Here is a 57,671-nt window from a genome sequence, read left to right on the forward strand (position 1 = left end):
GAGTCGTGCGCTGTACTTGCTCATGAAAAAACACCCCAAATCGTTGAACGGGTGTCCAACTTTTGGGGTGCAGTTCAAAAGAAAGCGGGGCTTTTTTGCTTTGCTACGCCGCTACGAGACGGCAGCAGGATGCTTACAGGCAAGCCTGAATATCGCCGGTTGCCTGACTGCCGGCAGCGCCCGAGGCGCGGAAACCGACCCACGTACCGGAGCCCGAGCGCGCTGGCTGCACCACCGCGGCGGCGCCATTCGGCGGCTGCTGGCCGGGCACATAGACGTCGACGCCCTGATTGTTGGCGAGCGTGTTCTGCGACACGACCTGCTGCTGTGACTTTTCGGCCCACTTTTGCGCGATGCACTGCGCGACGACATTGGGCGCCTGCTTGCTCATGCCGACTTGTTGCACGTTGGCGGGCGGCTGTGCGGCACAAGCCGAGAGCGCGACGGCCAGGCCGAGGAGAGGGATAAGTTTCACGTGACCTCCTTGTAGAGTCGCTCACGAGACGAGCGGGTTATAAGAGTTACGCGAAAGTCTCAGATATCTGAATCGTGGCCGTGTTCCGCGTTGGTTCTGCAAGAGCTGTCGCGGCCGGCGTCGTCCTAATGCGACGCACTGGCGCCCAGCAAGGGTTTCAAGGTTGGCCAGACGTTTTCCAACAGCAAAGGCTGGGCCTGCACCGTCGGATGAATCTGGTCCGCCTGGAACATGGCGGGCTTGTCAGCGATGCCGGCAAGCAGGAACGGCACGAGGGGCACGTTCTTCTCCTTCGCGATGCGCTCATAGACGGCGTGGAACTTTTGCGTATAGTCCGGGCCGTAATTGGGCGGGACGTACATGCCGATGAGTAAAACCTTCGCATGCGCCGCCTGCGAGGCATCGACGATGCTGCGCAGATTCGTCTCCGTCGTCGCGAGCGGCACGCCGCGCAGCGCATCGTTCGCGCCGAGTTCGACGATCACGACCGCGGGCTTCAGGCGAGAAAGCACCGCGGTCAATCGTGCGCGCCCGCCGCTCGTGGTGTCCCCGCTGATGCTTGAATTGGCGACGCTATAATCGAAACGCTCCTTCGCAAGCTTGTCGCGCAAGAGGTTGACCCAGCCGGTGTCGCGCGGCAGGCCGTATTCGGCCGACAGGCTGTCGCCCAGCACGACGATCGCGGGCTTCGGTTGCGCTGCGGCTTGCGCATCGGCGGCATGCGCTGTCGCCGAACATGCCGCCATCAACAGGATCGCCGGCACGAGGCCGCGCAAGTTAATTTTCAGAGTTTCCATGCAAAACAATATCGAGCCGGTCATCGAAGTTCGGGGGTTAAGCAAGCGAGTGAAGGACGCAACGGGCGAGCTCACGATTCTCGATCAGATCGATCTGTCGATCGCGAAGGGCAGCAGCGTCGCGATCGTCGGTGCATCGGGCTCGGGCAAGTCGACATTGCTCGGCCTGCTCGCCGGATTGGACAGCGCGAGCGAGGGCTCGGTTCGTCTGCTCGGCAAGGAGCTGTCGAACCTGAACGAAGACGAACGGGCCGCGCTCAGAAGCGGCGCGGTCGGCTTCGTGTTTCAGTCGTTCCAGTTGATGCCGCATCTGACCGCGCTCGAAAACGTGATGCTGCCGCTCGAACTGCGCGCCGAGATGCCTCACGGCGAGATCGCGGCGCGCGCCCGCTCGCTTCTCGATCAGGTCGGTCTCGCGCAGCGCACGGGCCACTATCCGAAGCTGCTTTCCGGCGGCGAACAGCAGCGCGTCGCGCTCGCGCGTGCCTTCGTCACGCATCCGGCCGTGCTCTTCGCCGACGAACCCACGGGCAGCCTCGATGCCGCCACGGGCTACGCGATCATCGACCTGATGTTCGAGATGAACCGCCGCAACGGCGCGACGCTCGTGCTCGTCACGCACGACGCCGAACTCGCCGAGCGCTGCGACGCGACGGTGACGATCGAAGCGGGGCGGCTCGTCAACGGCATCGGCGTATAAAAAAACCCGCGACGCCGAAGCGCCGCGGGCCACCTTCTTCAACGCGCGCTTCAGCGCTTCAAAGCCTCGCGCGCACGCGCGATCAACGCAGATGTCGACGAATCGTGCTTGGCCGGATCGGCGCTCGCGGCGGTGATATCGGCCTCGACGACCTTGCCGAGAATCTTGCCGAGCTCCACGCCCCACTGATCGAACGAGTTGATGTCCCACACCGTGCCCTGCACCAGCACCTTGTGCTCGTAGAGCGCGATGAGCGCGCCGAGCGACTGGGGCGTGAGCGCGTCGAGCATGATGGTCGTCGTCGGACGGTTGCCGGGGAAGCTCAGATGCGTCGCCAGTTCCTCCTTGCCCGGACCCGCGACCTTCTTCGCTTCTTCGAGCGTGCGGCCGAGCATGAGCGCCTCGCTCTGCGCGAAGCAGTTGGCGAGCAGCTTCGCGTGATGATCGACGAGCGGATGCTCCGGCGTCAGCACGGCGATGAAGTCGATCGGAATGATCGTCGGCCCTTGATGCAGCATCTGGAAGAACGCGTGCTGGCCGTTCGTGCCAGGCTCGCCCCAGATCACGGCGGCGGTCGGGTAATCGACCATCTTGCCGTCGAGACGCGCCGACTTGCCGTTGCTCTCCATTTCGAGCTGCTGGAGATACGAAGGCAGATAGTGCAGCGCCTGCGAATACGGCGCGACGAGATCGCTCTGCGAACCGAAGAAATTGCGATACCAGATGCCGATCATGCCCATCAGCACCGGCAGGTTCTTGTCGAGCGGCGCGGTGCGGAAGTGCTCGTCCATCGCGGCCGCGCCTTGCAGCAGCGCGTCGAAATTCTGCGGACCCACCGACAGCATGATCGACAGCCCCACCGCCGACCACAGCGAGTAGCGTCCGCCGACCCAGTCCCACATCTCGAAGACGTTCTCCTTCGCGATGCCGAACTTGACCACTTCAGCCGGATTCGCCGACACGCCGACGAAATGCTTCGCGAGCTGATCTTCGGGGCAGCCGGACTTCAGGAACCAGTCGCGCATCGAATGCGCGTTCGTCATCGTTTCGAGCGTCGTGAAGGTCTTTGAGACGACGATCGCGAGCGTTTCTTCGGCGTCGACTTGCTGAAGGACGTTCCAGAGGTCCGCGCCGTCGACATTCGATACGAAATGCGTGTCCAGATCCTTCGACGCCAGATGATGCAGCGCGTGCACGACCATCTTCGGCCCGAGATCCGATCCGCCGATGCCGATATTCACAACATGGCGAATGCGCTTGCCGGTATAGCCCGTCCACGAGCCGTCGCGAACCTTGTCGGCGAAGGCGGCCATCTTGGCCTTTTCCTTCTGCACCTGCTCGTGGAAGGGCGCATCCGGCGACTGCGCGCGCAGCGCGGTATGCAGCACGGCGCGATGTTCGGTGATGTTGACGATATCGCCACGGAACATCGCGTCGCGGCGTTCGGTGACTTTGGCCTGCCGCGCGACTTCGACGAGCAGCTTGAGCGTTTCGTCCTTCACGCGGTTCTTCGAAAAGTCGATGGCGAGGCCGCCGCCCGCGAAAGTGAGGCGCTCGGCGCGCGTCGGCGTGGTGTCGTTCTGCGGCGCGAACCAGTCGCGCAGGCGCTCGCCGGAGATGGCATCGTAATGCGTCTGGAGCGCCGACCAGGCAGGAAGCGAGTTGAGCATCGAGTTTTGGGTCATGAGCGGTCCGTTAGTCTGAAGGTGACAGAGGAATACGTTCGTGCGATTGCGGCTCGCCTGCCTGTGCGTCGTGTCTGGTGAACGCGACTGAAGCAGATGTGAGCGGCCGCGGTTGCCCGAATCAAAAAAGAGTATAGCGACGATGCATGAACGGATGCTTGCAAAGCGTCACGGCGGCCTTGCAATGGGACGCGCGAAAACCGTCAGTTGCGCGCGTGCTCCGCGTAAAAGCGGCGGTTGATGAGACTTCGCACGACGGGCGCGAGTTCTCCGGCAGTCAATCCGGCCGGGCCGATGCCGCCGTCGCTGAGCGTCTGCGCGGCGAGGCCGTGCAGCCAGACGCCCGCGAGCGCCGCTTCGTATGCAGGAAGCTTCTGCGCGAGCAATGCTCCGATCAATCCGCCGAGCACGTCGCCGGTGCCGCCCGTGGCGAGTCCCGCGTTGCCGGTCGGATTGACGGCGACGCGGCCATCGGGCGAGGCGATCACGGTGCCGGAGCCCTTGAGCACCGCAATGGCCGCATAGCGCGCGGCGAGCTGGCGCGCGGCCGCGATGCGATCGGCCTGAACCGTTTTCGCGTCGGTTTGCAACAGACGCGCGGCTTCCAGCGGATGCGGCGTGAGGATGCACGGATCGCCCTGCGCGCCGCGCGCCGCGACGGCGGAGGCGAGCGCGTCGTCTTTCGCGACGAGATTGAGCGCGTCGGCATCGAGCAATTTCGGGACATCGAGCTTCAGCGCGTCGGTCAGCACCGTTATGGCGCGCTCGCTCGGGCCCATGCCGCAGCCGATGGCGAGCGCGTCCATCCTGTCGAGCGCGAGGTCATCGACGTGATGCAGCATCAGCTCGGGATGCGGCGGATCGTAAGGCGGAAAGCCTTCGCCAAGAAACGCGACGTGCACCTTGCCCGCGCCGCCGTAGAGCGCCATGCGCGCGGCGAGAACCGGCGCGCCGCACATGCCGGTATCGCCGCCGACCACCGCGAGCGAGCCGAACGTGCCTTTGTGGGTCGCGTTGTCGCGTGGCGGCATGCATGCGCCGAATAGCGCGGGCGCGTTGAGCACGATCGACGGCGCCGCGCTTGCATCGACTTCCAGCGTCGAAACGAAAAGGCGTCCCGTCAGATCGCGGCCCAGCGACGTGAAATGCCCCGGCTTCGCGCCGATGAAGGTGATCGTGTCCGTTGCGCGCACGGCTTCGCCGCCGTTCACGGGCGCGCCGGTGTCGCTGTTCAGGCCGCTCGGGACGTCGAGCGCGAGCACGCGCCCCGACGCGCGCGCGCGGCGCGTCATGCGCGCGGTGATTTCCGCGAACACGCCTTCGAGCGGCCGCGTGAGACCGATGCCGAACATGCCGTCGACGAGCCAGCCGACGCCGTCGAACGAGGCGGGCGGCTTGTCGTCGATCGAGACGCCGGCCGCGCGCGCCGCGTCGAGCGCCCAGCGCGCGTCGTCGGGCTTCACTTCGACCGGCATGCACACGCGCACCGGAATGCCCGCGCGATGCAGGCGCTCGGCCATCACGAGCGCGTCGCCGCCGTTGTTGCCGGGGCCGGCCGCGAGCCACACCGGCAACGCACGCGAATCCGGATCGTGCTCCAGCGCATCGATGACGCATTGCGCGGCGGCCGCGCCCGCGCGCGCCATCAGCGTATGCGGCGGCAGCGCGGCGGCTGCGCGCGCGTCGAGCGTGCGCAGCTCGGCGAGCGTCAGAAGCGTGAGCGGATCGTCTTTGGGAGTGAAATAGGGCGAGCGGGCAGCGGTCATGGCGGCGGGCGGGAAAGCGCTTTGGAAACCCGGCGTCCGCAGCATTCGTGCCCGTCGCAGCGCGCTGTTAGAAGCGTTCGGGGCTCAGCGCGGCAAGGGTATCGGCGGGAACATCGGGCGTAACGCCGGAAATGAGATCCGCGATCACTTTAGCAGACCCGCACGCGAGGCCCCAGCCCGCCGGGCCGTGCGCGGCGTTCACGAAAAGCCGCGGATGGCGCGTCGCGCCGACGAGCGGCAGGCCGTCGGCGGTGACGAGGCGCAGCCCTTCCCACGCGCGCGCAGCGGAGACGCGCGCCGCGCCCGGAATCCAGTCGTGCGTGCCTTGGCCGAGCAGATCGAGCGCGCGGCGCGAGAGCGAGGCGTCGAGCGGCTTGTCGGCCTTGGACGCGCTCTGGAACACGCCCGCGCCGCCCACGCGCAGCCGCTGGTTGATGCGCGTCATCGTGATGCGCTTGATCGAATCGACGACCGTCAGATGCGGCGCGCGCTCCTCGTACGCGACGGGCGCGGTGAGCGTATGCACGCGCAGCGGAAAGAGCGACGACGCCGACTTGGAGCCGCCGATGAGCCCCGGCGTGCCCGTGCCCGCCGCGACGACGATGGCGTCCGCCGTGATGAGCTCGACATCGGCGGTGCGCTTTTTGCCTTCGTGCGGACCGGCGAGCTGGACGGCCGCGCGGCCATCGTCCAGACGCAGCGACGCCACCGCGCGATGCATGCGGAACTGCACGCCGCCGTCTTCGAGCACCTGCTTCAGTTGCTTGGTGAAGAGCGGGCAGTTCGCGGTGCGCTCGTCGGGCAGCAGCACGCCGCCCGCGAATTCCGGGAAATCCGGCACGGAAGGCTCGATGGCGACGCATTCCTCGGGCGTCAGCAGTTGATGCGCAACGCCGCAACTTCTGAGCAGATCGATGGCCGGCTGCGCGTCTTCGAGCTCGCGCGGCTGCCTGAAGACGTGCAGCACGCCGCGGCGCTGCTCGAAATCGAGTTCCAGCCGGCTTTCGATGTCCGCGAGCACGCGCCGCGACACATCGACGAGCGGCTGCAGATGCGCGTACTGCGCCGCGAACGCCTCGGGATCGCGCAGCGTCGCGAGCTGCTTCAGAAAATCGCGCGCGGCCGAGTCGAAGCCGGTCTTGACCACCATGCCGCTTTGCTTCGAGCGGCTCGACGCCATGAACGTCGGCCCGAACCAGACATCGAGCGGCGAGGGCAGCAGCGCGCCGCCCTGGCCGTAGGTGGCGCCTTGCGCGACGGTCGCGTGGCGCTCGACCACGCACACGCGATGACCGGCCGCATGTAATTGATAGGCGGTGGCGATGCCGGCGATTCCTCCGCCGATGACGATGACATCCATGACTTTTTGTGCCCGAAGGCGCGAGATTGCAGTGCGGCGTGACGCTCGGGCACGGACGCCCGGCTGCTGCGTTGACGGTGAAACGACAGGCTGGCGGCGTGATTCGGCACGCGCCGTACCCGGAGAAAGCGCGCCATGATAGCGCCAAAATCGTTTGCGGGGGACGGCGAGCCGGGCGCTCATGTGGCCCGCGGCACGCTCGATCCCCGATGGCCGGCCCGGCGCGGACAATTTCGGGATGCGCGACGATCCGTTTCGCGTCGCCGCTGCACCGTGGCGCGCCACGCGGACGGACCGCCCCGGCCGATTTCGAGACGCTTCCGGGTTATAATCGCGGTCTTCCTTTCGCCTCACGCCGTTTAGCGTGCTCGAGTCCGAATTTGCGAATATCCGGTTTGCAAAAAGCGATCGAGCGTCGCGCGAGCGGCACACAGACGTCATCGACGCACCGTCACAATGGCCCACTTCTCGTGTTTCCCCGGCGCTTCGGCCCTCTCCGATTTCCGTCAGACCCGCCTTCTCGAAACGCTCGCCCGCATCGACGCAAACATCGTCGGCGTGCGCGGCCAGTTCCTGCATTTCGTCAACGCGTCCGAGCCGCTCACCGACGATGACAACAGCCGCATCGCCGCGCTGATGCACTACGGCGCGCCGTTCGCGGACTCGAAAGAGCGCGGTCATGTCGAGACGTTCATGGTCGTGCCGCGCTTCGGCACGGTCTCGCCGTGGGCGAGCAAGGCGACCGACATCGCGCATCACTGCGGCCTCGAGAAAGTGCGTCGCATCGAGCGCGGCGTCGAATTCTCGGTCGTCATGAAAAGCGGCTTCCTCGGCGGCAAGAAGGCGCTGTCGGACGAAGCGCGCGCGGCCGTCGCGGATGCGCTGCACGACCGCATGACGGAAAGCGTCGCGGCATCGCGCGACCAGGCGCTGCATCTCTTCGACGAGCTGCCCGCGAAGCCTTTGCAGACCGTCGACATCATCGGCACGGGCCGCCGTGCGCTCGAGGCCGCGAACGCCGAGCTCGGCCTCGCGCTCGCGGAAGACGAGATCGACTATCTCGTGAACGCGTTCGAGAGCCTGAAGCGCAATCCGACCGACGTCGAACTGATGATGTTCGCGCAGGCCAACAGCGAGCATTGCCGCCACAAGATCTTCAATGGCGAATGGACCATCGACGGCGAAAAGCAGGACATGTCGCTGTTCCAGATGATCCGCAACACGGAAAAGCTGAATCACGCGGGCACGATCGTCGCGTATTCGGACAATTCGGCGATCATGGAGGGCGGCGTCGCGGAACGCTGGTTCCCGCGCGGCGCCGACGAGCAGTATCGGCGCAACGTGGAATTGACCCACACGCTGATGAAGGTCGAAACGCACAATCACCCGACCGCGATTTCCCCGTTCGCGGGCGCGGCGACGGGCTCGGGCGGCGAAATCCGCGATGAAGGCGCGACGGGCCGCGGCGCGCGTCCGAAGGCCGGTCTCGCGGGCTTCACCGTGTCGAACCTCGATCTGCCCGACGCGCGCGAAAAGTGGGAAAACGACCGCGACGCCGCCGTGCCGCTCACGCAACGCAATCCGTCCGACGAGCACGCGCCGTATGGCCGCCCGGACCGCATCGCGTCGCCGCTGCAGATCATGATCGACGGCCCGATCGGCGCTGCCGCGTTCAACAACGAATTCGGCCGCCCGAACCTCGGCGGCTATTTCCGCACCTACGAGCAGAACGTCGCGGGCCGCGTGCGCGGCTATCACAAGCCGATCATGATCGCGGGCGGCATCGGCAATATTTCGGATCAGCACACGCACAAGCTCGACCTGCCGGCCGGCACGCTCTTGATCCAGATCGGCGGGCCGGGCATGCGTATCGGCATGGGCGGTGGCGCGGCATCGTCGATGGCGACGGGCGCGAACACCGCCGAACTCGATTTCGACTCGGTCCAGCGCGGCAATCCGGAAATCCAGCGGCGCGCGCAGGAAGTCATCAATACGTGCTGGCAGTTGGGCGAGGGCAATCCGATCCTGTCGATCCACGACGTCGGCGCGGGCGGCATCTCGAACGCGTTCCCGGAGCTCGTCGATGGCGCGGGCAAGGGCGCGCGCTTCGAGTTGCGCAAGGTTCAGCTCGAGGAAAGCGGTCTGTCGCCGCGCGAAATCTGGTCGAACGAGGCGCAAGAGCGTTACGTGCTGGCGATTTCGCCCGCCGATCTGCCCGCGTTCCAGGCGATTTGCGAGCGCGAACGCTGCCCGGTGGCGGTCGTCGGCGTGGCGACGGACGAACGTCAGCTGAAGCTGATCGACGACGCCAACGAAGGCCAGGAACCCGTCGACATGCCGATGGACGTGCTGCTCGGCAAGCCGCCCAAGATGCATCGCGATGTGAAGCGTGAGAATGCGCAATTCACGCCCGTCGACGTGACGGGTCTGTCGCTGTCCGAAGTCGCTGTCGACGTGCTCAAGCATCCGACGGTCGCGAGCAAGTCGTTCCTCATCACGATCGGCGACCGTTCGGTCGGCGGCACGACCGCGCGCGACCAGTTCGTCGGTCCGTGGCAGGTGCCCGTCGCCGATTGCGCGATCACGACGATGGATTACGCGGGCTTTCGCGGCGAAGCGATGACGATGGCCGAGCGCACGCCGCTCGCCGTCATCGACGCGCCCGCGTCCGGCCGCATGGCAGTGGGCGAGGCGGTGACGAACATCGCGTCCGCGCCGATCGAATCGCTCAACAAGCTGAAGCTCTCCGCGAACTGGATGGCCGCGTGCGGCAGCGCCGGCGAAGACGCCGCGCTCTACGACACCGTTAAGGCGATCGGCATGGAACTGTGCCCGGCGCTCGGCATCAGCATTCCCGTCGGCAAGGATTCGCTGTCGATGCGCACCAAGTGGCAGGACGCACGCGGCGGCGCGCGCGAAGTGGTGTCGCCGGTGTCGCTCATCATCTCGGCGTTCGCGCCGGTCGAGGACGTGCGCCGGCATCTCACGCCGCAACTCGTCGACGATACCGACACGGTGCTGATCTCGATCGATCTCGGGCGTGGCCGCAACCGCATGGGCGGCAGCATTCTCGCGCAGGTCACGCAGCAGGTCGGCGACGCAGTGCCCGATGTCGACGATCCCGAAGACCTCAAGCGCTTCTTCGCGGCGATCCAGGCTTTGAATGCCGATGGCAAGCTGCTTGCCTATCACGACCGCTCGGACGGCGGCCTGTGGGCGACGGTCTGCGAAATGGCGTTCGCGGGGCATGTGGGCGTGTCGCTGAACATCGACATGCTGACGCTCGACGCCGATCACGAATCCGATTACGGCGACGCGAAAGACTGGGCCAAGCAGACGAGCGGCCGCCGCGACGACCGCACGATCCGCGCGCTGTTCTCGGAAGAGCTCGGCGCGGTCGTGCAGGTGCGCGCATCGGATCGCGACGCGGTGCTCGGCGCGCTGCGCGAACACGGTTTGTCGGCGTGCTCGCATGTGATCGGCAAGCCGAACCGGAGCGGCGCGGTCGAAATCTATCGCGACGCGAAGAAGATTTTCGATGCGCCGCGCGTCGAGTTGCATCGCGCGTGGAGCGAAGTGAGCTGGCGCATCGCGCGTCTGCGCGACAACCCGGCCTGCGCCGACGCCGAATACGACGCGCTGCTCGACGCCGCCGATCCTGGCATCGCGCCGGTGCTGACCTTCGATCCGGCGGAAGACGTCGCTGCGCCGTTCATCGCGACGGGCAAGCGTCCGCGTGTCGCGATCCTGCGTGAACAGGGCGTGAACTCGCATCTGGAAACGGCATACGCGTTCGATCGCGCCGGCTTCGATGCACACGACGTCCACATGAGCGACCTGCTCGAAGGGCGCGCCACGCTCGCCGATTTCGCGGGCGCGGTCGCGTGCGGCGGCTTCTCGTACGGCGACGTGCTCGGCGCGGGCGAGGGCTGGGCGAAGACGATCCGCTTCAACGCGAAGCTCGCCGACATGTTCGCGGCGTTCTTCGCGCGTCCGGATACCTTCGCGCTCGGCATCTGCAACGGCTGCCAGATGATGTCGAGCCTCGCATCGATCATCCCGGGCGCGGAAAGCTGGCCGAAGTTCACGCGCAACAAGTCGGAGCAGTTCGAGGCGCGTTTCTCGCTCGTCGAAGTGCAGAATTCGCCGTCGATCTTCTTCGCGGGCATGGAAGGCTCGCGCATTCCGGTGGCGGTCGCGCACGGCGAAGGTTTCGCTGACTTTTCGCAGCAAGGCGATCCGGCGCAGGCGCTCGTCGCGATGCGATACGTCGATCATCGCGGCAATGCGACGGAGCAGTATCCGTTCAATCCGAACGGATCGCCGCAGGGCATTACGTCCGTGACGACGCCCGATGGCCGCTTCACCGTGCTGATGCCGCACATGGAACGCGTGCATCGCAACGTGCAGATGAGCTGGACGCCCGACGACTGGACCACCGACGGCAGCCCGTGGCTGCGCGTGTTCCAGAACGCGCGACGCTTCCTCGGCTAATCGCGCATCGTCGCATGGCTGGACCGAACACCCCGAAGCTGACGCTTCGGGGTGTTTTTATTTTTGAGCCCGTTCCATAACACTGCCTTCCGGCAAATATCCCAAAATAATCAACGCGTAAGTTGCGGGTATAGTGCTTCGGCGCGTCGCGAGGCGCGTTTGACCACGGAGGAGAAATGAGGCAGTTGCCATCAAAATATTTAGGTATACGGAATTTATTGGCGATGACGGTCATCGCGTCGTCGTGTCTCGTCGCGGCGTGCGGCGACAGCTCGGATTCGGGTTCGGCCAATCTCTCGCCGACGGCGCGCGCGGCGGCGCTCGGCGAGAACCTGATGGTGCGCGTGGACATCGACGGCAACGATGCCGCGAAGTCCGGCACGAACTGCGCCGATCTCGGCGCCGACTGGGCCAGTTGCGCGCGCGGCAAGCTGATTCTCGAAAACACCGGCAGCCGCAGTCTCCCGGCAGGCGGCTGGACGCTGTACGTGCACAGCATCCGGCGCATTTTGATGGTGGAACATCCGGCGTTCGCGTGGAAGCACGTCACCGGCGATCTCTACGCGCTGACGCCGCGCGCGGGCGCTTTCACGCTCGGCGCGGGCGAGCGCATCGAAGTGCCGTTCGTCGGGGAGTACTGGTATCAGCGCTACAGCGATCTGTTGCCGCGCGCGTATGTCGTGGCGGACGGCAATGCGGCGCCTGCCATCCTCAAGCACAACGATACCGACGATGAAACCCGCTACGTCGATCGCATTCCGCCGATCGCGGACGACGCAGCGGCATTCGCCGCAACGCCCGCGCAAGTGCAACGCGCACGCGCCGAAGCCGCGTTGCCATCGGCGCAGCAGACCGCCGCGCGCGCGGTGCCGGCGGTGCTGCGTTCGACGGCGGGTGAGGGCGCGGCGCAGGTCGGCGGAATCGATTTGTCGGCGTCCGGTTTGACATCGTCGCAAGTGGCGGCGCTCACGTCGCGCGCGGCGACGCTCGGTCTGACCGGCGCGGCCGTGCGCGTGAGCGGGCAGATCGCCGGAGGCGCATTGCCGGCCGATATCGCGCGCGCGGGCGGTTATCGGCTGACGATCGCGCAAGACGGCGTGAAGATCGACGCCTTCGATGCGGGCGGGCTGTTCTACGGCGTGCAGACCTTGCTCTCGCTTACACCCGCGGGCGGCGGCAGCGTGCCGGTGATGACCATCGAAGACGCGCCGCGATACACGCATCGCGGCATGCACGTCGACGTCGCGCGCAACTTCCGTCAGCCCGCCACGTTGCGCCGTCTGATCGACCAGATGAGCGCATACAAGCTCAACCGGCTACACCTGCATCTCACCGACGATGAAGGCTGGCGCATCGAAATCCCCGGTCTGCCGGAGCTGACCGAAATCGGTGCGAAGCGTTGCCACGATCTCACGGAAACGCAGTGCCTGTTGCCGCAGCTCGGCTCCGGTCCCGACAATCGCTCGGGCGGCGGCTATCTGAGCCGCGCCGAATATGTCGCGCTGCTTCGTTATGCGGCGGATCGCTTCGTCGAGATCATTCCGGAAATCGACATGCCGGGCCACGCGCGCGCCGCGGTCGTGTCGATGGAAGCGCGTTACCAGCGTCTTGCGGCGCTCGGCAACAAGGCGGCCGCGAACGCGTACCGTCTGCTCGATCCGGCCGATACATCGAACACGACGACCGTCCAGTTCTACGACCGCCGCAGTTTCCTGAATCCGTGCTCGGACGGTGCGCAGCGTTTCGCATCAAAGGTGATCGGCGAAGTCGCGTCGATGCATCGCGAAGCGGGCGCGCCGCTTTCCGTGTGGCACTTCGGCGGCGACGAGGCGAAGAACATCCTTCTCGGCGGCGGTTTCCAGCCGCTCGACGGCACCGATCCCGGCAAGGGCCGCGTGAACCTCGCGTTGCAGGACAAGCCGTGGGGACGCTCGCCGCAGTGCGCGGCGATGATCGCGTCGGGCAAGGTTGCATCCGTCGACGAACTGCCGTCGATCTTCGCGCGCCAGGTCAGCCAGATCGTGCGCGCGAACGGCATCGGCACGATGGCCGCGTGGCAGGACGGCATCAAGCACGCGAACGGTCCGCAGGATTTCGCGACGTCGAACGTGATGGTGACGATGTGGGACACGATCTTCTGGGGCGCGTCCGACACCGTGCAGACGCTCGGCAGTCAGGGCTACAAGACGGTGCTCGCGCTGCCGGATTATCTGTACTTCGACTTCCCCTATGCCTTCGATCAGCGCGAGCGCGGGTATTACTGGGGCTCGCACGCGACGGACAGCTTCAAGACGTTCTCGCTCGCGCCTGACAATCTGCCGCAGAACGCGGAGATCATGCCCGATCGCGACGGCAAACCGTTCGAAGTGACGAGCGCTGGACCGGCGCCGCGTATCGAAGGCATTCAGGGACAAGCCTGGGCGGAAGTGATGCGTACGGATCAGCAGTTCGATTACATGGCGTATCCGCGCTTGCTTGCGCTTGCGGAACGCGCGTGGCATCGGGCCGCGTGGGAACGTCCTTACGTGCAGGGCGAACGCTACAAGCTCGGCGACACCGACAAGGTCGACAAGGCCGCGCTCGCAGCGGACTGGGCGGGCTTCATGAGCGTGGTGCAGAACCGCGAAATGGCGAAGCTGACGCGCTCGGGCGCGGTGGTCAGGACGAAGCTGGGCGGTTGACGGCGCATGAAACGGCAAAGCCGCCCGAAGGGCGGCTTTGTTACCAACGAACAAGCAAGCGCGCTTACTTCACCACCGCCTTGTTCCGCAAGCCTTCCTCGAACGCTTGCAGCTTTTCCTGCTGCATTTGCTGCGCGATCTGCGCCTTCACCTGATCGAACGGCGGCGGGGCGACATCACGCGCATCGTCCAGACGGATGATGTGCCAGCCGAACTGCGTCTTCACCGGCTCGGACGTCATTTCGCCCTTCTTCAGCTTCTCCGCGGCCGCGCCGAATTCAGGCACGTAAGCCGAAGGCGAGGACCAGTCCAGATCGCCGCCGTTCTTGCCCGATCCCGGGTCCTTCGAATATTGCTTCGCGAGATCTTCGAAGCTCGCACCGGCCTTGATCTTCGCGATCAGATCCTTCGCCTGCGCTTCGTCCTCGACGAGAATGTGATGCAGATGCAGTTCCTTGCCGCCGCCGTTTTGCTTGACGAGCTCCTCATAGCGCGCCTTGATCTCGGCGTCGGTCGGCGTGTTCTTCTTCACGAAATCTTCGATCAGCGCGCGCAACACCACGGTCTGCTGTGCGACGGCGACCTGCGCCTTCACGTCGGGACGCGTCGCGATGCCTTCGCGCGCGGCTTCCTGCATCAGGATTTCGCGGTTGATGAGTTCCTCGCGCACCGCCTGCTGAAGCTGCGGCGAATCCTGCTGACCTTGCGCCACGAGTTGCTTCACGAGCGCATTGGCGCGCGACGTGGGAATCGGCGTGCCGTTGACGACGGCGATGTTTTGCGCAAACGCAGGAGCAGCCGCGAATGCAGCCAGCAACACCCAGACGCGGGTTTTTTTCAAAGTCATCGGAGGTTCCTAACTGAACAAACAGACGCCTTCAAAGGCGAGATTTAAGAGGGAAGGCTTAGGGTCGAACCGCGCGCGGGTTTATTCGAATTGTTCTGCGAACTCTTGCGGCGTGTAGGCCCGGATCGCGAGCGCGTGCACGCCGCGCCGCATCTCCTCGGCCAGCGCATCATACACCAGTCGATGTCGCGCCACGCGTGCCTTGCCCGCGAAGCATTCCGCGACGATCGTCACCGTGTAATGGCTGCCGGCGGCCGCGCCCGCATGGCCCGCGTGCGCGGCGCTGTCGTCGTCGATATGCACCGACTGCGGCTGCAGCGTGGCATTCAAACGCGCTTCGAGATGCGCGATCTTGTCCGCCGCCGATGCGCTCGTGAAATCGAACGATGCGCTCATTGCCCGTCCTCCTTCATGTATTTCGCAAGCCAGAAGCTTTGCGCGACGATGAACAGGACGAGACAGCCCGTCGCGCCGAAGAGCTTGAAGTTCACCCACTGATCCGTCGTGAAGTTATACGCGACGAAAAGATTGACGATGCCGAGCAGCGCGAAAAACACCGCCCATGCGACATTCAACTGGCCCCATACGCGATGCGGCAACACGATCTGCTTGCCCATCATCGCTTCGATGAGATTCTTTCTGAAGCCGATCTGCGCGACGATCAGCGCGAACGCGAAGAGCCAGTAGAGCGCCGTCGGCTTCCATTTGATGAAGGTATCGTTGTGCAGCACGAGCGTCGCGCCGCCGAACACGACGACCACGCCGAGACTGACCCACAGCATCGGATCGACCTTGCGATGCCGAAACGCGACCCAGGCGATCTGCACGAGCGTCGCCGCGATCGCGACCGCCGTCGCGGTATAGATGCCCCAGACCTTGAATGCGACGAAAAAGAGAATGATCGGAAACAGATCGAACAGAAATTTCATTGGCGTGCGGACGTGATGGGCATCGGATGGATGCGAGGCGCGCGAGAAAAAAGCGCCCGCGAGAAGCGGCGGGCGCCGGTACGACGAAATGGACGGGCTCGCGCTTACTTGGGTTCGAATTGTAGCGCAGCCGAGTTGATGCAATACCGCAGGCCGGTCGGCGCGGGGCCGTCCTCGAAGACGTGGCCGAGATGCGCGCCGCAGTTCTTGCACACGACTTCGATGCGAAGCATGCCGTGTGAGCGGTCGGTCTTCTCCTGGATCACTTCGCCGTTGATCGGCTTGAAGTAGCTCGGCCACCCGCAGCCGGCGTCGAACTTCGTGTCCGATTCGAACAGCGGCGTGCCGCAGCACACGCAGTCATAGACGCCGCGCTCCTTGTGATCCCAGTATTTGCCCGTGAAGGGGCGCTCGGTCGCGGCGTGGCGCGTGACCTGGTACTGCATGTCGTCGAGTTCGCGGCGATACTCGGCGTCGTCCTTTTGCAGCGGATAGCTCGTCGGGGTGGCGTCGTGGCTCATCTGTCGTTCCTTTGATCTGGCCGGGAAGGCCTGGTATATGAGGGCGATCCTACGAAGAACAACTGACTTCGAGATCGCTCGCCCAGTCGGGCGGCAGGCCCGCGTAGGCTTCGTATTCGGGCTGTTCGTCGTATGGATGGCGCAGCACGTCCAGAAGACGCGCCACTTCCGAAAAATCCTTTTCCGCCGCGCGCCGAATGGCGTTTTCCGCCAGATGATTGCGCAGCACGTACTTCGGATTCACGCGATTCATCGCCGCGGCGCGCTCGGCGTCGTCGCGCGGCTCGTGGGCGAGGCGCTCGCGATACTGCGCGGCCCACGCATCGAATGCGGCGCGATCGAGGAACAGATCGCGCACGGGCGCGTCGCGGCTCGCGTCGGATTTCGAGAGCTTCGACAGGTTCCGGAACGTCAGCGTGAAGTCCGCGCGATTCGCATGCATGATTTCGAAGAGACCGTTGGCGAGCTTGTCGTCGCCTTCGCGCTCGATATCGAGGCCGAGCTTCGCGCGCATCTTCGCGACGAGCGCGGGCCCGAAGCGATCCTTGTAGCGCTCCATCACCTTTTGCGCCTCTTCCACCACGCGCTCGGCGCGGCCCTCCTCGGGCAGATTCGCGCCGAAGAGCGGCACGAGCGCCTGCGCGAGACAGAAGAGATTCCAGTACGCGACCTGCGGCTGGCGCCCATACGAATAGCGTCCTTGCGTATCCGAATGATTGCAGACGTGATGCGCGTTGAAGGCATCCATGAAGCCGAACGGACCGTAATCGATCGTGAGGCCGAGGATCGACATGTTGTCGGTATTCATCACGCCGTGGCAGAAGCCGACGCCTTGCCACTCCGCCATCAGATCGGCGGTGGAGCGCACGGCTTCGTCGAGCAGCGCGAGATACGGATCGTCGGCATCCCTGCAATGCGGATAGAACCGGTCGATGACGTGATCGGCGAGCGTCTTCAGCTCGTCGATGCGATCGTTCGAATAGAAATGCTCGAAGTGGCCGAAGCGCACGAAGCTCGGCGATACGCGCGTGACGATCGCCGCCGTTTCGACGATCTCGCGCCGCACCGGCAAGTCCGAGCCGATGACGGTGAGCGCGCGCGTCGTCGGGATGCCGAGATGATGCATTGCTTCCGAGCACAGAAACTCGCGGATCGACGACCGCAGCACCGCGCGGCCATCGCCCATGCGCGAATAGGGCGTGCGGCCCGCGCCCTTCAGTTGCACTTCCAGACGCGCGCCGTCGTGCTCCGCTTCGCCTAGCGTCAGCGCGCGGCCATCGCCCAGTTGTCCCGCCCACACGCCGAACTGATGCCCCGAATAGACGGCGGCATAGGGCAGGGCATCGGCTGGCCAGTCGCGCGTCGGATTGCCGGCGAAGAAGGCGGCGAACGCGTCCTTCTCAGGGCCGGTGGCGACTTGCGGATCGAATCCGAGCGTTTCGGCCATCTCGCGCGACATCCCGACGAGATACGGATCGGGAACGGGCGCGGCAGGAAGACGGGTGAGAAAAGCGGTGCCGAGCGCGGCGAAGGAGCCCGGCTCGCCGACCCGGATCGCGCTGGCGATTTCGTTCACGGAACGCGCGTCGGCGGGCGTCTCGTCGCGCGCCGCGCGCACGGCATTGCTTGGGGAAAACGACATGTTGAGCGCCTCTGAGTTAAACGATATTGTAATTCCGCGCCCGCGGGCCTGCAGAGCGCGGCCCGGCCATCCGATCAGCATTCGCCAGATTCGAGGACTTCGCCTATGACGTCGCCGCTCTACGGGCAGATGATGGACATACCGCTGCTCGCGTCGTCCCTGCTGTCTCATGCCTCACGCCACTTCGGCGACAACGAGATCGTGTCGCGGCGCATCGAAGGCGATATCCACCGCTACACCTACCGCGATTGCGAGAAGCGCGCGAAACAACTGGCGCAGGCGCTGACCGCGCTCGGCGTCGAGCAGGGCGAGCGCATCGGCACGCTCGCGTGGAACGGCTACAGACATCTCGAATGCTATTACGGCATCAGCGGCATGGGCGCCGTGTGTCACACGATCAACCCGCGTCTCTTTCCGGATCAGATCGCGTTCATCATCGATCATGCGGACGATTCGTATGTCTGCTTCGACATGACTTTCGGTCCGCTCGTCGAACTGATCGCGCCGCAGTGCCCGAACGTGAAGGGCTGGATCGCGCTCGGCGATGCCGCGTGCATCGCCGAACATCTGTCGAACATGAGCGTGCCGGTGATGAGCTACGAAAGCCTCATCGGCGAGCACGACGGCGACTACGCATGGCCGATGCTCGATGAGCGTCAGGCATCGTTTCTCTGCTACACGTCGGGCACGACGGGCAATCCGAAAGGCGCGCTGTATTCGCATCGCTCGACGGTGCTGCACGCGTACGGCGCGGCGTTGCCCGACGCGATGGGCGCATCGTCGAGCGATGCGATCCTTCCCGTCGTGCCGATGTTCCACGTCAACGCATGGGGCATTCCGCACGCGGGGCCGCTCGTCGGCGCGAAGCTCGTCTTTCCCGGCAAGGATCTGGACGGCAAGTCGCTCTACGAATTGATGGAAGCCGAAGGCGTCACGTATTCCGCCGGCGTGCCGACGGTGTGGATGAGCCTGCTCACGTACATGAAGCAGCAGAACGTGCGTTTCTCGACGTTGAAGCGCACGGTGATCGGCGGCTCGGCGTGTCCGCCCGCGATGCTGCGCATCTTCGAGGAAGAGTACGGCGTGCAAGTGATCCACGCGTGGGGCATGACGGAGATGTCGCCGCTCGGCACCTTGTCGCGCCTCAGTTTCAGGCAGAAGCAGCGTCCGCTCGACGAGCAGCGCCGCTCGCTGGAAAAGCAGGGCCACGCGCTCTTTGGCGTGGACATGAAAGTCGTCGGCGACGACGGCACCGAACTGCCGTGGGACGGCAAATCGTTCGGCGATCTCCATGTGCGCGGGCCGTGGGTCATCGATCGGTATTTTCGCCGGGACGATTCTCCGCTCGTCGACGGCTGGTTCCCGACCGGCGATGTCGCGACCATCGATGAAGACGGGTTCATGCAGATCACCGATCGCAGCAAGGACGTGATCAAGTCCGGCGGCGAATGGATCAGCTCCATCGATCTGGAGAACATCGCGGTGTCGCATCCGCAGGTGGCGGAAGCGGCGTGCATCGCGTGCTCGCATCCGAAGTGGACCGAGCGGCCGCTGATCGTCGCGGTGCTGAAGCCGGGCGCGACCGTCACGCGCGAGGAACTGCTCGCGCATTTCGAGGGCAAGGTCGCGAAGTGGTGGATTCCGGACGATGTCGTGTTCGCCGAGGAACTGCCGCACACCGCGACGGGCAAGCTGCAGAAAGTGCGCCTGCGCGAGCAGTTTCGCGATTACGTGTTGCCCAACGCCGCGGAGAATCCGGTCTAGCTTTTTCTTGCGTCATCGAAAGCCCCGGCTCGCGGTGCGCGCGCCGGGGCTTCGTGCATTTCTGTCGATCGATTGGCGCGAAACGCGTCGTTTGAACGATCGTGCTTTTTTGTGTATTCTGCCCCGATCGCCCACAATCGATCTCATATCCGGTCGACAGGAGACACGTTCATGGCAGTGGACTACACGATCCGCGACGGCGTCGCCGTCATTACGCTCGACAATCCGCCGGTCAACGGTCTCGGGCATTCGACCCGGCTCGGCATCGTCGAAGGTGTCGAGCGCGCGAACGACGATGCCGACGTGCGCGCCATCGTCATCATCGGCGCGGGCAAGGCGTTCTCGGGCGGCGCGGACATCACCGAATTCAACACGCCGAAAGCCACGCAGGAACCGACGCTCATGACCGTCATCGCGACGCTCGAAGCGAGCGCGAAGCCCGTCGTCGCGGCGATTCACGCCGTCGCGATGGGCGGCGGTCTGGAACTCGCGCTCGGCGCGCATTACCGCGTCGCCGTGCCCGGTGCTCAGATCGCGCTGCCGGAAGTGAAGCTCGGGCTTTTGCCGGGCGCGGGCGGCACGCAGCGTCTGCCGCGCGTGGTCGGGCTGGAAACGGCGCTGAACATGATCGTGTCGGGCGCGCCGGTGCCCTCAGAAAAGCTCGCGCAAACCGCGCTTTTCGATGAACTCGCCGACGGCGATCTGCTGGAAAGCGCGTTGTCGTTCGCGCGCCGGGCCGCCGATCGCGGCGGTCCGCATCCGAAAGTCCGCGATCGCCAGATCGTGCATCCGAACGCCGAGGGTTTCATCCAGTTCGCGCGCAACAGTGTCGCGGGAGTCGCGAAGCATTTCCCGGCGCCGCACAAGTGCATCGATGCAATCGAAAAAGGCGTGAAGGAAGGTTTCGAGCGCGGTCTCGCCTTCGAGCGCGAATGCTTTCTCGCGCTCGTGCAGACGCCCGAAAGCCGCGCGTTGCGGCATGCGTTCTTCGGCGAACGCGCGGCTGCCAAGATCGCCGATGTCCCGTCGAACACGCCCGTGAGGAAGATCGAGCGCATCGGCGTGATCGGCGCGGGCACGATGGGCGGCGGCATCGCGATGAACTTTCTCAACGCCGGCCTGCCCGTCGTGCTGCTCGAAACGAAGCAGGACGCGCTCGATCGCGGCATCGCGACGATCCGGCGCAACTACGAGGCGCAGGTCAAGAAGGGCAAGCTCACGCAGGAAAAGGTCGAAGAGCGCATGGCGCTCATCGCGCCGACGCTTGCCTTTGGCGATCTGGCCCAGGCCGATCTGATCGTCGAAGCCGTGTTCGAAGACTTGAGCGTGAAGGAACAGGTCTTCCGTCAGCTCGACGAAATCGCAAAGTCCGGCGCGATCCTCGCATCGAATACATCGACGTTGAATCTCGACACCATCGCCTCGTTCACGAAGCGTCCCGGCGACGTGATCGGCATGCACTTCTTCAGCCCCGCGAACGTGATGAAGCTGCTCGAAGTCGTGCGCGGCGCGAAGACCGAAAAGGACGTGCTCGCAACGGTCATGCAGCTCGCGAAGAAAATCAGGAAGACGGCGGTGGTGTCGGGCGTATGCGACGGCTTCATCGGCAACCGGATGATCGAGCAGTACATCCGCCAAGCGCTCTTCATGCTGGAGGAAGGCGCGCTGCCGGCGCAGATCGATCGCGCGATCGAAAACTTCGGCTTCGCGATGGGGCCGTTTCGCATGAGCGATCTCGCGGGCAACGACATCGGCTGGGCGATCAGAAAGCGGCGTTATCGGGAGCAGCCGGAGCTGCATTATTCGCGCGTCGCGGATCGTCTGTGCGAGATGGGCCGCTTCGGCCAGAAGACCGGCGCGGGCTGGTACGACTATCAGCCGGGCAAGCGCGACGCGCTGCCGTCGAACGTGGTCGATGACATGATCGTCGCGTATTCGAAGGAACGCGGCGTCGAGCGGCGCAAGATCCGCGATGAAGAGATCGTCGAGCGTCTCGTGCTTTCGCTCGTGAACGAAGGCGCGAAGATTCTCGAGGAAGGCATCGCGGGCAAGGCTTCGGACATCGACATGGTTTATCTGACGGGCTACGGCTTTCCGCTCTGGCGCGGCGGCCCGATGCTGTATGCGGACACCATCGGCCTCTACAACGTGGAACGCGCGATGCGCAAATACGCGAAGCAGGCCAACGGCTACGCGTGGCAACCCGCCGCGCGCGTCACCGAACTCGCGCAATCGAATGGACGCTTCAATGGCTGATATCAAACCTGTCGAAGACGTGTTCCTCGCCGTGGACGTGCAGTACGACTTCATGCCGGGCGGCGCGCTTGCCGTCGCACACGGCGATGAAGTCGTGCCGGTCATCAATCGGCTTGCGCGCGCGTTCTCGCATGTCGTGCTGACGCAGGACTGGCATCCGCGCTCGCATGTGTCGTTCGCGGCAAATCACGAGGGCCGCGCGCCATTCGAGACGATGACCTTGCCTTACGGCGAACAGGTGCTGTGGCCGGTGCATTGCGTGCAGGACACGCGAGGCGCGGCGCTGCATCGCGATCTGCATGTGCCGCACGCGCGGCTCGTGATTCGCAAGGGGCATCACGAACACGTCGACAGCTATTCGGCGTTTCTCGAAGCGGACCGTTCGACACCGACCGGTCTCGAAGGCTATCTGCGCAACGTCGGCGCAAGACGCGTGTGGCTCGCCGGACTGGCGACGGACTATTGCGTCGCGTGGTCCGCGCTCGATGCGCGTGCGGCGGGCTTCGACGTCATCGTGATCGAGGACGCGTGCCGCGCGATCGATCTGAACGGCTCGCTCGACCGAGCATGGAACGACATGCGCGATGCGGGCGTGCAACGCGTGAGTTCGGACGAAATTCTCAAAGCGGGGGCAACGACATGACCGATGCAGTCATCGTATCGACGGCGCGCACCGCGCTCGCCAAATCGTGGCGCGGCGCGCTCAACATGACGCACGGCGCGACGCTCGGCGGCCATGTGACGAAGGCGGTCGTCGAACGCGCGGGCATCGATCCGGCGCGCGTCGAGGACGTCATCATGGGCTGCGCGAATCCGGAAGGCGCGACGGGCGCGAACATCGCGCGGCAGATCGCGTTGCGCGCGGGCTTGCCGGTTTCCGTCCCCGGCATGACGGTGAACCGCTTCTGCTCGTCGGGCTTGCAGACGATCGCGCTTGCCGCGCAGCGCGTGATGACGGGCGAGGGCGATGTGTTCGTCGCGGGCGGCGTCGAATCGATCTCGTGCGTGCAGAACGAGCTGAACCGTCACATGCTGACCGAAGGCTGGCTCAGGCAACACAAGCCCGAAATCTACTGGTCGATGTTGCAGACCGCCGAGAACGTCGCGAAGCGCTACGAGATAGCGAAAGAGCGGCAGGACGAATACGGCGTGCGCTCGCAGCAGCGCGCGGCGGCGGCGCGGGCGGCGGGCAAGTTCGACGATGAAATCGTGCCGATCACCGTGCTTGCCGGCATCGCCGATCAAGCGACGGGGCGCATGTTCACGCAAGAAGTGACGCTCGCCGCCGACGAAGGCATCCGCGCCGATACGACGCTCGAAGGCGTGTCGAAGATTCGCACCGCGCTGCCTGGCGGCGTCATCACGGCGGGCAACGCGAGCCAGTTCTCGGATGGCGCGTCGGCGTGCGTCGTGATGAGCGCGACGCTCGCCGAGAAGGAAGGTCTCGCGCCGCTCGGCATTTTTCGCGGCTTCGCGGTCGCGGGCTGCGAGCCGGACGAAATGGGCATCGGTCCGGTGTTCGCCGTGCCGAAGCTTTTGAAGCGCGCGGGCCTGTCCGTCGACGATATCGGCTTGTGGGAGCTGAACGAAGCGTTCGCCGTGCAAGTGCTCTATTGCCGCGACCGGCTCGGCATTCCCGACGAGCGCCTGAACGTGAACGGCGGCGCGATCGCGGTCGGGCATCCGTACGGCGTGTCGGGCGCGCGCCTGACGGGTCACGCGCTCATCGAAGGCAAGCGGCGTGGCGCGAAGTTCGTCGTGGTCACGATGTGCATCGGCGGCGGGCAGGGCGCGGCGGGCCTTTTCGAAATCGTGTGAGCATTTGCGGCCCGGCGATTTTTGCTACGCTTCGAGATTCGTTCGATAACAGGAGTCGCCGTGCTACGTCACATCGTCATGTGGAAGCTGAAGGAAAACGCCGAGGGCGCGAGCCGCGCCGAAAACGCGCAGAAGCTGAAGGCGAAGCTCGAAACCTGCCGCAGCATCGTGAAAGGGCAAGGGCATTTCGAAGTCGGCACCGCGCAGCCGGGTTTCGATTGCACCTATGACGTCGTGCTCGTGTCCGACTTCGACGACAAGGCGGCGCTCGAAGCGTATCAGGTGCATCCGAAACATCAGGCGCTGAAGGACTTCGTCGCGGCGATCCGCGAAGCGCGTCAATGCGTCGACTACGAAGTGTGAGCGCGATGTCCTCTTCCGATCAACCTGCAAGCAACGGCGTCGCGCTCGAGAGCCCGTTCATCGATACGCTCGGCGTCGAGCTCGTCAAGGCGCAGGACGGCGAAAGCGAAGTGCGGCTGCCGCTTCGCGACGAACACCTGAACACCTGGGGCATCGCGCACGGCGGCGTCACGATGACGATGCTCGACGCATCGCTGGCGCTCGCCGCACGCAGCGTCGCGGGCGATGGCATCGGCGTCGTCACCGTCGAGATGAAGGTCAATTTCATGCAGCCGGGGCGCGGCGAATTGCGCGGTTACGGCCGCGTGTTGCATCGCTCGACGACGATGGCTTATTGCGAAGGCGAGATTCGCGACAGCGAAGGCCACTTCGTCGCGAAGGCGCTCGGCACGTTCAAGTACATGAAGCGGCTCGCGGTCGGGCGCGACATCGTCCGGCAGAAGATGCGGTCCGATCCGAAGGCGACGCCCGGTCCGAGCGACGCCTGAACACCATTCGAGCGAAGGAGGTTCAGCATGGCAGACGCACAGATCAACCGACAAATTCTGCTCGTGTCGCGTCCGCAACGCGAGGCGTCGGTGTCGAATTTCAGGCTCGTCGAGACGCCGCTTGCGCCGCTGAAGGACGGCGAAGTGCGCGTGCGCAATCACTATCTGTCGCTCGATCCGTACATGCGCGGCCGCATGGACGACGCGAAGTCGTACGCCGCGCCGCAACCGCTCGATGAAGTGATGATCGGCGGCACCGTGGGCGTCGTGAGCGAATCGCGCAATCCGGCGTTCAAGGCGGGCGATAGCGTCGTCGGCATGTTCGGCTGGCAGGAATACGGCACATCCGACGGCACCGGCCTGAACAAGGTCGATGCCTCGCGCGTGCCGCTTTCCGCGTATCTCGGCGCGGTCGGCATGCCGGGCGTCACGGCGTGGTACGGACTGAACCGCATCATCGAGCCGAAGGCGGGCGAGACGGTCGTCGTGTCGGCGGCGAGCGGCGCGGTGGGCAGCGTCGTCGGGCAACTGGCGAAGGCGGCGGGCTGCCGCGTGGTCGGCATCGCGGGCGGCGCGGACAAGTGCCGCTATGTCGTCGAGACGCTCGGCTTCGATGCGTGCGTCGATTACAAGGCCGGCAAGCTGCACGAAGATCTGAAAGCCGCGACGCCCGATGGCATCGACGGCTACTTCGAGAACGTCGGCGGCGACGTGCTCAATGCCGTGCTCGCGCGCATGAACGCGTTCGGGCGCATCGCCGTATGCGGGATGATCTCCGGTTACGACGGCAAGCCGACGCAATTGGACGCGCCGCGGCTGATCCTCACGCAGCGGTTGAAGCTGCAGGGCTTCATCGTCTCCGAACATCTCGATGTCTGGCCGCAGGCGCTGAACGAACTCGGCGAGCGTGTCGCGACGAAGAAGCTGCATTTTCGCGAGAGCATCGCCGAAGGGCTCGAGAATGCGCCTGAGGCATTTCTCGGCCTCCTGCGCGGCAAGAACTTCGGCAAGCAACTGGTGAAACTCGTGTGATGGATCGCTTCGAAGGCAAGGTCGCCGTCATCACGGGCGCGGGCAGCGGATTCGGGCGCGAGTTCGCGAAGAAGGGCGCGGCGCTCGGCATGAAGCTCGTGCTCGCCGATCTCGACACCGCCGGGCTCGCCGCGACCGTCGATGCGCTACGCGCGGCGGGCGGCGACGCGATCGGCATCACGACGGACGTATCCGACGCCGCTCAGGTGCACGCGCTCGCGCAGGCATCGCTCGACACTTACGGCGGCGTGCACATGCTCTTCAACAACGCGGGCGTCGGCGCGGGCGGCTTCGTGTGGGAGAACAGCGCGAACGACTGGCAATGGGTCTTCGGCGTGAACGTGATGGGCGTCGCGAACGGCCTGCGCGCGTTCGTGCCGATCATGTTCGAACAGAACGAGCCGGCGCATATCGTCAATACGGCGTCGGTGGCGGGCCTGCTCGCCGCGCCCGCGATGGGCGTCTACAACGCATCGAAGCACGCGGTCGTCGCGCTGACCGAGACGCTGCATCACGATTTGCGGCTGGCGGGCGCGTCGATGATCGGCGTGTCGCTGCTGTGTCCGGCGTTCGTGCCGACTGGCATCGCGGATGCCGAGCGCTCGCGCCCCGACGCGCTCGCCAACGACGCGCCGTACACCGCCTCGCAAAAGCTCGCGGCGCGGCAACTCACGCGGGCGGTAGAGGGCGGGAAGCTGTCGGCGCGCGACATCGCCGATTTGACGTTCGATGCGGTGCGCGAAGGGCGCTTCTATGTCATCACGCATCCGGCCATCATGCCGTCGGTGCAACTGCGGCTCGACGATATCGCGCAACTGCGCAACCCGACCGATCCGATGTCCCTGAAACGTCCGCGTTGATGTGCGCGGTTCGTGGCATGATCGTGTCCCTTTGACGCTCTTTCCGCCGATGCCGCTCAATCCAAAGATCGCGCAAATTCTGGAGATGGTCGCGCGCGCGAATCGACCGCCGTATCACACGCTCACGCCGAAAGAGGCGCGCGCAGCCTACGCGATGAGCGCGCAGATTCTCGATATCGCGCCATTGCCGGTGCACGCCATCGAGGATCTGCGGATTCCCGTGCGCGATGGCGCAACGATCGGCGTGCGCGTCTATCATCCGATCGAGCCGAGCTGGGCGCAGCCTTCTCCGGGGCTTCTTTATTTTCACGGCGGCGGCTTCACCGTCGGCAGCGTGGCGACGCACGACGCGCTGTGCCGCAAGCTCGCGCACGATGCGCAATGCGCGGTCGTATCGGTGGATTACCGGCTCGCGCCGGAGCACAAGTTTCCCGTCGCCGTGACCGATGCCTTCGATGCGCTGCAATGGCTGGCGCGCGAGGCTCCGACGCTCGGCATCGATCCGGCGCGGCTCGCGGTTGGCGGGGACAGCGCGGGCGGCACGCTCGCGATCGTGTGCGCGGTGCTCGCGCGCGATGCGGGCATCGACCTGAAACTGCAATTGCTGATCTATCCTGGCACGAGCGCGTGGCAGAAGAGCGATTCCCATGCGCGCCTCGCGGACGGGTATCTGCTTTCAGGCGAAACGATTCAGTGGTTTTTCGCGCAGTATCTGCGTGATGATCGCGATCGCGACGATTGGCGTTTCGCGCCGCTCGATGCGGCGCGCGGTACGCCGGATTTCGCGGGCGTCGCGCCGGCGTGGATCGCGGCGGCGGACTACGACCCGCTACACGACGAAGACACTGCGTTCGCGGCGAAACTCGAAGACGCGCGTGTGCCGGTCACGCTCAAGCGCTACGAAGGCATGATTCACGAATTCTTCAAGATGGGCGGTTTCGTACCGGAAGTAGCGGCGGCGCACGCGGATGCGGTGAGGGCGTTGCGGGAGGCGTTCGGGACGCTGTAGAAGCTGGCTCACCCATGATTAGAATCCGAATTATCGGCCCATGACCAGGAAAACGCCTCGCTCCTTCATCTATCTCGGCGCGCTGTTCATCTTGCTTCTCGTCGCTACATTGAATGTGTACAACCTCAATGAAGCATACGGCGACGGTCCGCCGTACTACGCGCGCACGACGAACATGGACAAGTGGACCGATCCTCTTCCCGCGCTCGTTGCGGTCGATGCCATTGCCGTCGTGCAGATCGCTGCGATCCTGTATCTCACACGAAGGAAACGCTGATCAACCGATCTCAAACGAAAAAGCCCGCTCAAACGCCCCCGGCCTCACGACGCGATGCGAGCCGTCATCGTCGCTGCGTTCCTTGATTTCCAGCGCTAACCCGAGCGCCGCCGGATTCACGCGCAAGGCCGTCGTGCTGCGCGTGCCGTAATCGGCCGTTTCGATGAACGCCGCCGACAGCACGCGCTCCCGCTCGATCGAAATCCCCGTCGATGGCAGATGTTCGTCGTTCGCGATGCGCGGGTCGCGCAACGTCTCGATGAGCACATCGAGCGACGGGCGTTCATCGGCGTGAATCAGATCGCACAGCGCCTCCCGCTGCGCGACGAGCTTCGGCCACGGCGTATTCAACAGGCTGTTCGACAAACCGTGCACGCCTGCATCGAGCAAAGCGGGCGGCGCGTCGGCACGATTGCCGTACCAGCCGAGTTCGCGCCGCAAGAAGTCGCCGCAAAGCAGATTGAACCCGTTATACCGATGCCCTTCGCGCGCCACGCCCTGCAGATAGTCGAGCGGCGCCATGCGCTCGCCCGCGAGAAAAGCGCTCACGAGCGTGCCGCGCGTCGGCGCATTCGGCTGCATGTCGCCCGGCGCGCGATAGTTGGTCAGCGCCGCGAAGCGCCCGTCGCGCGATACGCCGAGCCACGTCCCGCCGCCCGTCAGATCGCGGCCGGCGAGCACGTCTGGCGCGTCTTGCCACCAGTGCATCGGTTCGGCGTCGCGGCGAAAGAATTCATCGCGATTGGCGGAAAGCGTCAGCAATGCGCGGCCGTTTTCCTGCGACGCCGCGGGTTGCCAGTCGAAGACGATCAGACACATGCGCGCTCGACCTCAGGCGTCGGCCGGAAACGCGTAGGGCAGCGGCACGAACGTAAGCGCGGGACCATCGGCGGAACCGACATGCACCGAGCCATTGTCAAGCGCCGCGAGCTTGATCTCGACGAGACAATCGACGCCGCCATGCTCCGCGGGCGCGACGTTGACGACGAGTCCGCACGGCTGGCCGGGATCGTCCGAATGAAAGAGCTCCGCGCCGGGCGTCGCGCTCTCGACGTGCGCGAGCGCCGTGCGCCGCTTGATCGTGCCGCGATACTGGCTGCGCGCGACGATCTCCTGCCCGGGATAGCAGCCCTTCTTGAAGTTCACCGCGCCGAGCACGTCGAAGTTGACCATTTGCGGGACGAACTGCTCGACCGTCGCGTGCGTGATGCGCGGCTCGCCCGCGTGGATGTCGAGCCAGTCCCACATCTGCTCGGGCACGCGCTTGAGTTTTTCATCGAGTTTCGCGAGTTGCGCCTCGACATCGGCTTTCGGGCCGACCCACAGGAAGCGCGGCCGATGCGCCGCGTCCGGCACGCGGATCAGCGAACCGTGCGGGCCTTCGACCTTGACATGCACGCCGTCGGGCAGCGCATCGAAAATGCCGGAGAGCGCCGCGCGCACGTCGCCCGCGAAGCCGACGGCGGCCACTTCGGGCGTCGCGTCGGTGAGTTTCGCCTTCGCGCGCAGCACGAACATCGACAGGCGTTTCTGCACGGCCGCCTGCACGTCGTGTGCGATCAGGAGACGCACGGCGTCGGCGGTGCGCCACATCAGGAACGAGCCGAGGAGCCGGCCCTTGGCCGAGCAGTAGCCCGCGAGACGCGCGGTCGACGCGTCGAGATGCTGGACGTCGTTCGTAAGCTGACTGTGCAGGAACGAGGCGGCGTCCTCGCCCTTGACGTCGATCACGCCGAACTGGGTGAGCGGCATGTATGCGCCGGCGGTCTTGACGGAATCGAAGTCTGAAGCGGCGAGAGCGATGGTCTGGGAATTCATGAGTCGGCGGGCTGTCAATCCTATCGTTTGGGCGCGGGCCCAGGAATGCGGCTCTGGCGCAGGCGGCAAGTTATTATATTGGTCTTATCTCAAGCGTGTTTCGCATGTCCTTTCTGAAGAAATGCGTCGTGGCAGCGGTGCTCGCCGCCGTGCTCGCGGCAGCCGTCGCGGGCGGCGTGTACTGGTGGGCCAACCGGCCCATGGAATTGCCGACGCCCGAACTCGACGTCACCATCAAGCCCCACAGCAGCCTGCGCAGCGTGAGCGCCCAGTTGAACCGCGGGGGCGTGCCCGTCGAACCCGAGCTTTTCGTGCTGATGACGCGCGTGCTCGGCCTGTCCGCGCAACTGAAATCGGGCAATTACGCGTTCAAGACCGGCATCACGCCTTATGAGGTGCTGGAGAAGATCGCGCGCGGCGACGTCAACGAATATGTCGCGACCGTCATCGAAGGCTGGACGCTGCAGAAAATGCGCGGCGAGCTCGACAGCAATCCCGCGCTCAAGCACGACACCGTCGGCATGACCGACACGGACCTGCTGCGCGCGATTGGCGCGGCCGAAGTCGACAAGGCGTCCGCCGAGGGCCTGTTCTTCCCCGACACCTATCTGTTCGACAAAGGCACGAGCGATCTGGCCGTCTACAAACGCGCGTATCGGCTGATGCAGGCGCGCCTCACGGAAGCGTGGAACACGCGCGCACCGAATCTGCCTTACAAGACGCCTTATGAGGCGCTCGTGATGGCGTCCATCGTCGAGAAGGAGACGGGGCGCGCTGCGGACCGGCCGCTCGTCGCGGCGGTGTTCGCGAACCGGCTGCGCATCGGCATGCCGCTACAGACGGACCCGAGCGTGATCTACGGCTTAGGCCCGGCCTACGGCGGCAAGCTGAAGAAAAAGGACCTGCAGACGGACACTCCGTACAATACCTACACGCGCATGGGCCTGCCGCCGACGCCGATCGCGCTGCCCGGCGTGGCCGCACTGAACGCCACGCTCAATCCCGCCTCGAGCAACGCGCTGTATTTCGTGTCGCGCGGCGACGGCAGCAGCATCTTTTCCGACAATCTCGGCGACCACAACAAGGCCGTCGACAAATACATCCGGGGTCAATGAATGGCGCGCGGCAAGTTCATCACGTTCGAAGGCATCGACGGCGCGGGCAAGACCACGCATCTGGACTGGTTCCGCGAACGGCTCGAAGCCAAAGTGGAACCGGGCGGGCATCGTGTCGTCATGACGCGCGAGCCGGGCGGCACGCCGCTCGGTGAAACCCTGCGCGGCATCCTGCTGAATCAGCCGATGGACCTCGAAACCGAAGCGCTGCTCATGTTCGCCGCGCGCCGCGAGCATCTGGCGCAGGTGATCGAACCGGCGCTGTCGCGCGGCGACTGGGTGCTGTCGGACCGTTTCACCGACGCCACGTTCGCGTATCAGGGCGGCGGCCGCGGTCTGCCGCGCGACAAGCTCGAAGCGCTCGAACGCTGGGTGCAGGGCGGTTTCCAGCCCGATCTGACCGTGCTTTTCGACGTGCCGACCGACACCGCGAGCGAGCGCCGCTCGGCCGCGCGCGCGCCCGACAAGTTCGAAAGCGAATCGGAGGCGTTTTTCGAGCGCACGCGCAGCGAGTATCTGCGCCGCGCGGATGAATCGCCGCAGCGCTTTTTCATCGTCGATTCGACGCGCTCCATCGACGAGATTCGCAGAAAGCTCGAAGAAGTTATCGCAAGCGTTTGAATTCAAAAGAATCTATCGATGATCTATCCCTGGCAAACCGACGACTGGCAGCGTCTGCAGCAATTGCGCGCGCACTGGCCGCACGCGCTCCTGCTGCACGGAGAAGCGGGCATCGGCAAGCTGCAGTTCGCCCAGCATCTCGCGCAGGGTTTGCTGTGTGAAACGCCCGCCGCGAATGGCGAGCCGTGCGGGACTTGTCCGGCGTGTCACTGGTTCTCGCAAGGCAATCATCCCGATTACCGCGCGGTGCTGCCCGAAGCGCTCGCGGGCCTTGCCGCAACCGGCGACGCAGCCGACGCCCCCGCCGACAAAGCCGATGGCGAAGAAGGCAAGAAGACCCGCACGCCGAGCAAGGAAATCAAGATCGAGCAGGTGCGCGGGCTGCTGGATTTCTGTGGCGTGGGCTCGCATCGGGGCGGCTTGCGCGTCGTCGTGCTGTATCCGGCCGAGGCGCTCAACGTCGCAGCGGCGAACGCGCTCTTGAAGACGCTCGAAGAACCGCCGTCGGGCGTCGTGTTCCTGCTGGTGTCGGCGCGCGTCGACCGGCTGTTGCCGACGATCATCAGCCGCTGCCGCCAATGGCCGATGAGCGTGCCGCCGGCGAACGAAGCGAGTGCGTGGCTCGCGTCGCAAGGCGTCGACGATCCGGCGGCGCTCCTCGCGCAGGCCGGCGGCGCGCCGCTCGCTGCGCTCGCGCTGGCGAACGACGAGAACCGCGCCTTGCGCGACTTCACGCTCGCGCAACTTGCCGCCGGACCGAATTGCGATGCCTTCGCGTGCGGCGAAAACCTGCAGAAGCTGCCGGTGCCGCTCGTGCTCGGCTGGTTGCAGCGCTGGCTTTACGATCTGCTCGCGCAACGCACGGCTAGCCGTCCGCGCTATTTCCCCGACGCGGCGAAGGCGCTCGCACGTTGCGCGCAAAGCGCCGATCCGGCCGCGCTCGCGCGCTACATGAAGACGGTCACGCGGCAGCGCGCGGTAGAAAATCATCCGCTGAACGCGCGCCTCGTGTTCGAGGAACTGTTCATGGGCTATCGCGGGATCTATACGGCCTGAGCGGCCAGAGCGGCCAGAGCGGCCAGAGACCGTCGAGCCGCGCCGCAAGGAATGCATCAAGGAGCACCCGATGTTTGTCGATTCACACTGTCATATCAACTTCGAAGGGCTCGCGGACCGATTGCCCGACGTCCTCGACAAGATGCGTGCGCATTCTGTGACACATGCGCTGTGCGTGTCGGTGGATCTCGAGACGCTGCCTTCGGTGCTCGCGATCGCCGAGCAGCACGAAAACGTCTATGCGTCGGTCGGAGTGCATCCCGACCACGAGGATATGCGCGAACCGAGCGTCGCGGAACTCGTCGAGCTGGCGAAGCATCCGAAAGTTTGCGCGATCGGCGAAACCGGGCTCGACTACTATCGGCTGGAAGGGCGCAGCATCGCCGACATGGAATGGCAGCGCGAACGCTTTCGCACGCATATCCGCGCCGCGCACGCGACGGGCAAGCCGCTCATCATCCACACGCGGTCGTCGTCGGACGACACCTTGCGCATCATGCAGGAAGAGCGCGCGGACGTGCCGGGCGGCGTCATGCATTGCTTCACCGAACCGTGGGAGATCGCCGAACGGGCGCTCGCGCAGAATTTTCATATCTCGCTGTCGGGCATCGTCACGTTCAAGAAGGCAACCGATGTGCAGGACGTCGCGCGGCGCGTGCCGATCGAGCGCCTGCTCATCGAAACCGATTCGCCGTACCTCGCGCCGGTGCCGTATCGCGGCAAGCCGAATGAACCTGCGTACGTGAGTTATGTCGGACGTTTCATCGCGCAGTTGCGCGAGCAGCCGGAAGAGGCCGTCGCGCAGGCGACCACCGACAACTTCTTCCGGCTCTTCAAGATCGCGCGGCCAGTCTGAGGGCGGCCGGCCCGCGCGCAAAAAAACTGTTTCAAGGCAATTCGAAGGTCACTTATGAACACTTCCCCGATGGTTTCCACTCTGAACACGACGCGCGGTGCGCGCAAGGGCACGGCCGTGCGCGGACTCGTCGCCGGCGCGCTGCTGGCGGCCTGCGCGATCGCTCAGCCGGTCTGGGCCGCGTCCGTGGACTCGCTCATCAAGGCGGTCAAGTTCGACGACGTATCGGCGGTCAAGAAGCAGCTCGCGCAGGGCGCGGACCCGAACACCGTCGACAACACGGGCACGCCGATCCTCGTGATCGCCGCGCGCGAGAAGTCCGACAAGGTCGGCCAGTTGCTCGCCGACAACCCAAAGACCGATCTCGAGAAGCTCGATCCCGCCGGCGAAAACGCGATGATGCTTGCCGCGCTCAATGGCGACGCGACCTTCGTGAATCTGCTGATCGCCAAGGACGCCGAAGTGAACAAGAAAGGCTGGACGCCGCTGCACTACGCCGCGACCAACGGCCATGACGACATCGTGAAGATTCTGGTCGACCATTCGGCCTATATCGACGCCGGCTCGCCCAACGGCACGACGCCGCTCATGATGGCGGCGCGCGGCGGTCATCTTTCGACGGTCAAGCTGCTGCTCGACTCGGGCGCCGATCTGCGCGTGAAGAATCAGCTCGGCCTGACGGCGGTGGATTTCGCGCAGAAGTACAACGAGAAAGATGTCGCCGAAGGTCTGAAGGCGCGTCTGGACTCGATGCAACAAGGCGGCGGCGCTGCGCAAAGCGGCTCAAACGGTGCAAAATAACGGCGCGACATCAAGTCACGGGGCGAGCGCGGTCAGGCGCGGCCGCGCATCGCTCCGAACCCGTTGCTCCGACCAAGCCGCCGCTCAACATAAAAGGAAGACCATGCTGCGGGAATTCGTCCTCGCCTGTGCTCTCGCGACGCCCGTCTGTGCGTTCGCGTTTACCGGCAACGATCTGAACAAGCTCTGCACCAAAACGGATCCCAACTCACGGACCGCCTGCGCGGCCTATATCGAAGGCGCGGCGGACGGCATCTACAACACGATCGAGGCGATCGGCGGAACCTCCGGGCCGCAGGTCGGCCAGTACTTCTGCCTGCCGGCGGACGTGAAGCCGCAGCAGCTTACGGACGCGGTGCGCAAGTACATCGCCAACAATCCCGACAAGGCCGATTTCAACGCGACCACGATGGTTTCGCTCGGACTCGGCAAGGCGTTTCCCTGCAAGGCGGAACGCTGAGCATCTGGTGACGCCGGAGCACTGGCGTCACGCTTGCTGAACCAAGAGGCGACGGCCGCGCCCGGACGGCCATCGCCGCTGCTGTCTGCAACCTGGCGCAATATCGCGCAGCACCACGCATCCGTGCGATGCGACCGCCGTATCCTCCTCGCCGCTTTCACTTTCTCGAGGCTGATCCCGCGACGCTCATGCTCTCACTCGACCATTTCCTGAATCTTGCGGAACGTCCGCTCGGCACCTGGCCCGGCGCGCTCGTCGTGGCCGTCATCGCGGTGGCGTTTGCGATTGCCGCGCATCGCATCGGCGCGCGCATTCTCGTGCGCATCGCGCGTCCTTATCCGCTGATGAGCGTCGTGCTGCGCTATATCGACACGCCCGCGCTCATCCTGCTCATCATCCTCGGGCTCGGTTTCATGATCTTCGAGGCGCCCGATACGCTGCCGTTCATCGGCGTGCTGCGCGATGTCGAGACCGTCGCGCTGATCGTCGCGCTCACGTTTCTCGCGGCGCGCTCGGCGGGCGCGGTGGGCGAGGCGATCGTGCAGGCGCATCCGCTCGACACCGACGACAATCTCAACGCCCGCCGCATCCACACGCAGGCGCGCGTGCTCGCGCGCTCGGTGATGGTGGTGATCGTAATCATCGGTTTCGGCGCGGCGCTGATGGCGTTTCCGAGCGTGCGGCAGATCGGCGCGAGCCTGCTGGCGTCGGCGGGCGTCGCCGGGCTCGTCGCCGGTATCGCCGCGCGGCCGGTGCTCGGCAATCTGATCGCGGGCTTGCAGATCGCGCTGTCGCAGCCGATTCGCCTCGACGATGTCGTCGTGATTCAGGGCGAATGGGGACGCGTCGAGGAAATCACGGGCACGTACGTGTCGATCCGCATCTGGGATCAGCGGCGGCTTATCGTGCCGTTGCAGTGGTTTATCGAAAATCCGTTCACGAACTGGACGCGCAACAGTTCGCAGATCATCGGCACGGTGTTTCTGTATGTCGATTACCGGATGCCGCTCGCGCCGCTGCGCGAGGAGCTGGAGCGCATCCTCGAGCACGCGCCGGAATGGGATGGCCGTGTGCAGGTGCTGCAGGTCACCGACGCCACCGATCGCGCGATGCAACTGCGCGTGCTCGTCAGTTCGTTCGACTCGGCGCTGAATTGGGATTTGCGCTGCCGCGTGCGCGAAGGGCTCGTGAACTTCGTGCAGGCGACTTATCCGCACTATCTGCCGCGCGCGCGGGCGGATCTGTCGACCGACAAGGAAAGTCACGTCGATTTCGCGCCGCCGCTCGAAAGGGCGGGCACGGCACACGCGGCAAGCACGGCGAATACGGCCGCCGATCCGGTCGCGAGCCGCGGCGAGCCGACCGGGCCGGATCCGAAGGCGCACGCGGCGGCGTCCACCGCGCCGGCGCCGGCAGAAAAGACCTGACGGAAACCCGCGCGGCGTTTCCGGGTCGAAAATTTCGGGTTGATGCTGAGAAAGTCACGTTAAGTCACGTTAATCACGTTCGAAGAGGAAAAGGAAAGTCTATGAGCCGTCTCGTCGTCGTATCCAACCGGGTCGCCACGCCGACCGAAACCAAGGGCTCCGCGGGCGGGCTCGCCGTCGGCGTCTTCGGCGCGCTGAAGGACAGCGGCGGCGTCTGGTTCGGCTGGAGCGGCGACGTCGTGAGCGAAACCGTCGCGAATCAGGGACCGAAACTCGAACAGGACGGCGCGGTGACCTTTGCGACCGTCGGCCTGCCGAAAAAGGACTACGACCAGTACTACCGCGGTTTCTCGAACGCGATGCTGTGGCCGGTTTTCCACTATCGCAACGATCTCGCCGTCTACGACCGGGACGAGTACGCGGGCTACCGGCGCGTGAACGCGTGGCTCGCGCACAAGCTCATCAAGCTGCTCGAACCCGGCGACATCATCTGGGTCCACGACTATCACATGATCCCGTTCGCCGAGGCGCTGCGCTCGGCGGGCATCACGAATCGCATCGGCTTCTTTTTGCACATTCCGTTTCCGTCGCCGCAGATCCTGTTGAACATTCCGCCGCACGAGGAACTGGTGAAGTCGCTGTGCTGCTATGACGTCGTCGGGTTTCAGACGGAAAGCGATCGCGTCGCGTTTCACGACTACATCGTCCGGCACGCGCACGGCACCGCGACCCCCGACGGCCACGTCGAGGCTTTCGGACGCAAGCTGCGGACGAACGTTTATCGCATCGGCGTGTTTCCCGATGAAATCGCCGAGCAGGCCGAACGCGGCGAGGCGCGTCAGGACGTGATGGACCTGAAGCAGAGCCTCGAAGGCCGTAAGCTCATCATGAGCGTGGATCGGCTCGATTACTCGAAAGGACTGGTCGAGCGCTTCCGCGCGTTCGAGCATTTTCTGGAAAAGTCGCCCGAGTGGCGCGGCAATGTCACGCTCGTGCAGATCGCGCCGCCGACGCGCTCGGACGTCGAAACCTATCAGCAGATTCGCCAGAACCTGGAGTACGAAGCGGGGCGCATCAACGGACGTTACTCCGGGCTCGATTACACGCCGATCCGCTATCTCAATCAGCGATACGACCGCTGGAAGCTGATGTCGCTGTTTCGCGAATCGCAGATCGGGCTCGTCACGCCGCTGCGCGACGGCATGAATCTCGTCGCGAAGGAATACGTCGCGGCGCAGAATCCCGACGATCCCGGCGTGCTCGTGCTTTCCCAGTTCGCCGGCGCGGCCGATGAAATGACCGGCGCGGTGATGGTCAATCCGCACGATATCGTCGGCACGAGCGAAGCGATCGGCCGCGCGCTGGCGATGCCGCTCGCCGAGCGCAAGCAGCGCTACGAGACCAACATGGCGGCGCTGCGCAAGCACGATCTTGGCGTGTGGCGCGACAACTTCCTCGCCGATCTGCGCGGCGACGCCGAACGGTAGCCGTCGCCGGAAACGAATGTTTCCGTGCTGTAACAGAGCGATGAAAGTGCAAGAGACGTCCGGAACGGGCGCATCCGCACTCGATAATGGGCTTCATCGCAGCGGATGGCGGAACGATTCGTAAGGGCAAACCTCGTTGTCCGGCCTTACGATCCGCTGTCATACTCGATGCGCGCCGCGGCTGGCAAGCGATCAGCCGCACGTCGATATCCGCATGGAGACGAGAACGATGAGAATTGCCCAGATTGCTCCGCTGACCGAATCGGTGCCGCCGAAGCTCTATGGCGGGACCGAGCGTGTGGTGTCGTACCTGACCGAGGCGCTCGTCGAGCTCGGTCACGAGGTGACGCTCTTCGCCACCGGCGATTCGCAGACCAGCGCCAACCTGGAACCCGTGTGGCCGCGCGCGTTGCGGCTCGACCCGGCGATCCGCGACCGCATCGCGCCGCACATGCTGCTGATGGAACTCGTGCGCCGCCGCGCCGAAGAGTTCGATGTCCTGCACTTTCACATGGACTATTACTCGTTCTCGCTGTTCAAGCGCCAGGACACGCCGTTCGTGACGACAATGCACGGCCGGCTCGATCTGCCCGAGCAGCAGCCCGTATTCGATACGTTCAACACCGCGCCCGTAATCTCCATTTCCGACGCGCAGCGGCATCCGCTGCCGCAGGCGAAATGGGTCAGCACCGTTTATCACGGCTTGCCGGAGAAGCTCTACGTGCCGCAGCCGGTGGAGCAGAAGTATCTGGCGTTCCTCGGACGCATTTCGCCGGAAAAGCGCGTCGATACGGCCATTCGCATCGCGGGCCGATGCGGCTTGCCGATCAAGATTGCCGCCAAGGTCGATTTCGCCGACCACGAGTATTTCGAGCGCGAGATTGCGCCGCTGCTGGAGCTGCCGTATGTCGAGTACGTCGGCGAGATCAACGACAGTCAGAAAGCCGAATTCCTGTCGGGCGCGCACGCGCTCGTGTTTCCGATCGACTGGCCCGAGCCGTTCGGCCTCGTGATGATCGAGGCGATGGCGTGCGGCACGCCGGTCATCGCGTTCAATCGCGGCTCGGTGCCGGAAGTGGTGGACGAGGGCGTGTCTGGCTTCATCGTCGAGGATGAAATCGGTGCGGTGGCCGCGGTGAATCGTCTGCATACGCTGTCGCGCGAGCGCGTGCGCAATCGCTTCGAGGAGCGCTTCACGTCGCATCGCATGGCTCGGCAATATCTCGAGGCGTATCAGTCGGTCGTGCGCGCGCAGAAGCGTGCGCGCTTCAAAGTGATCGATCGCGCGACGACGACCTGACGCGCGACCCGACACGACGCGGGAAAAAACAAAAAACCGCCGTGTGGCGCGACCCGGAAGGCCCCACCACACGGCGGTTTTGCATTCGCCGCGAGGTAAAGCGCGACGCGCTCAGTACTTGATGCGCGACACCTTCGTGCCTTGCAGCGACACGTCGGCCATCAGGCCGGCGTTGGTCAGGACGATGGCCTCGACCGGTTTCGTGGCGGTGGTCGTGTCGATCACGCCGTTCGCGCCCATCTTCACCAACGCCACCGATGCATCCGCGCCCGCCGACCAGCCGTCGGAGTTGCGGAATTTGTCGAGCGCATCCTGCGTCATGAACAGGAAGATCAGCGCCTTCGACTGCGCGCCTGCCTGCAGGCCGAACGAGCCGGACGTCGTGCTGTAGTACCCGACGCTGCTGCCGCCCACACGCAGCGCACCCTTGCCGTATTGTGCGCCGACGATGAAGCCGGCCTGAAGCACCGACGGGAACACCAGCACGCCGCGCGCTTTCGCGACCAGCTCGCGCGAGCCGCCGACGGTGGCATAGAGACGCTGGATCGTGCTGTCGACATCTGCGTCGATGGCGCGGCGGTCATCGGCGGCGCCCGCGGCCGCTTCGCTGCCGGCGTTCCGGTTTGCCGTGCAGCCGGCAAGCGCGAGGCCACCCATTGCCAGCACGGCCGTCGACTTGAGCATGAAGTTTCGTCTTTGCATCATTGTTCTCCATCGTGGAATTTAGGAAACCCCATAAGAGCGGGAGGGTGAGGCACGCCAAGTTATAGCACAGCAAGGTGAAACCGCGAGCCTCGGCCCATGCGCCGAAAGCCTTGTCAGGCTTGGGTCTTCAGGCTCCGCAACATTCGGGCGAACAAGCCGGACCTAGCTTACTCCGAATCCGTCCCCATAAGCGTCAGGCGCGTCGTTAAATTACACAAATCTTTCGAAGCACACATCGTCTGATACAAGGTTAGACGAAGCTTTGACCAAACCGAAATGGAAACGGCGTTTTCGCCCGAAGTGCGGCCCAAGGCGAGCAGAATTTTCGTGACGCTGCCTTTAGGTCGTACGAGAAAACCGCTGAAGGAAGTAGCAACGACCGTACCCGAGGCTCGGTCACGGATGGGTCGTCGTTTTTACTTCGGCGGAGGGCGGCGCGGGCGTGTGTTGCGGACGGCGCAGCGCGCGCCGGATGCCGCCGATCAGCACGCCGAGCACGAGCAGGAACGCTGCGGGCACGATCCAGTAGCCGACGAACGCATGCCAGAGATAATCGGCGAGCGTCGCCTTGCGATGCGCGTATTCGTTGAGCGCTTCCTGATGCTTCACCTCGGTGGCGGCGATGGCATCTTCGGGACAACCGGCTGCGCGCGCTTCTTCGGACGTGCCGTGGCAGCGCGCCGCGGCGCCGGCCGCGCGTTGGGCATCGGTCAACTCCCAGCTGGCAAGCGACTTCTGGAGATCGACGTTGTTGTACGCCATCTCCTCGCGCACTTCGTTCACCGCGACGATCAGCACCGGCACGAACCAGAACGTGATCGCCACGAGCCACCGCCTGAACCAGCGGTTCTTGTGTCTCCATGCCATCCGATGCCTCCATGCGCGGCTTTTCGCCTCGCTCGAAACGGCGGCGGCCGATGGCGTCTTTCTTGTATTTCGTAAGGGGCCGCCTTCGCGCCATCTTATGAGAAAAAGACGACGGTGCGAATCACTAGCTTGGGTGCAGTGCAATATCGGCCGGTAGGGAGCGTAAATACGCAAGGGGCGCCGCGCGCGAACGGCGCGGCGTGCAGAACGCGAACGCAGGCGAGATCAGCCCTTGTTGCTGAGGCAGCTTTTCATGAAGCTCTTGCGGTCATCGCCTTTCTTGTCGCCTGCTTGGCTGTTGCACGCCGTCATCTTCTGCTGCTGCGTCATCGGCGCGGATGCGGCAGCCGGCGCGGCGGACAGACAGCTCTTCATGAAGGCCTTGCGGTCGTCGCCTTTCTTGTCGCCCGCCTGCTTGTTGCAATCGGTCATCTTGCTTTGCTGACTGTTGGCGGCGAAGGCGACGTTCGCGCCGAGCGTCAGGCTCAGCACGGCGATGAGGGCGGTGGCTCGAATGGTCATGTGACGCTCCCTGATTTGAGTGACGGTTGTTGTTCGACGGCGCGTGTCTGTATCGGCATGTCGCCCGCGCATTATGGCAAACACAATATGAACGGTGTGCGGGATAGGGTGAAATCGGGAGTCGCGGGAACGAGGCTTGCAAACGCCTTTCGTCGCCGGCGATCCGCACGACCGATGCAGCCGACGTATGATCGTGCGATGCATGTGAATGCGAAAGGAGATCGTCCATGTCCACGCCGCTGTCGGATCATTACAAAGGCTTCGAGATCAAGGTTCAGGCATTGAGGCGCGCGAAGGATCGCGACGAGCCGGACGACAGCCCGCGACACTTCGACATAGTCGTGACGATCGCGAAGAGCGCGCACGGCGAAAGCGGCCGCTCGGTGATGTTCGGCGTGCCCGATCAGGAACCGTTCGACAGTCCGATCGACGCGACGCGCGCGGGCATCGACTACGCGCGCGACATCATCGACAACAAGGTCGAAGGGCAGTCGGTCGAAGATCTCTGAGTCTTGTCCGCAGGCAACTGAAAACGCCGTCGAGCAGCCGTTCGACGGCGTTGTCGTATGTGCTGCACTACACGTTAGCCCGATTGACCTCCGGCGCCTGTCCAACGAGAATCGACGGCGAGCAAACGTTCAAACGTGCGCGAAAGGGCGTCGAAGGCATTGGCGCGCGAGCGTCCGGCGCGTTTCGATTGGCGTTGCTCGCGTTCGCTGCATCTCGCAAGACCAACAAACCAGAATAAGCATTGGAGATCCGCATGAACCGAATCATCCGCCGACGCGTCCTCACGGCTGCCGTCGCGCTCGCCGCCTGCACCGCATTGCCGTTCGCGTCGTCATCGGCGTTCGCGCAGCCGGCGGGCAAGCCCAAGGTGGCGCTCGTCATGAAATCGCTCGCCAACGAGTTCTTCCTGACGATGGAAACCGGCGCGAAAGACTATCAGGCGCACAACGCCGGCCAGTTCGACCTGATCACCAACGGCATCAAGGACGAGACCGACACGGCGGCGCAAATCCGCATCGTCGAACAGATGATCGTCTCGAAGGTCGATGCGCTCGTGATCGCGCCGGCTGATTCGAAGGCGCTCGTGCCGGTCATCAAGAAGGCGGCGGACGCGGGGATCATCGTCGTGAACATCGACAACCGGCTCGATCCGGACGTGCTCAAGTCGAAGGATCTGAACGTGCCGTTCGTCGGACCGGACAACAAGAAGGGCGCGCGTAAGGTCGGCGACTATCTCGCGCCGAAACTGAAGAAGGGCGATGAAGTCGCGATCATCGAAGGCGTGACGACCACGACGAATTCGCAGGCGCGCAGCGCGGGCTTCAAGGAAGCGATGGACGCCGCCGGCATGAAGGTGGTCGCGCTGCAGTCGGGCGAATGGGAAATCGACAAGGGCAACGCGGTCGCGTCGCAGATCCTGAACGCCAATCCGAACGTGAAGGCGCTCCTGTGCGACAACGACAACATGGCGATCGGCGCCGTGTCGGCGATTCGCGCGGCGGGCAAGGCGGGCAAGGTGCAGGTCGTCGGCTTCGACAACATCGGCGCGATCAAGCCGATGCTCAAGGACGGCCGCGTGCTCGCCACGGCCGACCAGTACGCGGCGAAGCAGGCGGTGTTCGGCATCGACGTGGCGTTGAAGGCGATTGCCGGCCACAAGAAGCAGTCGGAGCTTTCGCAGGTCGTGGAAACGCCGGTCGATCTCGTGACGAAGTGAGCCGGCGCGAAGCCTCAAGTTCGCGGCGGGCGTGCCGATAACACACTGACGAGCGCGAAAGGCAGACGGCGCGGGCACGCTCCGCGGCCTTTCGCGCGGGCTTCGCCCAGCCGTGCTGGATCATTCCGAGGATGCACAACCGAGCCTTGAAGCGCCCCATGACCGGACCGAACGATGCGAACGTGCTGACGGTGACGGGCATCGGCAAGACCTATGTCGAGCCGGTGCTGACGGACGTATCGCTCGATCTCGTCGCGGGCGAGGTGCTCGCGCTGACCGGCGAGAACGGCGCGGGCAAGAGCACGCTGTCGAAGATCATCGGCGGGCTGACCGATCCGTCGACCGGCGCGATGACGCTCGCGGGCCAGCCTCACGCGCCGAAGAGCCGCTCGGAGGCCGAATCGCTCGGCGTGCGCATGGTGATGCAGGAGCTGAACCTGCTGCCGACGTTATCGGTGGCGGAGAATCTCTTTCTGAACCGCTTGCCGCGCAAGGGCTTCGGCTGGATCGACCGCAAGCGCCTCGCAGAAGACGCGCGTCACGCGATGGCGCAAGTCGGGCTCGACGCGATCGATCCGGATACGCTCGTCGGCGGTCTCGGCATCGGGCATCAGCAGATGGTGGAAATCGCGCGCAATCTGATCGGCGATTGCCGCGTGCTGATTCTCGACGAGCCGACCGCGATGCTCACCGCGCGCGAAGTCGATCTGCTGTTCGAGCAGGTCGAAAGGCTGAAGGCGCGCGGCGTCGCGCTCGTGTACATCTCGCATCGGCTGGAGGAATTGCGGCGCATCGCCGAGCGCGCGGCCGTGCTGCGCGACGGACGCCTCGTGCATATCGGTCCGATGGACGCGCTCACGAGCGACCGGCTCGTCACGCTGATGGTCGGACGCGAGATCGGCGAGCGCATCGATCTGGGCGAACGGCGGATCGGCGATGTCGCGCTGAAAGTGGAAGGCATGACGCGGCTGCCGGCCGTGCGCGACGTGTCGTTCGAGGTGCGCGCGGGCGAGATTTTCGGCGTGAGCGGGCTGATCGGCGCGGGCCGCACCGAGCTGATGCGGCTCATCTACGGCGCGGATCGCGCGGACGCGGGCACGGTGTCCGTCGCGCGCAAAGGGCAGGCGCTGCGGCGCGTGACGGTGCAATCGCCGTCGGATGCGGTCGAAGAAGGCATCGCGCTCATCACGGAGGATCGCAAGGGCGAGGGCCTGCTGCTCAGCCTGCCGATCGCCGCGAACGTTTCACTGGGCAACGTCGGCGCGGTGGCTCGGCACGGCGTGGTCGACGCGCGCCGGGAAGCGGCGCTCGCGCAACGGCAGATCGACGCGATGCGGATTCGCACGTCGGGGCCGGCGCAGGCGGTGTCGGAACTGTCGGGCGGCAACCAGCAGAAGGTCGTGATCGGCCGGTGGCTCGCGCGCGACTGCTCGGTGCTGCTGTTCGACGAGCCGACGCGCGGCATCGACGTCGGCGCGAAGTTCGACATCTACGGGCTGATGGGCGCGCTCGCTCGCGAAGGACGCGCGCTCGTCGTCGTGTCGAGCGACCTGCGCGAGCTGATGCTGATCTGCGACCGTATCGGCGTGATGTCGGCGGGGCGCATGACGGGCGTGTTCGAGCGCGCGAACTGGACGCAGGACGCGCTGCTCGCGGCGGCGTTCTCGGGTTACGCGAAGCGCGAGGCGATCCTGCACGAGCCCATCGCCCCGGACGCGAAAGCGCCCGAAGACAACGTGGAGCATTGAATGAGCGAAGCGAATCTGCCCGCCGATGCGCCGAAGAGCACGAAAGGCGTCGGCACGCGTCTGGGCATTTCGAATTACCTGGGTCTCGCGGGCGCGCTCGCCGCGATGATCGCGCTGTTTTCGGTGCTGAGCACGCACTTTCTGACGTACGACACGTTCAGCACGATCGCGAACCAGATTCCGGATCTCGTCGTGATGTCGGTCGGCATGACGTTCGTGCTCATCATTGCGAGCATCGATCTGTCGGTCGGCTCGGTGCTGGCGCTGGGCGCGTCGGTGGTGAGCGTGGCCGCGCTGAAGTGGCACTGGCCGGCGTTTCCGGCGGCGCTGATCGGGCTCGCGGCCGCCGCGCTGACGGGCGCCGTGACCGGCCTCGTGACGGTGGCATGGCGGATTCCGTCGTTCATCGTCTCGCTCGGCGTGCTGGAAGGCGCGCGCGGGCTTGCGTATCAGATGACGAATTCGCGCACGGCGTACATCGGCGATGCGTTCGATTTTCTGTCGAATCCGATCGCGTTCGGCATCTCGCCCGCGTTCCTGATCGCGGTCGCGGTGATGATAATTGCCCATCTGGTCTTGACCCGGACGGTTTTCGGCCGATATCTCGTAGGGATCGGCACGAACGAGGAAGCCGTGCGTCTCGCGGGCGTGAATCCGCGGCCGTACAAGGTGATCGTTTTCGCGCTGATGGGCGCCTTGTCCGGACTCGCGGCGCTCTTTCAGATCTCGCGGCTCGAAGCCGCCGATCCGAACGCCGGCGCGGGGTTGGAACTGCAGGTGATCGCGGCGGTCGTGATCGGCGGAACGAGCCTGATGGGCGGGCGCGGCTCGGTCATCAGCACGTTTTTCGGCGTGTTGATCATCTCCGTGCTGGCGGCGGGACTGGCGCAGATCGGCGCGAACGAGCCGACCAAGCGCATCATTACCGGCGCGGTGATCGTGGTGGCGGTGGTGCTGGATACATACCGCAGCAGGAGAAAGCGGATTTGATCGAAGGGCGGCGCAGGCGGGCGCTCCGAACGGGGTGAAGCAACGGCCGGCGACGAGAGAAGGCAGCGGGCGGCAGCGGCGAACGGGGATTCATCGCCGCCGCACACAATGAAGCAGGCAGGGCGCGGGGAAAGCAGAGCGGCGCATGAAAAGTGGTCGCGCCGGACGCCTTACGACCAATAAGAGCAGTTGGACCAAAGCATAGCGAAGGACGATGTATGGCGACGATCAAAGACGTGGCAGCCATTGCCGGGGTGTCGTTTACGACGGTATCCCACGTAGTGAACAATTCGCGGCCGGTTTCGGCCGACGTGCGGGCGAAAGTCGAGCGGGCGATCCGTGAGCTCGACTACGTGCCGTCGGCGGTCGCGCGCTCGCTGAAGGCGCGCTCGACGGCGACCATCGGCCTGCTCGTGCCGAACGCGACGAATCCGTATTTCGCCGAGCTCGCGCGCGGCGTCGAGGACGGCTGCGCGAAGAACGGCTATTGCGTGTTCTTCTGCAACTCCGACGACGATCCCGCGAAGCAGCGCAACTACCTGCGCGTGCTGCAGGAAAAGCGCATCGACGGGCTCGTGATTGCATCGGCGGGCGAGGATTCGGTGCTCGCGCAATGCCTCGCGGGCGCGCGCGAGCCGCTCGTGATCGTCGACCGCAATATCGAGGGGCTGCAATCGGACCTCGTGCAGATCGACCACGAAAAGGGCGCGTATCTCGCGACGCGGCATCTGCTGCAGCTCGGGCATTCGAAGATCGGCTGCATCACAGGCCCCGTCGCGACCGCCGTTTCCGCGATGCGCCTGCACGGCTTCATCCGCGCGATGGCCGAGCGCGGCATGGAAATCGCGCCGAACGCGATCCAGCAGAGCGACTTTTCCGCGACGGGCGGTTACGCGGCGGCCTCGCTCCTGCTCGACAACATGAAGCCGACGGCGATCTTCGCGTGCAACGACATGATGGGCATCGGCGCGCTGCGTGCGGCGGCGGAGCGTCACATCAACGTGCCGACGGACTGCTCGATCATCGGTTTCGACGATGTCGAGCTGTCGCGCTACACCTATCCGGCCTTGTCGACGGTGGGGCAATCGGTGCGCGCGCTCGGCGAAATGGCCGCGCAGACGCTGATCGAGCGCATCACCGGCAAGCTGACGGGCACGACGCGCCGCCGCGTGGTGCCGCCGCGCCTCGTGCGCCGCGAATCGACCGCGGTAGTGCCCGAGTCGCGCGGCGCGAAGGCGTAACGACCGCGGTGCAGTAAAGGAACCAAAGGAAACGAGATGGGCGACAGTGCCAAAACCGGCCGCGTGACCGTGGTCGGCAGCCTCAACATGGATCTCGTCGCGCGCGCGCCGCGCCTGCCGCGACCGGGGGAAACGCTCGCCGGACACGCGTTCGCGCAGATGCCGGGCGGCAAGGGCAGCAATCAGGCGGTCGCCGCGGCGCGCCTGGGCGCGCATGTCACGATGATCGGCTGCGTCGGCGCCGATACGAACGGCGCCACGCTCAGAGGCAGCCTCGAAGCGGAAGGCATCGACTGCACGGCGCTCGCGACCAGCGCCAGCGCGCCGACGGGCGTCGCGCTCATCGTCGTCGACGATGCGAGCCAGAACGCGATCGTCATCGTCGCGGGCAGCAACGCCGAAGTCACGCCCGCGCGCATCGAAGCGCAGGAGGCGCTCATCGCGCGCGCCGACGTCATCGTGTGCCAGCTCGAAACGCCGCCGGACGCCGTGCGCGCCGCGCTCGCCGCCGGCCGTCGCCTGAAGCGCACGACGATCCTGAATCCCGCGCCCGCCGCGCGCAAGTTGCCGCCGGACTGGTTCCCGCTGATCGACTATCTGATTCCGAACGAACTCGAAGCCGCGACGCTCTCCGGGGTCGCCATCGAAACGCCCGACGACGCGCGCCGCGCCGCGCAGGCGCTCAAGGCGAAAGGCGCGCGCAACGTCATCGTGACGCTCGGCGCGCAAGGCGTGCTGGCTTTGCTCGACGGCGCGGACGACGAAGGCGTTCATCTGCCGTCGCCGCGCGTCGAAGCGGTCGATACGACCGCCGCCGGCGACACGTTCATCGGCGGCTTCGCGGCGGAACTCGCACGCGGCGCGGCGGCAATGCACGCAATCGCGTTCGGCCAGCGCGCGGCGGCAATCGCGGTGACGCGCGAGGGCGCGCAACCATCGATTCCGCACCGCAGCGAAATTTCAGCATAACTTTTCAATATTCATTGAAAACACGGCGCGTCTGACGCGCCGTTTTCTTTTCATACGAAATAAATTCCTCAAGTGCCGACACATTCGCGCCGTTTACATCGATAGCGGTCGCGCGATGTCCCGCGCGCACGCTGCCACGCAACGACGACTCCGCTCGCGAGCGGCATCAGGGAAAAATTCAATGAAAACAGCTTTGACGATCAAGGCGCGCCTCGGCATCTCGATGGCGTTTCTGGGGGCACTGCTCATCGCGATCGGCGCGTTGGGGCTCACCGGCATGAGCCATTCGAATCGCGCGTTTCAAGACACCTATTCGGTGCAGATGCCCGCGGCGATCGCCGTCGGCAACGCGGAAATGTATGCGGCGCGCGAGCGTCTCGTGTTCGATCGCGCGGCGCTGCTCGCCGGCACGCCGGAAGTAGCGGCCACGGTCGAGCGCGCGCGCATGATGCGCGAACGCGCGGACGGCTACTGGAAGCAATACCTGGCGCTGCCGCAAGCGCCGGAAGAAAAGCGCCTCGCCGACGCCGCTCAGGACCGGCGCCTCGCGCTGCAGGGCATCGTCGACAAGGGCGTCGCGGCGGTCTTGGCGAACGATCACGACGCCATCATCGCGAACGCCAAGGCGATGCAGGCGACGTACAACGAGCTCGCCAACGCCAACGACGCGCTGCGCAAGCATCTGACCGAAGCATCCGCGAGAAGCTATGAGGAGACGCAGGACCGCTTCGGATGGTTCCGCGCGCTGAGCTTCGGCGCGATCGCGCTCGGCATCGCCGCGGCCGCGTTCGCGTGGCTGTCGCTCAGGCGCGCCATCGCGCGGCCGCTCGAAGCGGCGCTCGGTCATTTCGAATCGATCGCCGCGGGCGATCTGCGCCGCGAGGTCGCCATCACGTCGCGCGACGAAATGGGCCAGTTGCTCGAAGGCCTCGCCAAGATGCGCGCGAGCCTGCTGACGACCGTCCGCACGGTGCGCTCGGGCAGCGAATCGATCGCGTCGGCGACGCAACAGATCGCCGCGGGCAATACCGATCTGTCGTCGCGCACGGAAGAACAGGCATCGGCGCTGCAGGAAACCGCGTCGAGCATGGAAGAGCTGACCGGCACCGTCCGCCAGAACGCCGACAACGCGCGGCAGGCGAGCGCACTCGCGGCGAACGCGTCGGAAATCGCCGGCAAGGGCAGCGCGGTCGTCACGCAGGTCGTTGACACGATGCGCGAGATCAACGGCAGTTCGTCGAAGATCGCGGACATCATCACGATCATCGAGGGCATTGCGTTCCAGACCAACATTCTGGCGCTCAACGCGGCCGTCGAAGCGGCGCGCGCGGGCGAAGAAGGGCGCGGCTTCGCGGTCGTCGCGGGCGAAGTGCGCAGTCTGGCGCAACGCTCGTCGGCGGCGGCGAAGGAAATCAAGGAACTCATCGACACGTCCGTCGCGCGCGTGCAGACGGGCACGACGCTCGTCGACGAAGCCGGCCGCACGATGAGCGCGATCATCGGCGCGGTGCAGCGCGTGACCGACATCATGGGCGAGATCGCGGCGGCGTCGGAGGAACAGTCGAGCGGCATCGAGCAGGTGTCCCGCGCCGTCACGCAGATGGACGAAGTCACGCAGCAGAACGCGGCGCTCGTCGAGGAAGCGGCGGCCGCCGCGCAGTCTCTCGAAGATCAGGCCGGGCGGCTGCGGCAGGCGGTGGCGGTGTTCCAGGTCGCGGACGGCGCGGCGCTTGCTGCTGTTCCGGCAGCATCCACGATGGCGGCGAAAATTGCACCGCGCGCAACGATGCCTGCGCGCGTTGCCTTGAAGCCGGCGAGGCGCGCACCGGCCGCGCCGTCGCCCGCGCCGAAAGCGTCCGCCACGACGGAGGCAAGCGGCGACTGGGAGACTTTCTGAGCGCGACAGACGGCGCTTAAGGCCCGAATGCGCGCGAGTGCACACGCGCGCGACCAACGTCGATCCGGTAACCCGTACACTGGTGGGTGCCTCACCGCTCACACGAGGATATCGACATGACCGGATCGACACTCGCCGCGAAGCTCGCGGACGCCCGCCGCCGGCATCAGCTGATCGACACGCTGGCGCCGGCCGACATACCTGCGGATGCGCCCACCGCCTACGCGATCCAGCACGAGATGCTGAGAGAGGCGGATGCGCGCATCGGCGCCTGGAAGATCGGCGCGCGCGCACCCGACGCGCTCGCCACGGGCGCGCCCATCGACGCCGCGCTCGTCCATGTTTCGCCCGCGCGCCTACCTTTTCAATCGTTTTTCCGCGTGCTCGTGGAACTCGAAGTCGCGTTCCGCTTTTCCTATGCGCTGCCCGCGCGACCCGACCCTTACACACGCGAGGAAGTATTCGACGCGATCGGCGGCATCGCGGTCGCGCTCGAAGTCGTCGACAGCCGTTTCGCTCAATGGCCCAATCTCGATCCGCTGGCCCAGCTCGCGGATTCGCAGAATAACGGCGCGCTCGTCGTATCGGGCATGGAACCTTACGACGTCGTCGCGCCGGGCTTCGACTTTCTGACGCCGCGACTGGAATTCACCCTCGACGGCGTGTCGATCGCACCGGCCGCGCTCGGCAATCCCGCGGGCGATCCGCGCGAATTGCTGCCGTGGCTCGTCAACCATTGTTCTCGCATGGGTTTGACGGTCGAGCCGTTCTGGACCATTACAACAGGTTCCTATACGGGCGCGTATCGCGTCGATGGACCGGGCATGCTGCATGGTGCGATCGATCGCATCGGCGAACTGGAATTGGTGCTCGCATGATGTTCGGATGCGCCGCACCGGGAACGATTATTGATGATGTCGCACGCGCATCGTCTTTATCGGATGCGTGCATCTCTTGAGCGCTTGTCCACGTAACCAAGGATGTGAGGCGCACGTCGCATTGGCGGACGGAAGCAGTAGATAAGTAGCGAAGAGCGCGGGGAAGCGAACAGGCAGGGACCATGTCGCGCAAGAGGATAGCGACATTGGGATGAACATTGTAGGTGAACGAAAATAGCGCACCAAGCTAGGAATTCTTCGAAGCAAATGAACAACGCAAGTGCGTGAAAAAAAATTCGAAAGGGTTTAGGATGATTTCAAGCGATGTCGTTTCGATTACGCGCGTTGCGCACGGCATAGCTTTCTGACTTCGGCGAGGAGGTAGCATGGATATCTACAGCAGTTTCGCGACGCGCTTCGAAAAAACTCGCGAGGAGGAATTCTCGCTCGAAGAGTATCTCGCGCTCTGCAAAGAAGATCCTGCCACATATGCAACAGCGGGCGAACGCATGTTGACGGCCATCGGGGAACCGGAGATGGTCGACACTCGGCTCGACCCGCGTTTATCGCGTGTGTTTGCAAACAAGGTCATCAAGGTGTATCCGGCATTCCGCGAGTTCTACGGAATGGAGGAAGTGATCGAGAACGTCGTGTCCTACTTCCGGCACGCGGCGCAGGGTCTCGAAGAGAAGAAGCAGATCCTTTATCTGCTGGGTCCGGTGGGCGGCGGCAAGTCGTCGATCGCCGAACGACTCAAGCAGCTCATGGAGCGTGTGCCGTTCTATTCGCTGAAGGGCTCGCCCGTCAACGAATCGCCACTCGGCCTTTTCGATTACGACGAAGACGGTCCGGTGCTCGAAGAGCAATACGGCATTCCGCGCCGCTATCTCAAGAGCATTCTCTCGCCGTGGGCGGTGAAGCGCCTGCACGAGTACAACGGCGACATCCGCAAGTTCCGCGTCGTGCGCCGCTATCCGTCAATTCTTCGTCAGATCGGCATTGCGAAGACCGAGCCTGGTGACGAGAACAATCAGGACATCTCGTCGCTCGTCGGCAAGGTGGACATCCGCAAGCTCGAAACGTATTCGCAGGACGACGCCGATGCCTACAGCTATTCCGGCGGCCTGTGCCTCGCCAATCAGGGCTTGCTGGAATTCGTCGAGATGTTCAAGGCGCCGATCAAGGTGCTGCACCCGCTGCTGACCGCGACCCAGGAAGGCAACTTCAAGGGCACGGAAGGCTTCGGCGCGATTCCGTTCGACGGCGTCATCCTCGCGCACTCGAACGAGTCTGAGTGGAAGGCGTTCCGCAACAACAAGAACAACGAAGCACTGCTCGATCGTATCTTCGTCGTGAAGGTGCCGTACTGCCTGCGCTACGGCGAAGAGATCAAGATCTACGAGAAGCTGCTGCGCAATTCGTCCCTCGCCGAGGCGGTCTGCGCACCGGGCACGCTCAAGATGATGGCGCAGATGGCCGTGCTCACGCGTCTGCACGAACCGGAGAACTCGAGCCTCTTCTCGAAGATGCAGGTCTACGACGGTGAGAACCTGAAGGACACGGACCCGAAAGCGAAGTCGTATCAGGAGTATCGCGATTACGCGGGTGTCGATGAAGGCATGACGGGTGTGTCCACGCGTTTCGCGTTCAAGATCCTGTCGCGTGTGTTCAACTTCGATTCGAGCGAGGTCGCGGCGAATCCGGTGCATCTCATGTACGTGCTCGAACAGCAGATCGAGCGCGAGCAGTTCCCGCCGGAAACGGAGCAGAAGTATCTGTCGTTCATCAAGGACGTGCTCGCGTCGCGCTATGCCGAGTTCATCGGCAAGGAGATTCAGACCGCTTATCTGGAGTCGTATTCGGAGTATGGACAAAACATCTTCGACCGCTATGTGACGTATGCGGACTTCTGGATTCAGGATCAGGAGTTCCGCGATCACGACACCGGCGAGAGCTTCGACCGCGCGGCATTGAACGCCGAGCTGGAGAAGATCGAGAAGCCCGCGGGCATCAGCAACCCGAAGGACTTCCGCAACGAGATCGTGAACTTCGTGTTGCGCGCTCGTGCGGCCAATGGCGGCAAGAACCCCGCGTGGATCAGCTATGAGAAGCTGCGTGTGGTGATCGAGAAGAAGATGTTCTCCAACACCGAAGAACTTCTGCCGGTGATTTCGTTCAACGCGAAAGGATCGGCCGAAGAGCAACGCAAGCACGAAGACTTCGTCAATCGCATGGTCGCGAAGGGTTATACGCCGAAGCAGGTCCGGCTCCTGTGCGACTGGTATCTGCGCGTGCGCAAGTCGTCGTGATGTAAGCAAGGCAAGACGGGAGCCGGCGCTCGAAGCGCCTGGCTCCGGTCCCGCGCAAAGCGATAGTCAGGAAGTCCCTGCGGCCCGGGCGCGTGGATTGCAACCGGACCGCACAGTGGACAGTTTGCGAGACGAAAGACGCTGCGATCAGTCGAAGCTCCGCGCAGCGCCTCACAACCTCGCCAATAACGCGGGAGACTGGATGTGCTGCACCAAATCATCGACCGCAGGTTAGCCGGCAAGAACAAGAGCATCGCCAATCGCGAGCGCTTCCTGCGACGCGTCAAGAGTTACATTCGCCGCGCCGTTTCCGACGCGGTGCGCGATCGCAGCATCAAAGACATTCAAAGCACTCAGAGCATCACCATTCCCAAGAAGGACATCTCCGAGCCCTCGTTCCGTCACGGACCGGGCGGCAAGCGCGAGTACGTTCATCCGGGCAATGCGGATTACATTCGCGGCGACAAGATTCCGCGCCCGCCGGGCGGCGCGGGCGGCGGCGGCAAGAGCGCGAGCAACGAAGGCGAAGGGCAGGACGACTTCGTTTTCGAGCTCTCGCGCGAAGAGTTCATGCAGTACTTCTTCGACGATCTCGAACTGCCGCGCCTCGTCAAGACGCAACTGCTCGCCGTGCCGACGTGGAAGAACGTGCGCGCGGGCTGGGCGGCGGAAGGCACGCCCAACAATATCGACGTGGTGAGATCGCTGCGCTCCGCGCTCGGACGGCGCATCGCGCTCGGCTGGCCGCTTGCATCGCAACTGCGTGAGATGGAGCGCCAGCTCGAACAGCTGAAGGAAGAGAACGGCGATCCCGAAGACATCGCCCGGCTCGAAGCGGATATTGTCATCATGCAGGGCCGGATCACGCGCATTCCGTTCATCGATCCGTTCGACCTGCGCTACATCAATCGCGTGAAGCAGCCGACGCCGTCGAGCAAGGCCGTGATGTTCTGCCTGATGGACGTCTCCGGTTCGATGGACGAGCAACGCAAGGATTTGTCCAAGCGCTTCTTCATCCTTTTGTATCTGTTCCTGCAGCGGAACTACGAGAAGATCGAAGTCGTGTTCATCCGGCACCATACGCGCGCGGAAGAAGTGGACGAAGACACGTTCTTCCATTCGACGGAAAGCGGCGGCACGGTTGTGTCGAGCGCGCTCGAACTGATGAAGAAGATCATGGACGAGCGTTATTCGCCGACTGAATGGAACATTTACGGCGCGCAGGCATCGGACGGCGACAACTGGACGGACGACTCGCCCAAGTGCCGCAAGCTGCTCGCGGAAGACATCCTGCCGAAGGTCCGGTATTTTGCCTATATTCAAGTTGCGCCGGAGGAGCAGAATCTCTGGTTGGAGTATGCTCAGCTTGCGATGGGCGCGCCTGAACTCGCCATGAAGAAGGTCGATTCGGCGGCGGACATCTATCCGGTGTTCCGCGAGCTGTTCGAAAAGCAGCAGGCGGCCGCATGACGACGCGGCATTTGCACAACGAGACGCGTGGGTATCAGCTGGAAGGCACGGACGATCGTGTGGATTCCCAGCTCGAATCAGAGGCCAGGCAACGCAAGGCGTCCGCGAAAGCAGACGGCGCGCACGAGGAAGGCAGAATGAATGTATCGGAGAAGCGGCGACCGCTGCCGTGCCCGTCGGACTGGAGCGTCGAACTGATCGAGGAGTACGACGCCGAGATATCGCGCGTCGCGAACCGTTATGGTCTCGACACCTATCCGATCCAACTGGAAATCATCAGCTCCGAGCAGATGATGGATGCGTATGCGTCCGTCGGCATGCCAGTGAATTATCGCCACTGGTCGTTCGGCAAGCACTTTCTTGCGACCGAGAAAGGCTATCGGCGCGGGCAGATGGGCCTCGCGTATGAGATCGTTATCAACTCGAATCCCTGCATCGCGTATCTCATGGAAGAGAACACCATGACGATGCAGGCACTCGTGATTGCGCACGCCGCGTACGGGCACAACTCCTTTTTCAAGGGCAATTATCTTTTCCGCCTGTGGACGGACGCGCACGCGATCATCGATTACCTCGTCTATGCGAAGAATTACATCGCGGAGTGCGAGGAGCGTTACGGGCTGGATCGCGTCGAGGAACTGCTCGATTCGTGCCACGCGCTGATGAATTACGGCGTCGATCGCTACAAGCGGCCGCAGAAACTGTCGCTGGCGAAGGAAGCGGCGATGCGCCGCGAGCGCGAAGCGTATCTGCAATCGCAGGTCAACGAACTGTGGCGCACGCTGCCCAAGGGCAAGGAGCCGTCGCCCGAGGAAACCGAGAGCCGGTATCCGCCGGAGCCGCAGGAGAATCTGCTGTATTTCGCGGAGAAGAATGCGCCGTTGCTTGAGCCGTGGGAGCGGGAAGTGATCCGCATCGTGCGCAAGATCGGGCAATATTTTTATCCGCAGCGGCAGACGCAAGTCATGAACGAAGGCTGGGCCACGTTCTGGCATTACACATTGCTGAACACGCTTTATAACGAAGGCCGTCTCGAAGACAGCTTCATGATGGAGTTTCTGCATTCGCATTCGAATGTGGTGTATCAGCCGCCGGTGACGAAGCCGTATTACAGCGGCATCAATCCGTACGCCCTCGGCTTTTCGATGATGAGCGACATTCGCCGCATCTGCGAAAACCCGACGGACGAGGATCGCGAATGGTTCCCGGAACTCGCGGGAAGCGACTGGCTGGAATCGCTGCATTATGCGATGCGCAACTTCAAGGACGAGAGCTTTATCGCGCAGTATCTGTCGCCGCATCTGATCCGGGAAATGCGTCTGTTCTCGATTCTCGATGACGATATGCGCGATGCGCTGGAAGTGTCGGCCATTCATGACGACAGCGGATATCGTTACGTGCGTCAGGCGCTGTCGCGGCAATACGATATTCATCATCGGGAGCCGAACATTCAGGTTTATTCGGTGAACACGCGTGGGGATCGCAGCCTGACGCTGCGGCATTTCATGACGGATAACCGCCATCTCGCGAACGATAGCGACGAAGTGCTCAAGCACATGGCGCGCTTGTGGCAATTCGACGTTTATCTGGAAAGCGTCGATGAAAACGGAACGGTGAGGAAGCGGTTCGAATGCCGGTATACGGCGCCGAGTACGCGCTGACATCACCTCCGACAGTTATCTGAACAACGCGCGCCGTCTTGAAAGGACGGCGCGTTTTTTTTTGCTCAGACGTCGCTTCGCATGGATCGCAGTCAGCCACGAATTAAGAGGATTCGTCTAAACAATCTGCGCTACATGACTGAGAATTGTCCGCAGGAGGATCGAACCATGGCGGACAATTCAGCACCCAGTTTTGATAAATGGCGCGACGGAATAAGTGCAGCGGTTGGGGATGATAGATGGAACAGTTGGGACGATGAAGTTCAGCTGGCGGTCAGCGAATTCAATCATCACCTGATCGGAAACGCGGGATATCGACCGCTCGATTGGCGGATCATCAAGGCAATGACATGGGTCGAATCCGGCGCCAACAGTTCCGAATGGAAAAAGAAGCCGATGCAAATAGGTGTAGCAGGAGATCCGGGGCTGTCAGCGCTGCTCTCTGCCAAGGAAGGTGGAGACTTGATTCTGCCGCCAGCATGGAAGTCCCGCCTCACGGTCGCGTCGGTCAGAGCAGACCCCCTTCATAACATTCGGGCGGGAGTGGGTTATCTGCTCATGCGTTCGGCAAGATTCGAGTACCGAAGTGTGCTGGACGGCGATTCCAGAACGTTCGATGTAACCGTCAAGGCTGGCGATAGCCTCGAAAAGGTCGCAAAGGCGCAGGGGAGTACGGTCGATGTGCTCAAAAGCCTGAATCCGGCAGCGAATATCCTGCGCTCGGGTCAAATCTTAAAGTGCCGAAAGGCATCGATCGGACAAGTCATCACTGGCTGGCGACCGATAAACTCAGCCATGATTGCGAATCGCTATAACGGCGGTGGGGACAGCGAGTACGCAAAAAAATTCGACTACGTCTGGACCATTATTGCGCGATGAAGAATGAGAAGGCCATGAGTACGTTAAGGCGCGTCGGCGTGAGTCTAATAGCCTGCTTTCCATTTTTCGGTCATGCAAATTCAGTGTTGAGCGAAAAGGAACTACGCGCACAATGCAGTTCACTCCACTTTTCGCAGGTGCACGTGCGCGCGTGCCTGGAGGAAAAAGCAAATCAGAGCGAACGCGATTTGAAACAGGCCGAACAGAATGCTATCAGCGCGCTCGCGCAGTGGGATGAAGACGACAGATTCAGCCGCGCGGCCCGAGCGGGTCTCTCAACGTCGAATAAGTCGTTCACCCAGTATCGTGAGGCTCAATGCAAATTCTCAGCGTCACTCAATGGTGGGGCCGCAGGGAATTCTCACGAGATCAGGCGACTCGCGTGCATCGCAGAACTCAACAGCAGACGCGCAGAACAACTGCGCAGCGCAGCGTCGGAACTACCTTCGAAGTAACCGGGGTACGTGGCATGGCAGCGCGCCAATGCTGCGAGACGACCACTACGCGCCGCAATTCAGATCGCCTTCAACTTGATAACCAGCGTGCGTTTCCCTCGTTCGATTGTCACCTCGCCGGTCGCGGCCGCGTTCAACAGTTCGATCAGACGGACGAACTTAAGCGTCGCAACCGACGTCCGCTCAACCATGACGACCCGATCGCCAATCTCGATGCCGCTTGCGGCCAATCTGCCGTCCGGTGCGAGTGCGGCGACCCTGTAGCGATCGCCAGCGCGCTGCAGGCCAGCGCCGATGATCGAGGGCGTGCTGTCTTTGGGCGTATCGGGAAGATCGAAGCAGAACCGGTAGTGACGGAAATCCATTTCGAAGCGGTCCATCTTTTCCAGCAAGCCCTGGCCGATACGAGGCGTTGGTGAGCCTGCCAGCACCGTGAGTTTCGGTAGCGCCTTCTGACCGATGGCGAATCCGGCGATCAAACCCTGCTGATTCGGCGTGAATCGATCGGTCGCATCGTAGGAAAAGGTCGTATTGATGCGCTCGAACCATTGCGCTTCCGCGATCGCATCGAACGTTTCCTGTGGCAGCGCGACATCCCCGTTGTCGCCCGTATCGAGCAGGAACGGCAAAGATTCGTCCCTGAGACGCA

At 64.2% G+C, this 57,671-nt stretch carries 51 protein-coding genes (1 of these 51 running past the window's edge); 35 read left to right on the forward strand and 16 right to left on the reverse strand.

From position 1 onward, the window contains the following. Nucleotides 1-133 precede the first annotated feature (133 nt). Entirely contained in the window at nt 134-475 is a 342-nt protein-coding gene (locus tag NCS00_RS07065; RefSeq protein ID WP_008349728.1) for a hypothetical protein, read from the reverse strand. A 125-nt stretch (nt 476-600) separates the two neighbouring features. Next, nucleotides 601-1,272 (reverse strand): arylesterase, encoded by a 672-nt coding sequence (locus NCS00_RS07070; protein WP_284507484.1) that lies wholly within the window; start codon nt 1,270-1,272, stop codon nt 601-603. Here NCS00_RS07070 and NCS00_RS07075 point away from each other — a divergent pair. Beyond that, on the forward strand, nt 1,271-1,972 hold the full coding sequence (locus tag NCS00_RS07075; protein WP_033535923.1) for an ABC transporter ATP-binding protein: 702 nt from the start codon (nt 1,271-1,273) through the stop codon (nt 1,970-1,972). The genes NCS00_RS07070 and NCS00_RS07075 overlap by 2 nt on opposite strands. 50 nt (nt 1,973-2,022) lie before the next feature. Here NCS00_RS07075 and pgi read toward each other — a convergent pair whose 3' ends face one another. The 3 genes from pgi to NCS00_RS07090 form a co-directional block, all read right to left on the reverse strand. Further along, nucleotides 2,023-3,657 (reverse strand): glucose-6-phosphate isomerase, encoded by a 1,635-nt coding sequence (gene pgi, locus NCS00_RS07080; RefSeq protein WP_250434677.1) that lies wholly within the window; start codon nt 3,655-3,657, stop codon nt 2,023-2,025. A gap of 203 nt (nt 3,658-3,860) precedes the next feature. Then, nucleotides 3,861-5,423: an NAD(P)H-hydrate dehydratase gene (locus NCS00_RS07085; RefSeq protein WP_250439708.1), complete on the reverse strand. Its 1,563-nt coding sequence runs from the start codon at nt 5,421-5,423 to the stop codon at nt 3,861-3,863. A 67-nt stretch (nt 5,424-5,490) separates the two neighbouring features. Then, complete coding sequence (locus NCS00_RS07090) at nt 5,491-6,783, reverse strand: FAD-dependent oxidoreductase (RefSeq protein ID WP_250439710.1); 1,293 nt, start codon at nt 6,781-6,783, stop codon at nt 5,491-5,493. 456 nt (nt 6,784-7,239) lie between these two features. Between NCS00_RS07090 and purL the strand changes: the two genes are divergently transcribed. Both purL and NCS00_RS07100 read left to right on the forward strand, forming a co-directional pair. Beyond that, complete coding sequence (gene purL, locus NCS00_RS07095) at nt 7,240-11,277, forward strand: phosphoribosylformylglycinamidine synthase (protein ID WP_008349718.1); 4,038 nt, start codon at nt 7,240-7,242, stop codon at nt 11,275-11,277. Between the two features lie 224 nt (nt 11,278-11,501). Next, nucleotides 11,502-13,958: a family 20 glycosylhydrolase gene (locus tag NCS00_RS07100; RefSeq protein ID WP_250439712.1), complete on the forward strand. Its 2,457-nt coding sequence runs from the start codon at nt 11,502-11,504 to the stop codon at nt 13,956-13,958. A 64-nt stretch (nt 13,959-14,022) separates the two neighbouring features. Here the strand turns inward: NCS00_RS07100 and NCS00_RS07105 are convergent, their stop codons facing one another. The 5 genes from NCS00_RS07105 to NCS00_RS07125 form a co-directional block, all read right to left on the reverse strand. Beyond that, a complete protein-coding gene (locus NCS00_RS07105; RefSeq protein ID WP_250434687.1) occupies nt 14,023-14,805 on the reverse strand; it encodes a peptidylprolyl isomerase in 783 nt (260 codons plus the stop codon). Between the two features lie 81 nt (nt 14,806-14,886). Beyond that, nucleotides 14,887-15,201 carry a BolA family protein gene (locus NCS00_RS07110; protein WP_008349710.1) on the reverse strand — a complete coding sequence of 105 codons (315 nt, stop codon included), beginning with the start codon at nt 15,199-15,201 and terminating at the stop codon, nt 14,887-14,889. Continuing rightward, the gene (locus NCS00_RS07115) at nt 15,198-15,734 is read right to left on the reverse strand and encodes a septation protein A (RefSeq protein WP_008349709.1); all 537 of its coding nucleotides are present in this window, start codon (nt 15,732-15,734) and stop codon (nt 15,198-15,200) included. Before NCS00_RS07115 ends, NCS00_RS07110 begins: the two co-directional genes overlap by 4 nt. A gap of 104 nt (nt 15,735-15,838) precedes the next feature. Then, the gene (gene msrB, locus NCS00_RS07120; RefSeq protein WP_008349708.1) at nt 15,839-16,255 is read right to left on the reverse strand and encodes a peptide-methionine (R)-S-oxide reductase MsrB; all 417 of its coding nucleotides are present in this window, start codon (nt 16,253-16,255) and stop codon (nt 15,839-15,841) included. A gap of 49 nt (nt 16,256-16,304) precedes the next feature. Next, nucleotides 16,305-17,897, reverse strand: a complete 1,593-nt coding sequence (locus NCS00_RS07125; protein WP_008349707.1) for a protein adenylyltransferase SelO — start codon at nt 17,895-17,897, stop codon at nt 16,305-16,307. Nucleotides 17,898-18,002: 105 nt separating this feature from the next. On the opposite strand from NCS00_RS07125, the gene NCS00_RS07130 reads away from it, so the two are divergent. From NCS00_RS07130 to NCS00_RS07175, 10 genes are all read left to right on the forward strand, one after another. Further along, nucleotides 18,003-19,661: a 3-(methylthio)propionyl-CoA ligase gene (locus NCS00_RS07130; RefSeq protein WP_250439714.1), complete on the forward strand. Its 1,659-nt coding sequence runs from the start codon at nt 18,003-18,005 to the stop codon at nt 19,659-19,661. Nucleotides 19,662-19,832: 171 nt separating this feature from the next. Beyond that, nucleotides 19,833-21,917 (forward strand): 3-hydroxyacyl-CoA dehydrogenase NAD-binding domain-containing protein, encoded by a 2,085-nt coding sequence (locus NCS00_RS07135; protein ID WP_250439716.1) that lies wholly within the window; start codon nt 19,833-19,835, stop codon nt 21,915-21,917. Then, on the forward strand, nt 21,910-22,560 hold the full coding sequence (gene pncA / locus NCS00_RS07140; protein WP_008349704.1) for a bifunctional nicotinamidase/pyrazinamidase: 651 nt from the start codon (nt 21,910-21,912) through the stop codon (nt 22,558-22,560). The genes NCS00_RS07135 and pncA overlap by 8 nt, the downstream gene beginning before the upstream one ends. Further along, nucleotides 22,557-23,735, forward strand: a complete 1,179-nt coding sequence (locus NCS00_RS07145) for an acetyl-CoA C-acyltransferase (RefSeq protein WP_034473389.1) — start codon at nt 22,557-22,559, stop codon at nt 23,733-23,735. Before pncA ends, NCS00_RS07145 begins: the two co-directional genes overlap by 4 nt. A 60-nt stretch (nt 23,736-23,795) precedes the next feature. Continuing rightward, complete coding sequence (locus NCS00_RS07150) at nt 23,796-24,098, forward strand: Dabb family protein (protein WP_061161325.1); 303 nt, start codon at nt 23,796-23,798, stop codon at nt 24,096-24,098. A gap of 5 nt (nt 24,099-24,103) precedes the next feature. Then, nucleotides 24,104-24,586: a PaaI family thioesterase gene (locus NCS00_RS07155; RefSeq protein WP_008349701.1), complete on the forward strand. Its 483-nt coding sequence runs from the start codon at nt 24,104-24,106 to the stop codon at nt 24,584-24,586. A 27-nt stretch (nt 24,587-24,613) separates the two neighbouring features. Continuing rightward, nucleotides 24,614-25,618, forward strand: a complete 1,005-nt coding sequence (locus NCS00_RS07160; RefSeq protein WP_250439719.1) for an NADP-dependent oxidoreductase — start codon at nt 24,614-24,616, stop codon at nt 25,616-25,618. Further along, entirely contained in the window at nt 25,618-26,478 is an 861-nt protein-coding gene (locus NCS00_RS07165) for an SDR family oxidoreductase (RefSeq protein WP_250439721.1), read from the forward strand. Before NCS00_RS07160 ends, NCS00_RS07165 begins: the two co-directional genes overlap by 1 nt. A gap of 49 nt (nt 26,479-26,527) precedes the next feature. Then, nucleotides 26,528-27,487: an alpha/beta hydrolase gene (locus tag NCS00_RS07170; protein ID WP_008349697.1), complete on the forward strand. Its 960-nt coding sequence runs from the start codon at nt 26,528-26,530 to the stop codon at nt 27,485-27,487. Nucleotides 27,488-27,527: 40 nt separating this feature from the next. Beyond that, nucleotides 27,528-27,764, forward strand: coding sequence for a hypothetical protein (locus NCS00_RS07175; protein ID WP_250439723.1), 237 nt, complete (start codon nt 27,528-27,530; stop codon nt 27,762-27,764). Here NCS00_RS07175 and NCS00_RS07180 read toward each other — a convergent pair whose 3' ends face one another. Together NCS00_RS07180 and ygfZ are read right to left on the reverse strand one after the other, a co-directional pair. Continuing rightward, nucleotides 27,765-28,583, reverse strand: coding sequence for an NRDE family protein (locus NCS00_RS07180; RefSeq protein ID WP_244808081.1), 819 nt, complete (start codon nt 28,581-28,583; stop codon nt 27,765-27,767). 12 nt (nt 28,584-28,595) lie between these two features. Further along, a complete protein-coding gene (gene ygfZ / locus NCS00_RS07185; protein ID WP_008349691.1) occupies nt 28,596-29,582 on the reverse strand; it encodes a CAF17-like 4Fe-4S cluster assembly/insertion protein YgfZ in 987 nt (328 codons plus the stop codon). Between the two features lie 104 nt (nt 29,583-29,686). Here ygfZ and mltG point away from each other — a divergent pair, with 104 nt between their 5' ends. The 9 genes from mltG (at nt 29,687) to NCS00_RS07230 (ending at nt 38,705) form a co-directional block, all read left to right on the forward strand. Further along, complete coding sequence (mltG, locus tag NCS00_RS07190; protein ID WP_008349688.1) at nt 29,687-30,697, forward strand: endolytic transglycosylase MltG; 1,011 nt, start codon at nt 29,687-29,689, stop codon at nt 30,695-30,697. Beyond that, nucleotides 30,698-31,318, forward strand: a complete 621-nt coding sequence (gene tmk, locus NCS00_RS07195; RefSeq protein ID WP_250439725.1) for a dTMP kinase — start codon at nt 30,698-30,700, stop codon at nt 31,316-31,318. A gap of 18 nt (nt 31,319-31,336) precedes the next feature. Continuing rightward, complete coding sequence (locus NCS00_RS07200; RefSeq protein WP_250439727.1) at nt 31,337-32,374, forward strand: DNA polymerase III subunit delta'; 1,038 nt, start codon at nt 31,337-31,339, stop codon at nt 32,372-32,374. A 70-nt stretch (nt 32,375-32,444) separates the two neighbouring features. After that, on the forward strand, nt 32,445-33,230 hold the full coding sequence (locus NCS00_RS07205) for a TatD family hydrolase (RefSeq protein ID WP_008349683.1): 786 nt from the start codon (nt 32,445-32,447) through the stop codon (nt 33,228-33,230). 54 nt (nt 33,231-33,284) lie between these two features. Then, the gene (locus NCS00_RS07210; RefSeq protein ID WP_033535925.1) at nt 33,285-34,031 is read left to right on the forward strand and encodes an ankyrin repeat domain-containing protein; all 747 of its coding nucleotides are present in this window, start codon (nt 33,285-33,287) and stop codon (nt 34,029-34,031) included. A gap of 103 nt (nt 34,032-34,134) precedes the next feature. Next, complete coding sequence (locus tag NCS00_RS07215; RefSeq protein WP_008349679.1) at nt 34,135-34,491, forward strand: Rap1a/Tai family immunity protein; 357 nt, start codon at nt 34,135-34,137, stop codon at nt 34,489-34,491. 188 nt (nt 34,492-34,679) lie between these two features. Then, nucleotides 34,680-35,918 (forward strand): mechanosensitive ion channel family protein, encoded by a 1,239-nt coding sequence (locus NCS00_RS07220; protein ID WP_250439729.1) that lies wholly within the window; start codon nt 34,680-34,682, stop codon nt 35,916-35,918. Nucleotides 35,919-36,019: 101 nt separating this feature from the next. Then, nucleotides 36,020-37,405, forward strand: coding sequence for an alpha,alpha-trehalose-phosphate synthase (UDP-forming) (otsA, locus tag NCS00_RS07225; protein ID WP_175982897.1), 1,386 nt, complete (start codon nt 36,020-36,022; stop codon nt 37,403-37,405). Between the two features lie 229 nt (nt 37,406-37,634). Beyond that, nucleotides 37,635-38,705, forward strand: a complete 1,071-nt coding sequence (locus tag NCS00_RS07230) for a glycosyltransferase family 4 protein (protein ID WP_008349671.1) — start codon at nt 37,635-37,637, stop codon at nt 38,703-38,705. A gap of 111 nt (nt 38,706-38,816) precedes the next feature. Here the strand turns inward: NCS00_RS07230 and NCS00_RS07235 are convergent, their stop codons facing one another. From NCS00_RS07235 to NCS00_RS07245, 3 genes are all read right to left on the reverse strand, one after another. Beyond that, nucleotides 38,817-39,407 carry a BPSL1445 family SYLF domain-containing lipoprotein gene (locus tag NCS00_RS07235; protein WP_008349670.1) on the reverse strand — a complete coding sequence of 197 codons (591 nt, stop codon included), beginning with the start codon at nt 39,405-39,407 and terminating at the stop codon, nt 38,817-38,819. A gap of 399 nt (nt 39,408-39,806) precedes the next feature. After that, entirely contained in the window at nt 39,807-40,277 is a 471-nt protein-coding gene (locus NCS00_RS07240) for a hypothetical protein (protein WP_244808084.1), read from the reverse strand. 225 nt (nt 40,278-40,502) lie between these two features. Next, nucleotides 40,503-40,799 carry a PsiF family protein gene (locus NCS00_RS07245; protein ID WP_008349666.1) on the reverse strand — a complete coding sequence of 99 codons (297 nt, stop codon included), beginning with the start codon at nt 40,797-40,799 and terminating at the stop codon, nt 40,503-40,505. 227 nt (nt 40,800-41,026) lie between these two features. Between NCS00_RS07245 and NCS00_RS07250 the strand changes: the two genes are divergently transcribed. The 13 genes from NCS00_RS07250 to NCS00_RS07310 all read left to right on the forward strand — a co-directional run bounded on the left by NCS00_RS07250 (nt 41,027) and on the right by NCS00_RS07310 (nt 57,022). Next, nucleotides 41,027-41,308 carry a hypothetical protein gene (locus tag NCS00_RS07250; RefSeq protein ID WP_008349664.1) on the forward strand — a complete coding sequence of 94 codons (282 nt, stop codon included), beginning with the start codon at nt 41,027-41,029 and terminating at the stop codon, nt 41,306-41,308. Nucleotides 41,309-41,562: 254 nt separating this feature from the next. Then, nucleotides 41,563-42,525 (forward strand): sugar ABC transporter substrate-binding protein, encoded by a 963-nt coding sequence (locus tag NCS00_RS07255; protein WP_008349661.1) that lies wholly within the window; start codon nt 41,563-41,565, stop codon nt 42,523-42,525. A 158-nt stretch (nt 42,526-42,683) separates the two neighbouring features. Beyond that, nucleotides 42,684-44,273 carry a sugar ABC transporter ATP-binding protein gene (locus NCS00_RS07260; RefSeq protein ID WP_250439731.1) on the forward strand — a complete coding sequence of 530 codons (1,590 nt, stop codon included), beginning with the start codon at nt 42,684-42,686 and terminating at the stop codon, nt 44,271-44,273. Next, the gene (locus tag NCS00_RS07265) at nt 44,274-45,263 is read left to right on the forward strand and encodes an ABC transporter permease (RefSeq protein WP_250439732.1); all 990 of its coding nucleotides are present in this window, start codon (nt 44,274-44,276) and stop codon (nt 45,261-45,263) included. A 218-nt stretch (nt 45,264-45,481) separates the two neighbouring features. Next, nucleotides 45,482-46,504 carry a LacI family DNA-binding transcriptional regulator gene (locus tag NCS00_RS07270; RefSeq protein WP_008349655.1) on the forward strand — a complete coding sequence of 341 codons (1,023 nt, stop codon included), beginning with the start codon at nt 45,482-45,484 and terminating at the stop codon, nt 46,502-46,504. A 36-nt stretch (nt 46,505-46,540) separates the two neighbouring features. Then, nucleotides 46,541-47,473, forward strand: a complete 933-nt coding sequence (rbsK, locus tag NCS00_RS07275) for a ribokinase (protein ID WP_250439734.1) — start codon at nt 46,541-46,543, stop codon at nt 47,471-47,473. A gap of 181 nt (nt 47,474-47,654) precedes the next feature. Beyond that, complete coding sequence (locus NCS00_RS07280; RefSeq protein WP_250439737.1) at nt 47,655-49,370, forward strand: methyl-accepting chemotaxis protein; 1,716 nt, start codon at nt 47,655-47,657, stop codon at nt 49,368-49,370. Nucleotides 49,371-49,486: 116 nt separating this feature from the next. After that, a complete protein-coding gene (locus NCS00_RS07285) occupies nt 49,487-50,248 on the forward strand; it encodes a hydratase (protein ID WP_008349648.1) in 762 nt (253 codons plus the stop codon). 386 nt (nt 50,249-50,634) lie between these two features. Then, on the forward strand, nt 50,635-52,557 hold the full coding sequence (locus tag NCS00_RS07290; protein WP_008349646.1) for a PrkA family serine protein kinase: 1,923 nt from the start codon (nt 50,635-50,637) through the stop codon (nt 52,555-52,557). A gap of 204 nt (nt 52,558-52,761) precedes the next feature. Then, nucleotides 52,762-54,027 carry a YeaH/YhbH family protein gene (locus NCS00_RS07295; protein WP_008349643.1) on the forward strand — a complete coding sequence of 422 codons (1,266 nt, stop codon included), beginning with the start codon at nt 52,762-52,764 and terminating at the stop codon, nt 54,025-54,027. Then, nucleotides 54,024-55,688, forward strand: a complete 1,665-nt coding sequence (locus NCS00_RS07300; RefSeq protein ID WP_008349642.1) for a SpoVR family protein — start codon at nt 54,024-54,026, stop codon at nt 55,686-55,688. Before NCS00_RS07295 ends, NCS00_RS07300 begins: the two co-directional genes overlap by 4 nt. 168 nt (nt 55,689-55,856) lie before the next feature. Then, nucleotides 55,857-56,567, forward strand: a complete 711-nt coding sequence (locus NCS00_RS07305) for a LysM peptidoglycan-binding domain-containing protein (RefSeq protein WP_250439739.1) — start codon at nt 55,857-55,859, stop codon at nt 56,565-56,567. Between the two features lie 14 nt (nt 56,568-56,581). Then, nucleotides 56,582-57,022 carry a lysozyme inhibitor LprI family protein gene (locus NCS00_RS07310; protein ID WP_175982893.1) on the forward strand — a complete coding sequence of 147 codons (441 nt, stop codon included), beginning with the start codon at nt 56,582-56,584 and terminating at the stop codon, nt 57,020-57,022. Between the two features lie 59 nt (nt 57,023-57,081). Here the strand turns inward: NCS00_RS07310 and NCS00_RS07315 are convergent, their stop codons facing one another. Then, nucleotides 57,082-57,671, reverse strand: the 3' end of a protein-coding gene (locus NCS00_RS07315; protein ID WP_250439741.1) for a hypothetical protein. Its footprint extends 640 nt past the window's final position; the window shows 590 of its 1,230 coding nt (coding positions 641-1,230); its start codon lies beyond the right edge, outside the window; it ends in the stop codon at nt 57,082-57,084.

The sequence above is a fragment of the Caballeronia sp. AZ1_KS37 genome (genome assembly GCF_023631165.1).
Classification (GTDB): domain Bacteria; phylum Pseudomonadota; class Gammaproteobacteria; order Burkholderiales; family Burkholderiaceae; genus Caballeronia; species Caballeronia zhejiangensis.

Excerpts from the sequence above, each read along its gene's own strand:
- NCS00_RS07075 (WP_033535923.1), top strand. The coding sequence starts at position 1,271 with ATGCAAAACAATATCGAGCCGGTCATCGAAGTTCGGGGGTTAAGCAAG.
- NCS00_RS07070 (WP_284507484.1), bottom strand. The coding sequence starts at position 1,272 with ATGGAAACTCTGAAAATTAACTTGCGCGGCCTCGTGCCGGCGATCCTG.
- pgi (WP_250434677.1), bottom strand. The coding sequence starts at position 3,657 with ATGACCCAAAACTCGATGCTCAACTCGCTTCCTGCCTGGTCGGCGCTC.
- NCS00_RS07085 (WP_250439708.1), bottom strand. The coding sequence starts at position 5,423 with ATGACCGCTGCCCGCTCGCCCTATTTCACTCCCAAAGACGATCCGCTC.
- NCS00_RS07090 (WP_250439710.1), bottom strand. The coding sequence starts at position 6,783 with ATGGATGTCATCGTCATCGGCGGAGGAATCGCCGGCATCGCCACCGCC.
- purL (WP_008349718.1), top strand. The coding sequence starts at position 7,240 with ATGGCCCACTTCTCGTGTTTCCCCGGCGCTTCGGCCCTCTCCGATTTC.
- NCS00_RS07100 (WP_250439712.1), top strand. The coding sequence starts at position 11,502 with ATGACGGTCATCGCGTCGTCGTGTCTCGTCGCGGCGTGCGGCGACAGC.
- NCS00_RS07105 (WP_250434687.1), bottom strand. The coding sequence starts at position 14,805 with ATGACTTTGAAAAAAACCCGCGTCTGGGTGTTGCTGGCTGCATTCGCG.
- NCS00_RS07110 (WP_008349710.1), bottom strand. The coding sequence starts at position 15,201 with ATGAGCGCATCGTTCGATTTCACGAGCGCATCGGCGGCGGACAAGATC.
- NCS00_RS07115 (WP_008349709.1), bottom strand. The coding sequence starts at position 15,734 with ATGAAATTTCTGTTCGATCTGTTTCCGATCATTCTCTTTTTCGTCGCA.
- msrB (WP_008349708.1), bottom strand. The coding sequence starts at position 16,255 with ATGAGCCACGACGCCACCCCGACGAGCTATCCGCTGCAAAAGGACGAC.
- NCS00_RS07125 (WP_008349707.1), bottom strand. The coding sequence starts at position 17,897 with ATGTCGTTTTCCCCAAGCAATGCCGTGCGCGCGGCGCGCGACGAGACG.
- NCS00_RS07130 (WP_250439714.1), top strand. The coding sequence starts at position 18,003 with ATGACGTCGCCGCTCTACGGGCAGATGATGGACATACCGCTGCTCGCG.
- NCS00_RS07135 (WP_250439716.1), top strand. The coding sequence starts at position 19,833 with ATGGCAGTGGACTACACGATCCGCGACGGCGTCGCCGTCATTACGCTC.
- pncA (WP_008349704.1), top strand. The coding sequence starts at position 21,910 with ATGGCTGATATCAAACCTGTCGAAGACGTGTTCCTCGCCGTGGACGTG.
- NCS00_RS07145 (WP_034473389.1), top strand. The coding sequence starts at position 22,557 with ATGACCGATGCAGTCATCGTATCGACGGCGCGCACCGCGCTCGCCAAA.
- NCS00_RS07155 (WP_008349701.1), top strand. The coding sequence starts at position 24,104 with ATGTCCTCTTCCGATCAACCTGCAAGCAACGGCGTCGCGCTCGAGAGC.
- NCS00_RS07160 (WP_250439719.1), top strand. The coding sequence starts at position 24,614 with ATGGCAGACGCACAGATCAACCGACAAATTCTGCTCGTGTCGCGTCCG.
- NCS00_RS07165 (WP_250439721.1), top strand. The coding sequence starts at position 25,618 with ATGGATCGCTTCGAAGGCAAGGTCGCCGTCATCACGGGCGCGGGCAGC.
- NCS00_RS07170 (WP_008349697.1), top strand. The coding sequence starts at position 26,528 with ATGCCGCTCAATCCAAAGATCGCGCAAATTCTGGAGATGGTCGCGCGC.
- NCS00_RS07175 (WP_250439723.1), top strand. The coding sequence starts at position 27,528 with ATGACCAGGAAAACGCCTCGCTCCTTCATCTATCTCGGCGCGCTGTTC.
- NCS00_RS07180 (WP_244808081.1), bottom strand. The coding sequence starts at position 28,583 with ATGTGTCTGATCGTCTTCGACTGGCAACCCGCGGCGTCGCAGGAAAAC.
- ygfZ (WP_008349691.1), bottom strand. The coding sequence starts at position 29,582 with ATGAATTCCCAGACCATCGCTCTCGCCGCTTCAGACTTCGATTCCGTC.
- mltG (WP_008349688.1), top strand. The coding sequence starts at position 29,687 with ATGTCCTTTCTGAAGAAATGCGTCGTGGCAGCGGTGCTCGCCGCCGTG.
- tmk (WP_250439725.1), top strand. The coding sequence starts at position 30,698 with ATGGCGCGCGGCAAGTTCATCACGTTCGAAGGCATCGACGGCGCGGGC.
- NCS00_RS07200 (WP_250439727.1), top strand. The coding sequence starts at position 31,337 with ATGATCTATCCCTGGCAAACCGACGACTGGCAGCGTCTGCAGCAATTG.
- NCS00_RS07205 (WP_008349683.1), top strand. The coding sequence starts at position 32,445 with ATGTTTGTCGATTCACACTGTCATATCAACTTCGAAGGGCTCGCGGAC.
- NCS00_RS07210 (WP_033535925.1), top strand. The coding sequence starts at position 33,285 with ATGAACACTTCCCCGATGGTTTCCACTCTGAACACGACGCGCGGTGCG.
- NCS00_RS07215 (WP_008349679.1), top strand. The coding sequence starts at position 34,135 with ATGCTGCGGGAATTCGTCCTCGCCTGTGCTCTCGCGACGCCCGTCTGT.
- NCS00_RS07220 (WP_250439729.1), top strand. The coding sequence starts at position 34,680 with ATGCTCTCACTCGACCATTTCCTGAATCTTGCGGAACGTCCGCTCGGC.
- otsA (WP_175982897.1), top strand. The coding sequence starts at position 36,020 with ATGAGCCGTCTCGTCGTCGTATCCAACCGGGTCGCCACGCCGACCGAA.
- NCS00_RS07230 (WP_008349671.1), top strand. The coding sequence starts at position 37,635 with ATGAGAATTGCCCAGATTGCTCCGCTGACCGAATCGGTGCCGCCGAAG.
- NCS00_RS07235 (WP_008349670.1), bottom strand. The coding sequence starts at position 39,407 with ATGCAAAGACGAAACTTCATGCTCAAGTCGACGGCCGTGCTGGCAATG.
- NCS00_RS07240 (WP_244808084.1), bottom strand. The coding sequence starts at position 40,277 with ATGGCATGGAGACACAAGAACCGCTGGTTCAGGCGGTGGCTCGTGGCG.
- NCS00_RS07245 (WP_008349666.1), bottom strand. The coding sequence starts at position 40,799 with ATGACCATTCGAGCCACCGCCCTCATCGCCGTGCTGAGCCTGACGCTC.
- NCS00_RS07250 (WP_008349664.1), top strand. The coding sequence starts at position 41,027 with ATGTCCACGCCGCTGTCGGATCATTACAAAGGCTTCGAGATCAAGGTT.
- NCS00_RS07255 (WP_008349661.1), top strand. The coding sequence starts at position 41,563 with ATGAACCGAATCATCCGCCGACGCGTCCTCACGGCTGCCGTCGCGCTC.
- NCS00_RS07260 (WP_250439731.1), top strand. The coding sequence starts at position 42,684 with ATGACCGGACCGAACGATGCGAACGTGCTGACGGTGACGGGCATCGGC.
- NCS00_RS07265 (WP_250439732.1), top strand. The coding sequence starts at position 44,274 with ATGAGCGAAGCGAATCTGCCCGCCGATGCGCCGAAGAGCACGAAAGGC.
- NCS00_RS07270 (WP_008349655.1), top strand. The coding sequence starts at position 45,482 with ATGGCGACGATCAAAGACGTGGCAGCCATTGCCGGGGTGTCGTTTACG.
- rbsK (WP_250439734.1), top strand. The coding sequence starts at position 46,541 with ATGGGCGACAGTGCCAAAACCGGCCGCGTGACCGTGGTCGGCAGCCTC.
- NCS00_RS07280 (WP_250439737.1), top strand. The coding sequence starts at position 47,655 with ATGAAAACAGCTTTGACGATCAAGGCGCGCCTCGGCATCTCGATGGCG.
- NCS00_RS07285 (WP_008349648.1), top strand. The coding sequence starts at position 49,487 with ATGACCGGATCGACACTCGCCGCGAAGCTCGCGGACGCCCGCCGCCGG.
- NCS00_RS07290 (WP_008349646.1), top strand. The coding sequence starts at position 50,635 with ATGGATATCTACAGCAGTTTCGCGACGCGCTTCGAAAAAACTCGCGAG.
- NCS00_RS07300 (WP_008349642.1), top strand. The coding sequence starts at position 54,024 with ATGACGACGCGGCATTTGCACAACGAGACGCGTGGGTATCAGCTGGAA.
- NCS00_RS07305 (WP_250439739.1), top strand. The coding sequence starts at position 55,857 with ATGGCGGACAATTCAGCACCCAGTTTTGATAAATGGCGCGACGGAATA.
- NCS00_RS07310 (WP_175982893.1), top strand. The coding sequence starts at position 56,582 with ATGAGTACGTTAAGGCGCGTCGGCGTGAGTCTAATAGCCTGCTTTCCA.